This is a genomic window from Actinosynnema sp. NPDC059335 (assembly GCF_042752395.1).
Classification (GTDB): Bacteria; Actinomycetota; Actinomycetes; order Mycobacteriales; family Pseudonocardiaceae; genus Actinosynnema.
Genome location: NZ_JBHYXZ010000038.1, coordinates 1 through 56640 on the forward strand (window position 1 = coordinate 1; position 56640 = coordinate 56640).

Annotated in this window: 51 protein-coding genes and 2 pseudogenes (1 of these 53 only partly in view); 32 read left to right on the plus strand and 21 right to left on the minus strand. The window is 73.3% G+C overall.

All coding sequences use genetic code 11. The annotated features are described in order from the left end of the window. Window positions 1–115: 115 nt before the first annotated feature. Window positions 116–829 carry a S1 family peptidase gene (locus ACFXGA_RS14385; RefSeq protein WP_378087828.1) on the minus strand — a complete coding sequence of 238 codons (714 nt, stop codon included), beginning with the start codon at window positions 827–829 and terminating at the stop codon, window positions 116–118. Window positions 830–961: 132 nt separating this feature from the next. On the opposite strand from ACFXGA_RS14385, the gene ACFXGA_RS14390 reads away from it, so the two are divergent. Beyond that, entirely contained in the window at window positions 962–1795 is an 834-nt protein-coding gene (locus ACFXGA_RS14390; RefSeq protein WP_378087830.1) for an ADP-ribosylglycohydrolase family protein, read from the plus strand. Here ACFXGA_RS14390 and ACFXGA_RS14395 read toward each other — a convergent pair. The 4 genes from ACFXGA_RS14395 to ACFXGA_RS14410 are packed head-to-tail and all read right to left on the minus strand — an operon-like array spanning window position 1783 to window position 4668. Continuing rightward, on the minus strand, window positions 1783–2634 hold the full coding sequence (locus ACFXGA_RS14395; RefSeq protein ID WP_378087832.1) for an SRPBCC family protein: 852 nt from the start codon (window positions 2632–2634) through the stop codon (window positions 1783–1785). The two genes, ACFXGA_RS14390 and ACFXGA_RS14395, sit on opposite strands and share 13 nt — an antisense overlap. Continuing rightward, window positions 2634–2939 carry an ArsR/SmtB family transcription factor gene (locus ACFXGA_RS14400; RefSeq protein ID WP_378087834.1) on the minus strand — a complete coding sequence of 102 codons (306 nt, stop codon included), beginning with the start codon at window positions 2937–2939 and terminating at the stop codon, window positions 2634–2636. The genes ACFXGA_RS14395 and ACFXGA_RS14400 overlap by 1 nt, the downstream gene beginning before the upstream one ends. A 39-nt stretch (window positions 2940–2978) precedes the next feature. Further along, the gene (locus ACFXGA_RS14405) at window positions 2979–3722 is read right to left on the minus strand and encodes an alpha/beta fold hydrolase (protein ID WP_378087836.1); all 744 of its coding nucleotides are present in this window, start codon (window positions 3720–3722) and stop codon (window positions 2979–2981) included. A gap of 19 nt (window positions 3723–3741) precedes the next feature. Beyond that, on the minus strand, window positions 3742–4668 hold the full coding sequence (locus ACFXGA_RS14410; RefSeq protein WP_378087838.1) for a sigma-70 family RNA polymerase sigma factor: 927 nt from the start codon (window positions 4666–4668) through the stop codon (window positions 3742–3744). Window positions 4669–4778: 110 nt separating this feature from the next. Between ACFXGA_RS14410 and ACFXGA_RS14415 the strand changes: the two genes are divergently transcribed. The 4 genes from ACFXGA_RS14415 (at window position 4779) to ACFXGA_RS14430 (ending at window position 8137) form a co-directional block, all read left to right on the plus strand. Then, the gene (locus ACFXGA_RS14415; protein ID WP_378087840.1) at window positions 4779–5912 is read left to right on the plus strand and encodes a PLP-dependent aminotransferase family protein; all 1134 of its coding nucleotides are present in this window, start codon (window positions 4779–4781) and stop codon (window positions 5910–5912) included. Between the two features lie 89 nt (window positions 5913–6001). After that, window positions 6002–6391: a hypothetical protein gene (locus tag ACFXGA_RS14420; protein WP_378087842.1), complete on the plus strand. Its 390-nt coding sequence runs from the start codon at window positions 6002–6004 to the stop codon at window positions 6389–6391. 73 nt (window positions 6392–6464) lie between these two features. After that, window positions 6465–7535, plus strand: coding sequence for a sensor histidine kinase (locus tag ACFXGA_RS14425; protein WP_378087844.1), 1071 nt, complete (start codon window positions 6465–6467; stop codon window positions 7533–7535). Further along, a complete protein-coding gene (locus tag ACFXGA_RS14430; RefSeq protein ID WP_378087846.1) occupies window positions 7532–8137 on the plus strand; it encodes a DNA-binding response regulator in 606 nt (201 codons plus the stop codon). Before ACFXGA_RS14425 ends, ACFXGA_RS14430 begins: the two co-directional genes overlap by 4 nt. 10 nt (window positions 8138–8147) lie before the next feature. On the opposite strand, the gene rnhA is transcribed toward ACFXGA_RS14430, so the two are convergent. Continuing rightward, a complete protein-coding gene (gene rnhA / locus ACFXGA_RS14435; protein WP_378087848.1) occupies window positions 8148–8624 on the minus strand; it encodes a ribonuclease HI in 477 nt (158 codons plus the stop codon). Window positions 8625–8705: 81 nt separating this feature from the next. On the opposite strand from rnhA, the gene ACFXGA_RS14440 reads away from it, so the two are divergent. Together ACFXGA_RS14440 and ACFXGA_RS14445 are read left to right on the plus strand one after the other, a co-directional pair. Further along, on the plus strand, window positions 8706–9503 hold the full coding sequence (locus ACFXGA_RS14440) for a class I SAM-dependent methyltransferase (RefSeq protein WP_378087850.1): 798 nt from the start codon (window positions 8706–8708) through the stop codon (window positions 9501–9503). A 238-nt stretch (window positions 9504–9741) separates the two neighbouring features. Next, window positions 9742–10449 (plus strand): hypothetical protein, encoded by a 708-nt coding sequence (locus tag ACFXGA_RS14445; protein ID WP_378087852.1) that lies wholly within the window; start codon window positions 9742–9744, stop codon window positions 10447–10449. A 227-nt stretch (window positions 10450–10676) separates the two neighbouring features. Here the strand turns inward: ACFXGA_RS14445 and ACFXGA_RS14450 are convergent. From ACFXGA_RS14450 to ACFXGA_RS14460, 3 genes and pseudogenes are all read right to left on the minus strand, one after another. Next, window positions 10677–10866: pseudogene (locus tag ACFXGA_RS14450) on the minus strand (MBL fold metallo-hydrolase); the annotation flags it as partial. Between the two features lie 40 nt (window positions 10867–10906). Then, complete coding sequence (locus tag ACFXGA_RS14455) at window positions 10907–11848, minus strand: GIY-YIG nuclease family protein (protein WP_378087854.1); 942 nt, start codon at window positions 11846–11848, stop codon at window positions 10907–10909. Window positions 11849–11941: 93 nt separating this feature from the next. Beyond that, a complete protein-coding gene (locus ACFXGA_RS14460) occupies window positions 11942–12619 on the minus strand; it encodes an MBL fold metallo-hydrolase (RefSeq protein WP_378087856.1) in 678 nt (225 codons plus the stop codon). Between the two features lie 116 nt (window positions 12620–12735). Between ACFXGA_RS14460 and ACFXGA_RS14465 the strand changes: the two are divergent. Further along, window positions 12736–13674 (plus strand): annotated as a pseudogene (locus tag ACFXGA_RS14465) (acyltransferase family protein); the annotation flags it as partial. Window positions 13675–13775: 101 nt separating this feature from the next. Here the strand turns inward: ACFXGA_RS14465 and ACFXGA_RS14470 are convergent. Then, window positions 13776–14570, minus strand: a complete 795-nt coding sequence (locus ACFXGA_RS14470; RefSeq protein WP_378087857.1) for a maleylpyruvate isomerase family mycothiol-dependent enzyme — start codon at window positions 14568–14570, stop codon at window positions 13776–13778. Window positions 14571–14801: 231 nt separating this feature from the next. Here ACFXGA_RS14470 and uvrA point away from each other — a divergent pair, with 231 nt between their 5' ends. Both uvrA and ACFXGA_RS14480 read left to right on the plus strand, forming a co-directional pair. Then, entirely contained in the window at window positions 14802–17675 is a 2874-nt protein-coding gene (uvrA, locus tag ACFXGA_RS14475) for an excinuclease ABC subunit UvrA (protein ID WP_378087859.1), read from the plus strand. 45 nt (window positions 17676–17720) lie between these two features. Beyond that, window positions 17721–18188 carry an SRPBCC family protein gene (locus tag ACFXGA_RS14480; protein ID WP_378087861.1) on the plus strand — a complete coding sequence of 156 codons (468 nt, stop codon included), beginning with the start codon at window positions 17721–17723 and terminating at the stop codon, window positions 18186–18188. Window positions 18189–18234: 46 nt separating this feature from the next. Here ACFXGA_RS14480 and ACFXGA_RS14485 read toward each other — a convergent pair whose 3' ends face one another. Beyond that, window positions 18235–18828, minus strand: a complete 594-nt coding sequence (locus tag ACFXGA_RS14485) for a TetR/AcrR family transcriptional regulator (protein ID WP_378087863.1) — start codon at window positions 18826–18828, stop codon at window positions 18235–18237. 76 nt (window positions 18829–18904) lie between these two features. Between ACFXGA_RS14485 and ACFXGA_RS14490 the strand changes: the two genes are divergently transcribed. Then, on the plus strand, window positions 18905–20092 hold the full coding sequence (locus ACFXGA_RS14490; protein ID WP_378087865.1) for an FAD-dependent oxidoreductase: 1188 nt from the start codon (window positions 18905–18907) through the stop codon (window positions 20090–20092). A 19-nt stretch (window positions 20093–20111) separates the two neighbouring features. Here the strand turns inward: ACFXGA_RS14490 and ACFXGA_RS14495 are convergent, their stop codons facing one another. The 3 genes from ACFXGA_RS14495 to ACFXGA_RS14505 are packed head-to-tail and all read right to left on the minus strand — an operon-like array spanning window position 20112 to window position 24357. Continuing rightward, window positions 20112–21506: a GntP family permease gene (locus tag ACFXGA_RS14495; RefSeq protein ID WP_378087867.1), complete on the minus strand. Its 1395-nt coding sequence runs from the start codon at window positions 21504–21506 to the stop codon at window positions 20112–20114. Beyond that, window positions 21503–23092: an amidohydrolase family protein gene (locus ACFXGA_RS14500; protein WP_378087869.1), complete on the minus strand. Its 1590-nt coding sequence runs from the start codon at window positions 23090–23092 to the stop codon at window positions 21503–21505. Before ACFXGA_RS14500 ends, ACFXGA_RS14495 begins: the two co-directional genes overlap by 4 nt. A gap of 11 nt (window positions 23093–23103) precedes the next feature. After that, window positions 23104–24357 (minus strand): amino acid deaminase, encoded by a 1254-nt coding sequence (locus ACFXGA_RS14505; protein WP_378087871.1) that lies wholly within the window; start codon window positions 24355–24357, stop codon window positions 23104–23106. Window positions 24358–24486: 129 nt separating this feature from the next. Between ACFXGA_RS14505 and ACFXGA_RS14510 the strand changes: the two genes are divergently transcribed. From ACFXGA_RS14510 to ACFXGA_RS14520, 3 genes are read left to right on the plus strand one after another with little or no spacing between them, the layout of a single operon-like run. Beyond that, a complete protein-coding gene (locus tag ACFXGA_RS14510) occupies window positions 24487–25455 on the plus strand; it encodes a sugar kinase (protein ID WP_378087873.1) in 969 nt (322 codons plus the stop codon). Then, complete coding sequence (locus tag ACFXGA_RS14515; protein WP_378087875.1) at window positions 25452–26201, plus strand: IclR family transcriptional regulator; 750 nt, start codon at window positions 25452–25454, stop codon at window positions 26199–26201. Before ACFXGA_RS14510 ends, ACFXGA_RS14515 begins: the two co-directional genes overlap by 4 nt. 28 nt (window positions 26202–26229) lie before the next feature. Then, window positions 26230–26613 (plus strand): RidA family protein, encoded by a 384-nt coding sequence (locus ACFXGA_RS14520; RefSeq protein ID WP_378087877.1) that lies wholly within the window; start codon window positions 26230–26232, stop codon window positions 26611–26613. A gap of 214 nt (window positions 26614–26827) precedes the next feature. On the opposite strand, the gene ACFXGA_RS14525 is transcribed toward ACFXGA_RS14520, so the two are convergent. Beyond that, a complete protein-coding gene (locus tag ACFXGA_RS14525; protein WP_378087879.1) occupies window positions 26828–29116 on the minus strand; it encodes an ATP-binding protein in 2289 nt (762 codons plus the stop codon). A gap of 106 nt (window positions 29117–29222) precedes the next feature. Between ACFXGA_RS14525 and ACFXGA_RS14530 the strand changes: the two genes are divergently transcribed. Next, the gene (locus ACFXGA_RS14530) at window positions 29223–29819 is read left to right on the plus strand and encodes a hypothetical protein (protein ID WP_378087881.1); all 597 of its coding nucleotides are present in this window, start codon (window positions 29223–29225) and stop codon (window positions 29817–29819) included. Between the two features lie 180 nt (window positions 29820–29999). On the opposite strand, the gene ACFXGA_RS14535 is transcribed toward ACFXGA_RS14530, so the two are convergent. From ACFXGA_RS14535 to ACFXGA_RS14545, 3 genes are all read right to left on the minus strand, one after another. Beyond that, complete coding sequence (locus ACFXGA_RS14535) at window positions 30000–31529, minus strand: S8 family serine peptidase (protein ID WP_378087883.1); 1530 nt, start codon at window positions 31527–31529, stop codon at window positions 30000–30002. 276 nt (window positions 31530–31805) lie between these two features. Beyond that, window positions 31806–33401 (minus strand): vWA domain-containing protein, encoded by a 1596-nt coding sequence (locus ACFXGA_RS14540; protein ID WP_378087885.1) that lies wholly within the window; start codon window positions 33399–33401, stop codon window positions 31806–31808. Between the two features lie 185 nt (window positions 33402–33586). Beyond that, the gene (locus ACFXGA_RS14545) at window positions 33587–33937 is read right to left on the minus strand and encodes a DUF1844 domain-containing protein (RefSeq protein ID WP_378087887.1); all 351 of its coding nucleotides are present in this window, start codon (window positions 33935–33937) and stop codon (window positions 33587–33589) included. A 267-nt stretch (window positions 33938–34204) separates the two neighbouring features. Here ACFXGA_RS14545 and infC point away from each other — a divergent pair, with 267 nt between their 5' ends. The 4 genes from infC to ACFXGA_RS14565 all read left to right on the plus strand — a co-directional run bounded on the left by infC (window position 34205) and on the right by ACFXGA_RS14565 (window position 36387). Further along, window positions 34205–34810 carry a translation initiation factor IF-3 gene (infC, locus tag ACFXGA_RS14550; protein WP_378087889.1) on the plus strand — a complete coding sequence of 202 codons (606 nt, stop codon included), beginning with the start codon at window positions 34205–34207 and terminating at the stop codon, window positions 34808–34810. 73 nt (window positions 34811–34883) lie between these two features. Then, window positions 34884–35078 (plus strand): 50S ribosomal protein L35, encoded by a 195-nt coding sequence (gene rpmI, locus ACFXGA_RS14555; RefSeq protein ID WP_378087891.1) that lies wholly within the window; start codon window positions 34884–34886, stop codon window positions 35076–35078. A 74-nt stretch (window positions 35079–35152) separates the two neighbouring features. After that, on the plus strand, window positions 35153–35542 hold the full coding sequence (gene rplT / locus ACFXGA_RS14560) for a 50S ribosomal protein L20 (protein ID WP_073892005.1): 390 nt from the start codon (window positions 35153–35155) through the stop codon (window positions 35540–35542). Then, window positions 35539–36387, plus strand: a complete 849-nt coding sequence (locus ACFXGA_RS14565; RefSeq protein WP_378087930.1) for a TrmH family RNA methyltransferase — start codon at window positions 35539–35541, stop codon at window positions 36385–36387. Before rplT ends, ACFXGA_RS14565 begins: the two co-directional genes overlap by 4 nt. Before the next feature lie 387 nt (window positions 36388–36774). Here ACFXGA_RS14565 and ACFXGA_RS14570 read toward each other — a convergent pair whose 3' ends face one another. Together ACFXGA_RS14570 and ACFXGA_RS14575 are read right to left on the minus strand one after the other, a co-directional pair. Continuing rightward, window positions 36775–39573 carry a hypothetical protein gene (locus tag ACFXGA_RS14570; protein ID WP_378087893.1) on the minus strand — a complete coding sequence of 933 codons (2799 nt, stop codon included), beginning with the start codon at window positions 39571–39573 and terminating at the stop codon, window positions 36775–36777. Next, window positions 39570–41324 (minus strand): HSP90 family protein, encoded by a 1755-nt coding sequence (locus ACFXGA_RS14575; RefSeq protein ID WP_378087895.1) that lies wholly within the window; start codon window positions 41322–41324, stop codon window positions 39570–39572. Before ACFXGA_RS14575 ends, ACFXGA_RS14570 begins: the two co-directional genes overlap by 4 nt. Window positions 41325–41758: 434 nt before the next feature. Between ACFXGA_RS14575 and pheS the strand changes: the two genes are divergently transcribed. The 4 genes from pheS to sthA all read left to right on the plus strand — a co-directional run bounded on the left by pheS (window position 41759) and on the right by sthA (window position 47583). Beyond that, window positions 41759–42826, plus strand: a complete 1068-nt coding sequence (gene pheS / locus ACFXGA_RS14580; protein ID WP_378087897.1) for a phenylalanine--tRNA ligase subunit alpha — start codon at window positions 41759–41761, stop codon at window positions 42824–42826. A gap of 3 nt (window positions 42827–42829) precedes the next feature. Then, a complete protein-coding gene (pheT, locus tag ACFXGA_RS14585) occupies window positions 42830–45307 on the plus strand; it encodes a phenylalanine--tRNA ligase subunit beta (RefSeq protein WP_378087899.1) in 2478 nt (825 codons plus the stop codon). A 307-nt stretch (window positions 45308–45614) separates the two neighbouring features. Further along, a complete protein-coding gene (locus ACFXGA_RS14590) occupies window positions 45615–46106 on the plus strand; it encodes a hypothetical protein (RefSeq protein ID WP_378087901.1) in 492 nt (163 codons plus the stop codon). Window positions 46107–46170: 64 nt separating this feature from the next. After that, complete coding sequence (gene sthA / locus ACFXGA_RS14595; protein WP_378087903.1) at window positions 46171–47583, plus strand: Si-specific NAD(P)(+) transhydrogenase; 1413 nt, start codon at window positions 46171–46173, stop codon at window positions 47581–47583. Here the strand turns inward: sthA and ACFXGA_RS14600 are convergent. Further along, entirely contained in the window at window positions 47580–48221 is a 642-nt protein-coding gene (locus ACFXGA_RS14600; RefSeq protein ID WP_378087905.1) for an HAD family hydrolase, read from the minus strand. The genes sthA and ACFXGA_RS14600 overlap by 4 nt on opposite strands. Window positions 48222–48324: 103 nt before the next feature. On the opposite strand from ACFXGA_RS14600, the gene ACFXGA_RS14605 reads away from it, so the two are divergent. From ACFXGA_RS14605 to argH, 9 genes are all read left to right on the plus strand, one after another. After that, a complete protein-coding gene (locus tag ACFXGA_RS14605; RefSeq protein WP_378087907.1) occupies window positions 48325–49506 on the plus strand; it encodes a cytochrome P450 in 1182 nt (393 codons plus the stop codon). 84 nt (window positions 49507–49590) lie between these two features. Beyond that, window positions 49591–50607, plus strand: coding sequence for an N-acetyl-gamma-glutamyl-phosphate reductase (gene argC / locus ACFXGA_RS14610; RefSeq protein WP_378087909.1), 1017 nt, complete (start codon window positions 49591–49593; stop codon window positions 50605–50607). Then, complete coding sequence (argJ, locus tag ACFXGA_RS14615; protein ID WP_378087911.1) at window positions 50604–51806, plus strand: bifunctional glutamate N-acetyltransferase/amino-acid acetyltransferase ArgJ; 1203 nt, start codon at window positions 50604–50606, stop codon at window positions 51804–51806. Before argC ends, argJ begins: the two co-directional genes overlap by 4 nt. Continuing rightward, window positions 51803–52705 carry an acetylglutamate kinase gene (gene argB / locus ACFXGA_RS14620; RefSeq protein ID WP_378087913.1) on the plus strand — a complete coding sequence of 301 codons (903 nt, stop codon included), beginning with the start codon at window positions 51803–51805 and terminating at the stop codon, window positions 52703–52705. Before argJ ends, argB begins: the two co-directional genes overlap by 4 nt. Beyond that, window positions 52702–53883, plus strand: a complete 1182-nt coding sequence (locus ACFXGA_RS14625) for an acetylornithine transaminase (RefSeq protein ID WP_378087915.1) — start codon at window positions 52702–52704, stop codon at window positions 53881–53883. Before argB ends, ACFXGA_RS14625 begins: the two co-directional genes overlap by 4 nt. Further along, window positions 53883–54836 carry an ornithine carbamoyltransferase gene (gene argF / locus ACFXGA_RS14630; protein WP_378087917.1) on the plus strand — a complete coding sequence of 318 codons (954 nt, stop codon included), beginning with the start codon at window positions 53883–53885 and terminating at the stop codon, window positions 54834–54836. Before ACFXGA_RS14625 ends, argF begins: the two co-directional genes overlap by 1 nt. After that, window positions 54833–55342 carry an arginine repressor gene (locus ACFXGA_RS14635; protein WP_378087919.1) on the plus strand — a complete coding sequence of 170 codons (510 nt, stop codon included), beginning with the start codon at window positions 54833–54835 and terminating at the stop codon, window positions 55340–55342. The genes argF and ACFXGA_RS14635 overlap by 4 nt, the downstream gene beginning before the upstream one ends. Next, window positions 55335–56255, plus strand: a complete 921-nt coding sequence (locus tag ACFXGA_RS14640; RefSeq protein ID WP_378087921.1) for an argininosuccinate synthase domain-containing protein — start codon at window positions 55335–55337, stop codon at window positions 56253–56255. Before ACFXGA_RS14635 ends, ACFXGA_RS14640 begins: the two co-directional genes overlap by 8 nt. A gap of 60 nt (window positions 56256–56315) precedes the next feature. Beyond that, window positions 56316–56640 carry the 5' portion of an argininosuccinate lyase gene (argH, locus tag ACFXGA_RS14645; RefSeq protein WP_378087932.1) on the plus strand. The gene runs 1019 nt beyond the window's last position, so the window shows 325 of its 1344 coding nt (coding positions 1–325); the start codon lies at window positions 56316–56318; its stop codon lies off the right edge, out of view.

A 56640-nucleotide genomic window follows, 5' to 3' on the forward strand; every position in this document is an offset into this window, starting at 1 on the left:
GGGGGGGGGGGGGGCGCGCCGCCCCGGCGCGGGGGGCGGCCCACCCCCTCCCCCCGGTTCCGCTCCCCCCCCGCGGCGGCCCCGCCGCCCGCCCCCCCCCGGCCCCGTGGTGTGATCAGACGCCGGCGATGGACTGGATCCAGGACCGGTACCGCGTCACGTTGGTGTAGGCGGTGGTCGTCTGCCGGTCGCTGGTGGACGCGACGCCGACCTGCGCGCCGCCCGCCATCATCGGGCCGCCCGAGTCGCCGCCCGCGGTGATGCCGTCGCCGCGCCGCGCGCAGATCGCGTTGCCGCCGTAGGCGTCGGTGCAGCCGCCGGTGACGACCACGTTGGCCACCTTCAGGTACTGCGACTGGCAGTTGATCTCCGAACCGCACTGGGACGTCGCGCCCCAGCCGTAGACCTGCACGGTCTGGCCCACGGTGACCGAGCCGGGCTGGCCGAGCCGCGCGTAGGTCGCGGACACGGAGCGGTCGAGCCGGACCAGCGCGAGGTCCGAGGAGTGGGTGTAGGTCTGCACGCCGTTGGCGACCGTCCCGCCGGAGGTCTGGTCGAGGCTGCCGATGCGGAACGACAGCCCGCCGCCGCTGACGCAGTGCTTCGCGGTCAGGATCCACGTGGGCGCGATGATCGTCGCGCTGCACGTCTGCCTGCCGTTGGAGAACAGCCGCGCGGCCCACGGCGCGTTGCTCGCGTAGCCGCCGCCGATGATGTACGGCGTCACGCCGCCGTCCTGCGACGCCGGCGTGGCCGACGCCGACGGGACGAGGGCGAGCAGGGACAGCAACGCCGCTGCGAGCGCAGGGATCAACCTGGTGGTTCGCAAGGGTTTCCTCGATTCCTAAGACACGCGATCACTCGCGCACAGGGGTGTCTCGGGTCACGAGATTCGTACCACTCGATCGGGTGATTAGGGATATCTCGAACCGGTTATAACGCCGCCGATAACGTGTGCCGCATGCTCGTCGAACTGGCCATCGGGGACGCGTACGGCGCGGGCTTCGAGTACGCCGAACCGGCCTTCGTGACCAGGCACAACACCCTCGCGGGGTACGTGCGGCACCCGCGTCACCACGGCATCCGGCCCGGCTCCTACACCGACGACACGCAGATGACGCTGGCGTTGGCGGAACTGCGGGTGTCCGGCGCGCCGTGGACGCCGGAGACGGTGGCCTCGGCGTTCGTGGACGCGTTCCACCGCGACCCGCGCGAGGGCTACGCACGGGGTTTCCGGGCGTTCCTCGCGACCGTGCGGACCGGCGCCGAGTTCCTGGCGCGCATCCGCCCCGACAGCGACAAGAGCGGCGCGGCGATGCGGGCCTCGCCGGCCGGGCTGCTGCCGACCGCGGACGAGGTGCTGCACCTCACCGACGTGCAGGCCAGGGTCACCCACGACACGCCGGACGGGGTCGCGGCGGCGCGGGCGGCGGCGTTGGCCGTGCACTACTGCCACCACGGGCTCGGGCCGGTGGCGGAGGTCGGCGCGTGGATCGCCGACCGGCTCGGGTCGGCGGTGTGGGCGCGGCCGTGGCACGGCGCGGTCGGGTCGAAGGGCGTGGAGAGCGTGCGCGCCGCGTTGACCGCGTTGGCGGGCGGCGGCTCGTTGAGCGCGGTGCTGCGCCAGTGCGTCGCCTTCACCGGTGACGTCGACACGGTGGCCACCGTCGCCCTGGCCGCCGCGTCGCGGTCCGCCGGGATCCGCGCCGACCTGCCCGACGCGCTGGTGGACGGGCTGGAGAACGGGCCGTTCGGCCGCGACCACCTGGCCCGGGTGGACGCTCAGCTGCGGTAGTGGCGCACCAGCTCGGCGAACCGGTCCTCCGGCCACGGGCAGCGGATCTCGCCGAACGTCGCGGCGAAGAACAGCTCCAGGTGCGCGTGCCACGCCGCGAGGGCCCGCGGCGCGAACGCCGGGTCGGCGAGCGCGTGCGTCAGCTCGACCGTCGTGCCCAGGTCGGGGTCGTGCCGGAACTCCCAGCGGACCCGGCCCGCCGGCGAGTCGAACGCCAGCACGCGCGGCTCGACCCGCTCGACCAGCGGGCCGGGCGGCACGTGCGGGTTGGCGGCGCGGGTGGGCACGCCGTCCCCGCCCTCGGTGAGCAGCGCCCACACCTCGCCCAGCGGTCGCCAGACGAGGTCGCGGACGAACCGCACCACGCCGTCGTGGCACCGGCCCTCGTCGAGCCGGAACTCGCGGACGTAGCGCTCCATCGCCCCGAGCACGTCCGCCGGCGGCTCGAACGCCCGGCCGGCCAGGCGTGCCTCCAGCGCCGCCAGGCACGTGTCCCAGCCCGCGGCGTTGCGCGCCGCGCCGTGCCGGTCGCCCAGCACGTGGGTGAAGACCAGCAGGCAACCCCGCTCGTGCGGCAGCAGCTCGAACCTCAGCACGTCGGTGTTCCAGCGGAACGCGAACACCCGGGGCGGGTCGGCCTCCAGCACCTCGCCGGTGGTGACCTGGTCGGGGAAGGCGAACGTCATCGCCCGCCCGTCGACCGCCACCTCCGCCGGGAACCAGTGCGCCAGTTCCGCGGGCTCGGTGACCGCCCGCCACACCCGTTCCGGCGGGTGCGCGAGCACCCGCTCGAACCTCAGCACGGGTTTGCCGTCGATCCAGCCCAGCTCGGTGCCCATCAGCCCATCCCGTCCAGTCGCCGTTCCAGCGCGTCGAGGCTGTCCTCCCACATCCGCCGGTACGGCGCGAGCCAGGCGTCGACCTCGGCCAGCGGCCCCGGCCGCAGCCGGTAGAGCCGCCGCTGGGCGTCCCGCCGGACCTCCACCAGCCCGGCCTCCCGCAGCACCTTCAGGTGCTTGGACACCGTCGGCTGGCTCACCGACAGCCCGTCGACCAGCTCGTTGACCGGCCGCTCGCCGTCCCGCAGCACGTCGAGGATGCGCCGCCGCTGCGGGTCGGCGAGCACGGCGAACGTAGATGCCATGACGGCAATATAGCCGTGCTGGCATATAGGCTCAACCGGTCACGCGACCGCCCGGCGGATCGGCATCAGCGGCGCGGGTGTGGTGGTCAGGAAGTCCGCCACCGCGGCCACGCACTCGTCGGGCCGTTCGAACGGCATCAGGTGCGAGGTGCCCGGCAGGACGCACAGCTGCGCGTCCGGGATGCCCCGGTACATCGCGATCGTGTGCTCCAGGTGCACGATGTCGTCGTCGCTGCCCAGCACGAGCGTCGGGCACGTGATGGCGGCCAGGTCGACCACCTCCGGGTCGTGCGCCGCCCGCGCGAACTTCTCCACCACCACCGGCAGGTGGTCGCGGCCGTCCGGCGACACCTCGGCGTACCGGTCGGCGACCTCGGCCGGCAGCTCGCCGCCCGGCTGCGGCAGGAAGACCCACCCGTCCTTGGCGTAGCCGGAGTTCAGCACCACGAGCTTGCGCACCAGGTCGGGCCGCCGCTGCGCCACGCCCAGCGCCACCACGCCGCCCGCGCTGTAGCCCGCCAGGTGCGCCGGGCCGCCGACCACCTGCTCCAGGTACGCGATCACGTCGCCCGCCAGGACGGCCGACGACACCGGTCCGGGCACGTCCGGCGTCCGCCCGTGGCCCCGGCGGTCCACCAGGTGCACCCGGAAGCGGTCGGCCAGCCGCGCCAGGTTCGGCGCGAAGTCCCGCGAGTCGCTGAACCCGCCGTGCAGCAGCACCAGCGGCTCGCCCTCGCCGCGCACCTCGTGCCAGGTGCGCACGCCGTTGACGGTCTCGTACATCAGGTCCTCCCGTGTGGTCTCACCTACTCGTACGGGAGGGGGCCGGCAAACTCATCGGCAGGCCGAAGAGCGGGAACAGGCGATCACCCAGGAAGGTGGTCGAGCCGGTCATCCGCTCGCCCGAGAACTCCACGAGCACCAGCGCGAACGGCCGCAGCACGCCGTCGTCGCCGGGCCGGTACTGGCCGAACGCCGGCCCGCCGTTGGCCCGCGTCGGCAACAGCCGGGCGGTCTCGCAGCCGCTGCCCGGGTACGCCAACGCGGCCGCGATGGCGTCCCGCCCGCGCAGCCACCACGTGTACGGCGGCATGGTCATCGTCGCGTCCTCGTGCAGCAACGCCACCAGCGTGGCCACGTCGTGCCGTTCGAACGCGGTCGTGTAGCGCTCCAGCAACCCGGCGTCGAACGGTTGCGGCGGCGCGGGCCGCCGGTCGGCGAGGGTCGCCCGCGCGCGTTGCAGCGCGCTGTTGACCGAAGCGACCGTTGTGGACAGCAGCGCGGCCACTTCGGACGCCCGCCAGCACAGCACGTCCCGCAGGATCAGCACGGCCCGCTGCCGGGGCGGCAGGTGCTGGAGCGCGGCCACGAACGCCAGCCGCACCGTCTCCCGCCCCACCGCGACCTCGTCGGCGGGCAGCACCAGCGCGTCCGGCACGGGGTGCACCCACGCGGCGTCGGGCAGCGGCTCGCCCAGCGGCGCGCCCGGCGCGGCGGGCGAGGACAGGTCCATCGCCGTGGCCCGCCGCTGGGCGCTGCGCAGCATGTCGAGGCACACGTTGGTGGCGATCGAGTGCAGCCACGCCCGCAGCGACCCCCGGCCCGGGTCGAACGTGGCGCGCCAGGCGCGCACGAACGTCTCCTGCACGGCGTCCTCGGCCTCGAACGGCCCGCCGAGCATGCGGTAGCAGTAGCCGGTCAGGGCCACCCGGTGAGATTCCAGGTCCACGTCCACACGTCACACGTTAGGATGAAAGCGGCGCCTCGACCCCAGTGCAGCCCTCTTCCGCGTGGCACGACCGCGTGACGTCCCGCTCGACGATCCCGAGGAGCCCTCCCGTGCCCCGCGTGTTCACCGGTTCGCCCGTCCGCGACCTGCTCGCCCTCACCTCCCGGCCCGAGGTCATCTCGTTCGCGGGCGGCCTGCCCGCGCCCGGCCTGTTCGACGTGGACGGCCTGCGCTCGGCCTACGACCGGGCGCTGTCCCGCCGCACGCTCCAGTACGCGCCCACCGAGGGCGACGCGGCCCTGCGCGGCCTGGTCGCCGACCGCCTCACGCGGCGCGGCCTGCCCACCGCCGCGGGCGACCTGCTCGTCACCTCCGGCTCGCAGCAGGCGTTGGGGCTGGTCGCGACCGCGCTGCTGGAACCGGGCGCGGTGGTCGCCGTCGAGGAGCCGACCTACCTGGCCGCGCTGCAGTGCTTCCGGCTCGCGGACGCGCGGGTCGTGCCCGTCGCGGGCGACGACCGGGGCGTGGACCCGGCCGCGCTGGCGGAGGTGATCGAGCGGGACCGCCCCGCGCTGCTGTACCTGGTGCCGACGTTCGCCAACCCGACCGGCCGGACGCTGGACGCCGCGCGGCGGGCCGAGGTCGCCGCGCTGGCCGACCGGCACGGCCTGTGGGTGGTCGAGGACGACCCGTACGGCGAGCTGCGCTACCGGGGCGAGCCGGTGCCGCCGCTGGCGTCGATGAGCGACCGCGTGCTCTACACGGGCAGCTTCTCCAAGGTCGGCGCGCCGGGCATGCGGCTGGGCTGGCTGCGCGCCCCCGAGTCGATCATGCGCACGCTGGTGGTCGTGAAGCAGGCGGCGGACCTGCACACGTCGGCCGTCGACCAGGCCGCGGCGGCGGAGTACCTGGCCGCGAACGACCTGGACGAGCACATCCGCGGCCTGTGCGCGGCCTACCGCGAGCGGCGGGACGCGATGGTCGACGCGCTGCCGTCGACCGTGCCGCCCGGCGCCCGGTGGAGCGACCCCGACGGGGGCATGTTCGTGTGGGTCTCGCTGCCGGGCGGGGTGGACACCGGCGAGCTGGTGCACGAGGCGTTGCGGCGCGACGTGGCGTTCGTGCCCGGCGCGGCGTTCTACGCCACCGGGCCGGACCGGTCGACGCTGCGGTTGTCGTTCACCACCAACGCGGTCGAGGGGATCCGCGAGGGGATGCGGCGGCTGGCGACCGTGCTGCGTTAGGGCTCACGGTCGGCCCGTGCGTTCTTCACGGGTCGGCCGTGACACCGCGGGGGTGGGGGTTGCGCGCCGTCGGCCGCACGGTGGTCCCCGTGAAGCGATCATCGATCATCTCCCTCGCGGTGTCGACCGCGTTGGGCATCGCGATCGTCGCCGACGGCGTCGGCGACCGGACCGGGTTCGGCACGTGGGGCCTGGTCGCGTGCGCGCTGGCGTACCTGGTCATCGGGTTGGTGCGCGGCGAGCTGCGCCGGCCCCGGGTGGTGTGGGCGCAGGTGGCGGGCGCGGTCGGGTTCGGCGCGCTGGCGGCGGTGGCCCTGCTGGTGGACCCGGAGGTCGGCCGGCGCCTGGTGGCGGCGGGCTGGCTGGCGCACGCCGCGTGGGACCTGGCGCACTTCCGCGCCCGCCTCGTCGTGCCGACGTGGTACGCGCTCGCGTGCGCCGTGGTGGACGCGTTCGTGGGGGTGTCCCTGGCATGGTGAGGAACACCTCGAGGTGGGGGACCTCGGTGGCGGCGGCCGAGCACGTCGGGTGTCGGGGCTGGAGGGGCGTGTGATGCGACGGGCGCGGGTGCTCACGCTGGTGTCGCTGGGCGTGGCGTGGTCGACCAGCCTGGTCGGGCCGGGGATCGGCGTGCTGCTGGAGCCCCGGCCCGACCGCGCGGTGGCCGGACTGGTGGGCGCGGTGCTGTTCGGCGTGGCGCACGCGGGCGCGTTGTACGCGGCGGTGACGCCCGGCGTCGCGCGTGCGCGGTGGGACGCGGCGCTCGTGGCGGCGTCGGTGCTGTCCGTGCCGCTGCTCGCGCCGGTGGCGGCGGGCCGGTGGGACACCTGGGCGTGGGTGGGCGCGGCGCTGGTCGGCACGCTGCCCGTGCTGGTGCGGTGGTGGTGGGTGGCGGCGCCCGCGGTGGTCGCGGTCGCCGTGGCGGTGGCCGCCGAACCGTTGCGCGCGTTGGTGATCGCCGCCGCCGTCGGCGCCGCGTTGGCGACGATGCACGTGCTGCCGGTGTGGTTGTGGCGCCTGGTGGTGCAGGCCCAGCGGGGGCGGGAGGCGCGGGCGCGGCTGGCGGTGGTCGAGGAGCGGCTGCGGTTCGCGCGGGACGTGCACGACCTGCTGGGCCACCGGTTGACCGTGATCGCGCTGAAGGCGGAGCTGGCCGCGCGGCTCGCGGCCGTGGACGGCGACCGGGCGGCCGCGGAGGCCGACGAGGTGCGGGCGCTGACCGCGTCGGCGTTGTCGGAGCTGCGGGAGGCCGTGCACGGCTACCGGGCGGTGGAGCTGGGCGACCAGGTCGCGGCCGTCGAGCACGTGCTGACCTCGTCCGGGGTGCGGTGCGCGGTGTCGGTGCCCCCGGACCTGCCGCCCGCGGCGCGGGAGCTGTCGTGGGCGTTGCGGGAGGCCGGGACGAACGTGCTGCGGCACAGCCGCGCCCGGTGGTGCACGATCGACGTCGTGGTCGCGCCCGACGAGGTGCGGCTGACCGTGGCCAACGACGGCGCGTCCGGCGCGCGGGGGCACGGGTCGGGGCTGGACGGGCTGGCGGAGCGGCTGGCCCGGGTGGGCGGCACGGTGCGCGCGGGGGAGGAGGACGGGGTGTTCACGCTGGTGGCGTCCGTGCGGTCGTGATCCGCGTGCTGCTGGCCGACGACGAGGAGCTGATCCGGGTCGCGGTGGCGGCGCTGCTCGGGCTGGAGCCGGACATCGAGGTCGTCGCGCAGGCCGGGGACGGCCGGGAGGCGGTGCGCGCGGCGCTGGCGCACCGCCCGGACGTGGCCGTGGTGGACCTGCAGCTGCCGACGCTGGACGGGTTCGAGGTGACCGCAGAACTGGCCTCGGCGCTGCCGGGGTGCGCGGTGGTGATCCTGACCGGGCGCGGCAAGCCGCCGCACCTGCACCGGGCGCTGTCGGCCGGGGCGAAGGGGTTCCTGCCCAAGGGCTCGCCGGGCGGCACGCTGGCCGACGTGATCCGGCGGGTCCGCGCGGGCGGCCGGTACGTCGACCCGGAGCTGGCGGCCGACGCGCTGACCACGCCGCCGTGCCCGCTCACGCCGCGCGAGCTGGAGGTGCTGCGGCTGGCGGAGTACGACACGCCGGTGGCGGTGATCGCCCGCCGGACGCACCTGTCCGTCGGGACGGTGCGCAACCACCTGTCCGCCGCCGTGGCGAAGCTCGGCGCGGCCGGCCGGTCCGAGGCGTACCTGATCGCGCACGACCGCGGCTGGCTGTGACCGGCGGTCCTCACCCGTCGTGCACGTCCTCCGCCCGCAGGTCCGACTCCATCGCGGCGCGCACGCCGCGGACCGCGAGCCGGTCCGCGCGCTCGTTCTCCGGGTGGCCGGCGTGCCCCTTCACCCAGTGCCACTCGACCCGGTGCGGCGCGGCGGCCGCGTCCAGGCGTCGCCACAGGTCCTCGTTCTTGACCGGCTGACGGCCCGCCGTCAGCCAGCCGTTGGCCTTCCACTTCGCCATCCACGACAGCACGCCGTTGCGGACGTACGTGCTGTCGGTGTAGATCCGCACGGCGGACGGGCGCTTGAGCGTCTCCAACGCGCGGATGGGCGCCATCAGCTCCATGCGGTTGTTCGTGGTGGGCTCCGACTCCCCGCCGTACAGGTCGCGCTCGTGCGCCCCGTACCGCAGCACCGCGCCCCAGCCGCCCGGCCCGGGGTTCCCGCTGCACGCGCCGTCGGTGTAGATCTCCACCACCTGCTTCATGCGGCGAAAGATACCGAAGCGCGTTGCGCCCACAGCGCAATCCGTTGCGCGGGCACCGCGGTCCGGGGGGACGCTGTCGCCATGGCACTGGGTTTCAGCGGCGAGGTCGCGGACTTCTACCACCGGTACCGGCGGGGTTACCCGGCGGAGGTGTTCGACGCGCTGGTCGAGGTGTTCGGGCTCACGGCGGACGACGTCGCGGTCGACCTGGGCTGCGGCACGGGCCAGGTCACCGTGCCGCTCGCGGCCCGGGTGCGCGCGGTGGTCGGCGTCGACCCGGAGCCGGACATGCTGGCGCACGCCCGCCGTGCGGCGGAGGAGGGCGGGGCGGCGAACATCGCGTGGGTGGTCGGGACGGACGCGGACGTGCCCGCGTTGCGCGGGGTGCTCGGCGACGGGTCGGTCGGCGTGGTCACCATCGGCCAGGCGCTGCACTGGATGCGTCACGACGACCTGTTCCGTGCGGTGTCCTCGCTCGTCAGGCCGGGTGGCGGGGTGGCGGTGCTGACGAACGGGACGCCGTTGTGGCAGCAGGGGAGCGACTGGTCGCGCGCGTTGCGCGGGTGCCTGGAGGAGTGGCTGGGCACCCCGTCCGGCCACGCGTGCGGCACGGACGAGGAAAGCCGGAACCGCTACCGGACGAGCCTGGCCGCGGCCGGGTTCGAGGTCCGGACGCACGAGGTCCGGTACCGCGGCACGCTCGACCTGGAGTCCGTGGTGGGCGGCGTCCTCTCCGCCCTCCCCGTCGACCGCCTCCCGCCCCCGCCGGACCGCGCCGCCTTCACCGACCGGGTGCGTCACGCCATCGAACCCCACGCGCCGTTCATCGAGGACGTGCGCGTGACCGCGTTGACGGGGCGGGCGAACTCCACGAATTAGCGCGTGCGAGGCGTGGCGGGGGTGCCGCGAAATTCACGTCGTTGATCACGACGTGAAGTCCTCCGGCGACGTGGTCTTGCCCATACCACCGGCGATCGGCGGTGACCGTTCGGCTCTGGAGTGCGACCGCCTCAGCGGTAGAAGGCGACGAAGATGGCCGCGTTTCCGTGACGCTCCGCCAACCGGCGACGGATCCGAATGGCGTATTGGGCGAAAGGAATCTCCGCAGAATTGCGTAGTGGAGGCGCTCGGCGTCTGCGATACTGCTCGAATAGGCCAGAACGAGCGCGGGGTCGAGACCCGCAACGAGATGTCCGGCGAAGCCCACAACGCGGTGCTCGCCGGCACCGTGGAACGCGTCGAAATCGGGAACCATCATTACGACCGACGCAGTGTCGTCGCTCTCACTGTCGTCGCCGTCAGCTTGATCGCGGCGATCGTGTTGATCGTGGCGACCACTCGGCAGACGATGACACACAAGGTCACGACGGATGGGCAGCAGGTGCTGACCACCACCAGTCCGCCGCCGACCACGAGCCGGGTCGTCAGCAGTACTCAGGGCACAGCCACACCGGAAGGCCGGGGGTCGCCAATCCGGCTGGGTGTCGGCTACGGAATCGACGTCGATGTGTCGACGCCGAAAGCGCATAAGGTCAACGAACTTGCCGAGGCCGACGACCTTCGCCTGATTTCGCGTTTTGAGCTGTGGGCGCCGTCCGGTTTCCTGGAAGTGTCCTGGACCAATCCGGAAGGCCTGGGTGCGATGCGCGACATGTGCACGTCGGATTTTTACGCTGACGGGAACCATCCCTCGTCCCCGGCGAAAATCACGGCCAACAACCAGAGGTTGTGCTTCAAGACCACTGACCACAAAACCTTCTGGCTGCAGGTCGTCAACTTCAACAGCCATAGCTCGTACGTGGAGCTCGTGATCGAGCAGTTTTGAGCGACCGCACTCCGGAATCACGGCGCCGCCCGAACTGCGGCGGCAATGCCGATGACGGCAGCTGCCGACACTCATGAGGTCAAGCCCATCGGTGGCGCATGATCTCTTCGAACAGCGTATGGGACCCCTGTAGCTCGGCAACGGCTACTGAGGGCAGGCTGCACCACTCCTCGGACGTGCGGTTGGCCGCCGCGTGGAGGTCGGCGTCAACCGCACGAGGGCCTGGCTCACCAGCCTCGCGAACACCACTCGCCCAGGTGAAGCCATTCCACCCCAGGGTGGAATCGACCCCATGCCCGGGGTGGGACCAGGTGTCGTCCGGCAGCACGTCGAAGATCCTCGACTCCACGTCGTTGATCAACGAGGTGAAGTCCTCCGGCGACGTGGTCTTCCCCCGCCGCCGGGGAACAGCGAGTCCTCGATACCTACTCTTCTCCTGACGTGGACGGTGACCCGGTCAAGCGGTTTCCCCTCCGTGATCGGGGGGTGTCGTGACCACAGACTCTTCTGCGGAGCCCTCCTGATTTTCGCGGAGCGTCCGCCCTCTGGCATCCCGCCACTCGATGCGGCCATTCTTGCTGCCCCCGGCCAGCACGCTCGCCGCGCTCGACGGGCTGTCGAACGCATACGTCCTGGTCAGGCGGATCTGATCCTGCCCGTGTTCCGCCAGTACGCCTTCTGCCAGCAGTTTCTCCCGCAGCGCGTGATATCCGGGTGTCATGGTCACCGTTGCCAGGCGTCCGAGCGCGCCCTCGAAAACGGTGAAGCCCCGAGGGTCTTCGACCCCTTCCGCAGTGGTGAGCTTGGTATTGAGGAAGTATCTCGTGCGGACTGCGGTCGTATCGGCCCCTTCGTTCTTCCTGATTTCCTCGGTGGAAATCGGAATTTCAAAAGCATGCACTCCGGCAATGGGAAGTATCATGAGCATGTTGGCGAGGTACGCCTCCATGTCGGCCACTTCGGGCTCGCTCAGCCACGGGATGGCGGGAATCCTGGAGTTGTCGAGCCGAACGGACTTCGCGGCTCTGGCGATGTCCACCAGTCGTGCTTCGAGGTATCGGATGTGTGCTTTATTGAGGGAGTCGTCCGTGGTCGTGAGCACGTAGGCGTTCGTCCAGAAGTCCTTCAACCTCTGGTGCGAGTCGAGTCGTACCGCCACCTCGTCCCCCTCCCCGATGTAGAGCACGTCGGGCCCCTGGCCATCCGGGTCCGGGCCGGTCAGCAGGTAGACCCCGGTTCGCCCGAACTCGTTGCGGAGGCGCGCACGGGCGTAGTCGGCCCGGGAGAAGGCCAGGCACACCCCTGTCCACTGGCTGCGCTCGACGAGCCGTATGCCTTGGGGTGTGCCATCGACGAGGAACAAGCGGATGGTGGCGCCAGTCGCACCGGCCTGCGTCATGGAGTCATTGAACCAACCACCGCTCGGAACGCGGCCAACCGCCGGGTGCTTTCCCGGCGATTGGCCCGCGGGCTCACGTGCACAGGCCGTCGGTCACCAGCCGCGCGAACGCCACTCGGTCAGATGTGGTCGTTCACGCCCCAGGGTGGAATCGTCCCCGTGCCCGGGGTAGAACCAGGTGTCGTCCGGCAGGGCGTCGAAGATCCTCGACTCCACGTCGTTGATCAACGAGGTGAAGTCCTCCGGCGACGTGGTCTTCCCCACGCCGCCGGGGAACAGCGAGTCCCCGGTGAACAGGTGCGGGTGGCCCGTCGGGTCGCGGTACAGCAGGGCGATCGAGCCCGGTGTGTGGCCGCGCAGGTGGATGACCTCCAGCGGCACGGCGCCGACGTGCACCGTGTCACCGTGCTCGACCAGGAAGTCCGGCGGGATCGGCAGGACGTGGGCGTCCGCCGGGTGCGCGACCGTGTTCGAGCCGTTCGCGCCCGCCACCGCGCCCAGCGCGCCCCAGTGGTCGCCGTGCTGGTGCGTGGTCACCACGGTCTTCAGCCTCGGCCGGTCCACCGAGTGCCCCACCACGTCGGACAGCCGCTCGGGGTCGGCGGCGGCGTCGATGAGCAGGCCCTCGTTGGTCGCGCGGCAGACCAGCAGGTACGCGTTGTTGTCCATCGGTCCGACCGAGACCTTCGTGATGGTCAGCGCGTCCAGCGTGCGCCGGGTCGCCGGGCCGCCCGGCGACACGTGCCCCGTGTAGTCCTCTAGTACGTCCACAACGGCCGACCGTAGCCGACCCGGCACCCTTCAGGATCCCCACAGGTCGACCCCCTAGGGTTGTTAACGGTCTCCGCCGCTCCACCGATGTCGTCTGATTAGGGTTCTTCCACCTCGTGCCTACCAACCGTCGGATCAACTGGGACGTCCTGCGCATCCTCGCCGTGCTGTGCGTGCTCCTCCAGCACGCCACCCACGCCGGCCCGTCCGTCCACGCCGAACTCAGCCGACCGTCCTTCGTCTTCAGCCTCGAATTCGGCGCGAGCGCGCTCGTGGTGCTCTCCGCCTACTTCGCGTGCGCCTCCCTGGCCAAGGGCCAACCCCGCCGCTTCCTGCGCAACCGCCTGGCCCGCCTGATCCCGGCCTACGTGGTCGCCGCCACCTGCACCTACCTCGTCCTGCGCCACGTCGCCCCCGAGGGCTGGAGCCACCTCGAACCCCGCGACCTGCTGTTCAACGCCCTCATGCTGCAGAACTGGGTGCCGGACGTGCGCCTGGTCGACTTCTCCTACTGGACCCTCCCGGTGCAGGTCACGGGCTTCGTCGCGGGCGCGCTGCTGGTCTCCCGCGTCCGCGGCCGGGCCGTCGGGGCGCTGCCGTGGGCGCTGGTCGTCGGGCCGCTCGTGCTCCGGGCGTGGACGGAGGAACCCGGTCTCGTCCGCACCTTCTACGACGGCCTGGGCGTGCACCGCGCGCAGCTGTTCGCCATCGGCGTCGGCATCTGGCTCTGGTCACGCGGCCGGGTCGGCGACCGGCACCTGTTCGCCCTGCTCACGGCCGCGCTGCTGGCCCAGGCCGTGCACAGCGCCGACTTCGCCTCGACCGTCGGCCTGGGCGTGCTGCTGATCGGCGTGTGCGCCGCGGCGGGCGGCCGGGACTGGGACGTCGCGCCCCTGCGCCTGCTCGCCCGACCGGTCAGGTGGCTGGCCGGCATCTCGTACGGCGTGTACCTGGTGCACCAGGAGATCGGCTACGTCGTGATGGCGATGGTCGCGCCGCACTGGGGGCCGTGGGGCGAGCTGGCGGCGTTCACCGGCACCGCCGTCGTCCTCGGCTGGCTGCTCACGAAGTTCGTCGAACGCCCCGCGCACCGGGCGTTGACGGCGAGCCGGCCCGCGCTGGCGGGCCTGCTGCTCACCGCCCGCCTGCACGCCGCTCAGAGCCACTTGGGCAGCGTCGGCGCCGTCCCGTTCAGCCGCGCGCCGCTCTGGCGGCCGGTCAGCCACGCCAGCACGTCGGCCGCCGCGCCGCTCACCGCGGGCGACGTCGCGCTGTCCGCCGCGGTGAGCGCCCAACTGCGCTGACGGCCGTCCGGGAGCACCGCCTCGACCCGCGCGGACGGCACGTCGGCCCGGTCGGCGTACTGGCCGACGGCGTCCTCCAGGAAGTGCTCCAGCAGCTCCGGCGGCAGGTCCTCGAACCCGGTGCCGCAGTCGAGGTCGACCAGGTGGAACCACACCTCGCGCAACCGCAGCCACGGCACCCGGTGCGCCAGGAACGGCCCGGACCTCGGGTGCGCGACCTCCGCCTCCCACGCGCCGGGCGGCAGGTCGCGGGCGAACGCGGCGAACCGCTGGCACGCCGCGTCCAGGTCGGCCCGCAGCAGCTGGGGCAGCCGGGCCGCGCCCTCGGCGATGTCGGCGTCCCGGTCCGCCGCGCTCGGGTACATCTGGTGCTCGACGCCGGTCTTGGCCCACGTGAGCAGGTTCACCAGGGCGTCGGCGTTGCGGGCGAGGTGCGTCACCACGTGGGCCCGGCTCCAGCCGGGCAGCAGGCTCGGCCCGCGCAGCGCGGGCAGGTCGAGGCCCGCGACGACCTCGTACAACACCCGCGTGGCCCGGTCGACCTCGGCGAGCCCGGCGACCGCGTCCTGGACCGCGGCCGACTGCTCGCGCGGCGCGGGTACGCTCGTCTGGGCGGATCGGACCTGGGCGGCATCGGCGAAGCTCATGGGCACCTCATCCCGGCGTATGCGGCCGAACGGCCTATCACCCCAGCGTAGGGGCGTTCACTACCGACCGGTAGAGCCGTTGGCGCACGATCGTGGGAAGTGCCCGGCACGGTGTTGTCGGTGCGCGCCCCTAGCATGGGTCACGCCTCCCCCGACAGGGCCGACGCGGTGGTCCGCTACGCTTTTCGAACGCCTGTTCGGGGGATGTCCGGAGAACCGAAGGGAACCGTTGTGGCCGACCGGCTTGTGGTTCGCGGCGCGCGCGAGCACAACCTGCGAGGGGTGGACCTCGACCTGCCGAGGGACAGCCTCATCGTGTTCACCGGGCTGTCCGGCTCGGGCAAGTCCAGCCTCGCCTTCGACACGATCTTCGCCGAGGGCCAGCGCCGCTACGTGGAGTCGCTCTCGGCGTACGCGCGGCAGTTCCTCGGCCAGATGGACAAGCCGGACGTCGACTTCATCGAGGGCCTGTCGCCCGCGGTGTCGATCGACCAGAAGTCGACCAGCCGCAACCCGCGGTCGACCGTGGGCACCATCACCGAGGTCTACGACTACCTGCGCCTGCTCTACGCGCGGGCCGGCAAGGCGCACTGCCCGACGTGCGGCGAGGCGATCAGCAAGCAGACGCCCCAGCAGATCGTGGACCAGGTGCTGGCCATGGAGCCGGGCACCAAGTTCCAGGTGCTCGCGCCGGTCATCCGCGGTCGCAAGGGCGAGTACCTCGACCTGTTCTCCACCCTGCAGTCGCAGGGCTACTCCCGGGCCAAGGTCGACGGCGTGGTGCACGCCCTCGGCGAGGTGCCCAAGCTGAAGAAGCAGGAGAAGCACGACATCGCGGTCGTGATCGACCGGCTGAGCGTCAAGGCGAGCGCGAAGCAGCGGCTGACCGACTCGGTGGAGACGGCGCTGCGGCTGGCCGACGGCCTGGTCGAGCTGGAGTTCGTGGACGTCCCGGAGGGCGACCCGGGCCGGGTGCGCGGCTTCTCCGAGAACCTGGCCTGCCCGAACGGCCACCCGCTGGCGATCGAGGACCTGGAGCCGCGGTCGTTCTCGTTCAACTCGCCCTACGGCGCGTGCCCCGCGTGCACCGGCATCGGCGTGCGCAAGGAGGTCGACCCGGAGCTGGTCGTGCCGGACGACGAGCTGTCGCTGGCCGAGGGCGCGATCGCGCCGTGGGCGTCGGGGCAGACCGCCGAGTACTTCACCCGGCTGCTGGAGTCGCTGGGCCTCGCGATCGGGTTCCGGATGGACACGCCGTGGCGGCAGCTGCCCGCCAAGGCGCAGAAGGCCGTGCTGCACGGCGTGGACGAGCAGGTCAACGTCCGCTACAAGAACCGCTACGGCCGCGAGCGCTCCTACTACGCCAACTACGAGGGCGTGATCCCGTTCCTGGAGCGGCGGCAGGAGCAGACCGAGTCCGAGTACATGCGGGAGAAGTACGAGGGCTACATGCGGGAGGTGCCGTGCCCCGCGTGCCAGGGCACGCGCCTCAAGCCGGAGATCCTGGCCGTCACGCTGCACCACGCGCGCAAGGGCGACAAGTCGATCGCCGAGGTGTGCGCCATGTCGGTGGCCGAGTGCTCGGAGTTCCTCGACGGGCTCAAGCTCGGCAAGCGCGAGGCGATGATCGCGGGCGCGGTGCTCAAGGAGATCCAGGCGCGGCTGCACTTCCTGCTCGACGTGGGCCTGAACTACCTGTCGCTGGACCGCGCGTCGGGCACCCTGTCGGGTGGTGAGGCGCAGCGGATCCGGCTCGCCACGCAGATCGGCTCGGGCCTGGTCGGCGTGCTGTACGTGCTGGACGAGCCGTCGATCGGCCTGCACCAGCGCGACAACCACAAGCTGATCGAGACGCTGACCCGGCTGCGCGACCTGGGCAACACGCTGATCGTGGTCGAGCACGACGAGGACACGATCCGCACGTCGGACTGGGTGGTCGACATCGGCCCCGGCGCGGGCGAGCACGGCGGCAAGGTCGTGCACAGCGGCCCGTACCGGGAGCTGCTGAAGAACAAGGAGTCGATCACCGGCGCCTACCTGTCGGGGCGCAAGGAGATCGCCATGCCCGCCGCGCGCCGCAAGGTGGACAGGAAGCGGCAGCTCACGGTGGTCGGCGCGCGGGAGCACAACCTGCGCGGCATCGACGTGTCGTTCCCGCTGGGCTGCCTGGTGTCGGTCACCGGCGTGTCCGGCTCGGGCAAGTCCACGCTGGTCAACGACATCCTGGCGACCGTGCTGGCGAACAAGCTCAACGGCGCGCGGCAGGTGCCGGGCCGGCACACCCGGGTGCGGGGCCTGGACCAGGTGGACAAGCTGGTGCAGGTCGACCAGTCGCCGATCGGCCGCACGCCGCGGTCCAACCCGGCGACCTACACGGGCGTGTTCGACCACATCCGCAAGCTGTTCGCGGCGACCACCGAGGCGAAGGTGCGCGGCTACCAGCCGGGCCGCTTCTCGTTCAACGTCAAGGGCGGGCGCTGCGAGGCGTGCGCGGGCGACGGCACGATCAAGATCGAGATGAACTTCCTGCCGGACGTGTACGTGCCGTGCGAGGTGTGCAAGGGCGCCCGCTACAACCGCGAGACGCTGGAAGTGCACTACAAGGGCAAGACGATCTCCGAGGTCCTCGACATGCCGATCGAGGAGGCGGCGGAGTTCTTCGAGCCGATCAACGCGATCCACCGGCACCTGCGGACGCTGGTCGACGTGGGCCTGGGTTACGTGCGGCTGGGCCAGCCCGCGCCGACGCTGTCGGGCGGCGAGGCGCAGCGGGTGAAGCTGGCGGCGGAGCTGCAGAAGCGCTCGACGGGCAAGACGGTCTACATCCTGGACGAGCCGACCACCGGTCTGCACTTCGAGGACATCCGCAAGCTGCTCGGCGTGATCAACGGGCTGGTCGACAAGGGCAACACGGTGATCGTGATCGAGCACAACCTCGACGTGATCAAGACGTCGGACTGGCTGGTGGACATGGGTCCGGAGGGCGGTTCGGGCGGCGGCACGGTGGTGGCCGAGGGCACCCCGGAGCAGGTCGCGGCGGTGGAGCAGAGCTACACCGGCCAGTTCCTGCGGGAGGTGCTGCCCGCCGCGGCCGTGGCCGGCTGACCGGCGGAGGTTGGATCGGCCGCCGTCGTGGGCAACCCTGGCGGCATGCCGCTGAACGCCTACCGCTTCCGCAGTGTCTGGTCCGTGGACTGCCCGCCCGAGCGGGCGTTCGAGGTGCTCGCGGACCTGGGGAGCTACCCGAGCTGGTGGCGCGAGGTGCGCGACGCCCGGCAGGTCGCCGAGCAGGCGGCCGAGCTGCGGTGCCGGTCGGTGCTGCCCTACGAGCTGGTGTTCGAGGCGCACCACAACGCCCGGGAGCCGGAGGCGGGGCTGCTGCGGGCCGACCTGGTCGGGGACCTGGACGGCACGGTGAGCTGGCGCGTCTTCGCGCAGGGCGCCGGGTCGCGGCTGGTCTACGACCAGGAGGTGGTGGTGCGCAAGCCGCTGCTGCGCCGCCTGGCCCTGCTCGGCCGACCGCTGCTCAAGGCGAACCACGAGTTGATGATGCGCAGCGGCCAGCGGGGCTTGCGCGCGTACCTGGCGGGCTTCCGGGCGGCCTCGGACAACGGTTAGCCCGGAGTGGGCGGCGGCCGGGCCGCAGGTGGTGGGCGGCCGGTGGTCAGGTGTCGAGGTGGCGGACGAGGCGGGCCAGTTGGTCGGCGTAGTGCTCGGTGAACTCGTCGGACGCCGGGTCCTGCCCGGTGATGCGGCGCGCCACCTTCGGCAGGAACAGGGTCGCGCTCGCGGCGGCGGTCAGGGCGAGCAGCAGGCACGCCGGGTCGAGGTCGGCCGGGATCTCGCCGGCTTCCTGCCGCGCGCGTAGCGCGTCGACCCGGGCACGCAGGAAGTCCCCGTCGCCCTCGTCCGGCGTGTCGTCGCCGGAGACGTTCTCCCACACCATCAGCCGCGCCCAGTCGCGCTGCTCGCGCGTGGACAGCACGAACCCGCGCACGACCTCGGCCAGCGGACCTTCGGCGAGCCGCCCGCCCTGCTCGTGCCAGCGTCCCGCCAACTCCCGGTAGAGCCCTTCCTTGCCGCCGAAGTAGTACGAGATCAGCTGCTTGTTCACGCCCGCCCGGTCGGCGATGGCGCTCACCCGGGCGGCCGCGTAGCCCTTCGCGCCGAACTCGGCCGTCGCCGCTTCGAGGATCCGGGCTTTGGTGCGCTCGGGGTCGCGCTTGCGTTCGGCGGGGTCGGGGGAGCGGCGGGGCACGCGGCACACGGTAGCCGATCGTCGCTTATCAGCCGTAAGGTTGACTTAATCATCCAGACGGATGATAGTGGTCCGCATGAGTCTTCACGTGGCGGTCGTCGGCGGCGGTGTGGGCGGGTTGTGCCTGGCCCAGGGGTTGAGGCGGAACGGGGTGAGCGTGTCGGTGCACGAGCGGGACGTGACGCCGACCGACCGCCTGCAGGGGTATCGGCTGCACATCAACCCGGTCGGCGCTCGGGCGCTGCACGAGTGCCTGCCGCCGGAGCTGTGGGAGCGGTTCGTCGCCACGACCGGGCGCGGCGGCGACGGGTTCGGGTTCGTGGACGAGCGGCTGCGCCGGCTGCTCACCGTGGACAACCCGGCCGGCGAGCCGTCGCGCGGCCACCACTCGGTCAGCCGGATCACGCTGCGGGAGGTGTTGCTGACCGGCCTGGACGACGTGGTCGAGTTCGGCCGGCGGTTCACCCGCTACGAGCACGTGGACGGTCGCGTCGCGGTCCACTTCGCCGACGGCACGAGCACCCGGTGCGACGTGCTGGTCGGCGCGGACGGCGCGAACTCGGCGGTGCGGGCCCAGTACCTGCCGCACGCCGAGCGCGTCGACACCGGCATCACCGCCGTCGCGGGCAGGCTGCCGCTGACCCCGCGCACCCGCGCCTGGCTGCCGCCGAACCTGGTCGCGCACGCCCACTCGGTGATCCCGCGCGCGGCGGCCGGGATGTTCCTCGCGCCGCACGAGCCGGCCGGCGACGGCCGCGACGGCTACCTGATGTGGGCCTACGCGGCGGACGGCCTGGTGCTGCCGCCGGGGCGTCCGCCGCGCGACGTGGTGGCCGACGCCGTCGCGGGCTGGCACCCGGACCTGCTGCGGGTGGTGCGCGAGTCGCCGCACGACTCGGTGTCGCGGTGGCCGATCCGCACGTCGGCGCCGGTCGCCCCGTGGCCCGCGACCACGGTCACGCTGCTCGGCGACGCGATCCACAGCATGACGCCGATGCGCGGGATCGGGGCGAACGTCGCGTTGCGGGACGCGATGACGTTGTGCCGCAACCTCACCGAGCGGGAGCCGGTGGACGCCGTCGCGGACTACGAGCGGCGGATGCGCGAGTACGGGTTCGCGGCGGTGGCGGCGTCGTTGCGCAGCGCGCGGCAGTTCGTGTCGGGCAACGCGCTCGGCCGGGTGGCGTTCAAGTCGGTGCTGCGGCTGTTCGAGGCCGTGCCGCCGCTCAAGCGGGCGGCGTTCCGCGACCACGGCGTCGACTGAGCGCCGCGAGCACCCGCCCCTACACGACGAGGCTGAGCAGCGCGGCCACGGCGAACCCGACCACGGACAGGATGGTCTCCAGCACGGTCCACGTCTGGAGCGTCTCCTTCACCGACAGGCCGAAGTAGCGCGACACGATCCAGAACCCGCCGTCGTTGACGTGCGAGGCGATGATCGAGCCGGACGCGATGGCCATGACGAGCAGCGCGAGCTGCGGCTGGGAGTAGTGCAGGTCGGCCACGACCGGCGCGACGATGCCGGTCGTGGTGACGATCGCGACGGTGGCCGAGCCCTGGGCGATCCGCAGGCCGCAGCTGATCACGTAGGACAGGGCGATCACCGGCAGGCCGAGGTCGGACAGGGACGTGGCGAGCACCTTGCCGACCCCGGTCGCGGCGAGCACCGCGCCGAAGAAGCCGCCCGCGCCGACCACGAGCAGGATCATCGCCACGGGCCGCAGGGACGCGGCGGACAGCTCGGTCACCTGCTCGCGCGACATCCCGCGGCGGAACCCGAGGAGCCAGAACGCGAGCAGCACGGCGATGGTCAGCGCCACGGCGGGCGTGCCGAAGAACGTGAACACGCCGAGGACCGCGGAGCCCTTGGGCAGCAGGATGCTGCCGAACGTGCCCGCGAGGATCAGCACCAGCGGCACCGCGATGACGCCCAGCACGAGCGACAGCGGCGGTTCGCCCTTGGGCTGCTCGCCGCGCAGCTCCTCCGCGGCGGCCAGCATCTCGTCCGGCACGGGCACGTCCAGCCGCTTGCCGATCCACGCCGAGTACAGCACGCCGCCGATGAACCACGCCGGGATCGCCACGGCGAGCGCCATGAGGATGATCCAGCCGAGTTCGACGTGGAGCAGCCCGGCGGCCGCGACCGGCCCGGGGTGCGGGGGCATGAACGCGTGCATCACGGACAGGCCGGCGAGCAGCGGCATCGCGTACAGCACGATGGACCGGCCGCTGCGCTTCGCCGCCACGTACACCAGGGGCGCGAGCACGAAGATGCCGATGTCGAAGAACACCGGCACGCCGAAGATCAGCCCGGCCAGGCCCATGGCGAGCGGGGCGCGCTTCTCGCCGAACGCCCGCAGCAGCGACCGGGTGAGCACCTCCGCGCCGCCGGACGCCTCCAGGACCGACCCGAGCAGGGTGCCGAGGCCGATGATCGCGGCGACGTGGCCGAGGATGCCGCCGAACCCCTTCTCCACCAGGGACTCCGACGCCTTCTGCGCCGAGCCGACCAGGGTCTCGACCGGCAGGCCCGCGGCCAGCGCGACCAGCAGGCCGACGACGAGCAGCGCGATGAACGGCTCGACCTTCCACTTGATGATCATCGCGAGGAGGAGGGCGATGCTGAGCGCGGACAGCGTCAGCAGCCCTCCGGTGGTGTGCTGCAACCAGTCGATCACGGGTGGCTCCGGGGGTTTCGCAGGGCGCGGCCGGGCAGGGCGTCGGTGCGCCGGCCGTCGTCGAGCACCGGGACGCCGTTGACGAGGACGTGGGTGATGCCGGCGGCGGCCTGGCGCGGCTCCTCGAAGGTGGCGGTGTCGGCGACCGCGTCGGGGTCGAACAGCACGAGGTCGGCCGCGTGCCCCTCGCGGACGAGGCCGCGGTCGGCGAGCCGCAGCCGCCGCGCGGCCCGCCCGGTCAGGTGGGCCACGCACTCCTCCAGGGAGAGCACGCCGAGTTCGCGCACGTACCGGGCGAGGTAGCGGGGGAACGTGCCCCACGCGCGGGGGTGGGGCCGGTCGCCGACGAGCAGGCCGTCGCTGCCGCCGGTGTGCGCGGGGTGCCGCATGATCGCGCGCACGTTGTCCTCGTGGCCGACGTGCATGAGGCACGACGTGCCGAGCCGCTCGGCGACCAGGACGTCGAAGTACAGCTCGGCGGGCGGCCGTCCGGCGCGGCGCGCGGACTCGGCGACCGAGTGGCCGACGAGGTGCGCGTTGGCCGGGTCGCGCACGCCGTTGACCTCGATCGCGGCCCAGTCGACCGGCACGCCGTGGCAGCCGTCGGAGCCGGTCTCCTCCAGCTCGACCCGGATCCGCTCGCGGGTGTCCGGGTCGGCGAGCCGGGCGAGCGTGGCGTCGGGGCCGCCCTCGCCCGCCCAGCTCGGCAGCAGGGCGGACAGGTAGGTCGCGCCGGGCAGGTACGGGTAGGTGTCGAGGGTGATGTCCGCGCCGTCCGCGACGGCCCGGTCGAGGAGGTCCAGCAGCTCGCCCGCGCGGCCGCGGTTGACCTCGAAGTTCATCGTGGCGTGGGCGAGGTGCAGGGGGCAGCCGGAGTCGAGGGAGACGCGCACCATCTCCGCGTACGCCTCCAGCGCGCCCGCGCCGTAGCTGCGGTGGTGCGGGCTGTAGTAGCCGCCCAGCTCGGCGACGACCCGGCACAGCTCGGTCAGCTCGGCGGTGTCGGCGTACATGCCGGGGGTGTAGGTGAGGCCGGACGACATGCCCATCGCGCCCTCGCGCAGCGACCGGGCCAGCAGCTCGCGCATCCGGTCCAGCTCGGCGTCGGTGGCGGGCCGGTCGTCGTAGCCGACGCACAGCATCCGCAGCGTGCCCTGCGGCACGAGGTAGGCGGCGTTGACCGCGATGCCGCGGTCCAGGCGGTCGAGGTAGCCGCCGACGGAGCGCCAGTCCCAGTCGAAGCCGGGCGGGTCGTCGTTCCACCCGGCGAGCTGGGCGCGCAGCACGGCCAGCACGTCGTCGTCCACGGGCGCGTACGAAAGCCCGTCCTGGCCCAGCACCTCGGTGGTCACGCCCTGGCTGACCTTGGCCAGGTGGTCGGGGTTGGCCAGCAGCTGGAGGTCGGAGTGGGAGTGCATGTCGATGAAGCCGGGCGCGAGGACCCGCCCGTCGGCGTCCACCACCCGCCGCCCGTCGAGCCGGTCGCCGACGGCGGCGATCCGCCCGTCGCGCACGCCGACGTCCGCTCGGCGGGCGGGCGCGCCGGTGCCGTCGACCACCCGCGCGCCCCTGAAGACGATGTCCACGCCGTGACCTCCTAGAAGTAGGTGCGGACCAGGTCCACCACGGTGGTGCCCTCGACCACCGGGATGAGCGGCCACTTGTCGAACACCGTGCAGGGGTGGGACAGGCCGAGCCCGACCCAGTCGCCGACCTCGACCTCGTCGCCGGAGAGCCGCACGAACGCGTGCTGGTCGTTGAGCGCGGTGACCTCGGCCCGGAAGGGCCGCTCGACGCCGTCCCGGCCGCGCACGACCTGCGGTTCGGGCAGGCCCTCGTCGAACGACGCGTCGCGCTTGCCGAGCGTGAGCAGCGCCAGGTCGGGCTGGGGGCGTGAGGTGACCTGCGCCCACGCCCGCAGCGCGCTGCGGAACGGCTGCGCGCCGGGGGTGCGGGCCAGCGGCGAGATGCCGCGGTAGAACCCGTCGTCGTGGGTGATGTACGCGCCCGACCGCAGCACGGGCCGCACCGGGAACGGCCACGGCCCGGTGAGCGCCGCCGCCACCTGGTCGAAGTACGCGCTGCCGCCCGCGGTGACGATCGGCTCGTCCACCTCGACCAGCTCCCGCAGCGCGATCGCCAACCCGCGCAACGACGTCAGGTAGCCGTCCACGACCGACCGGGCCCGCGGCGACGCGTCGTGCGCCAGCGCGCCCTCGTAACCGCCGACGCCGACCAGGCGCAGCGCGGGGCTCGCCGCGGCGGCCCGGGCCACCTCCAGCGCCGTGGCGTGGTCGCGGGCCCCGGTCCGCCCGCCGCGCGCCCCCAGCTCCACCAGCACGTCCACCGGCCGGGCGACCGCGCCCAGGGCCTCGGTCATCCGCGCCACCCCCGCGACGGAGTCCACCCAACAGGTGAACTCGAACCCGGCGTCGGCGGCCAGTTCGGCGGCCAGCCACCGCAGCCCGGCCGGGTCGACGAGCTGGTTGGCCAGCAGCACCCGGCCGACGCCGAACGCCCGGTAGACGCGCAGTTGGCTGGTGTTGGCCGCGGTGATGCCCCACGCGCCGTGCGCCAACTGGCGCGCGAACAGCTGGGGGGCCATGGTCGTCTTGCCGTGCGGCGCGAGCAGCACGCCGCGGTCGGCGCACCAGCGGGCCATGGTGGCGAGGTTGTGCTCCAGCGCGGCGGCGTCGAGCACGACCAGCGGTCCGACGAACCCGTCGGCGAACAGGTCGAGCCGGCGCGCGGCCACGTCGCCGATGGTCGCGCCGAACACGTCGGCCGGCAGGCCCTTGAACCGCCAGTCGACGCGTTCGTCGCGGATGGCGGCCACAGCGTCGAGGTCCACGTTCCCCGCCCTTCGCGTTGCATATGTCGCAACGGCTATTGCGCGATGTGATGCTGGAGTGTGTAACATTCGTTCGCTCCGCCGTCAATCAGCCCACCCGTCCGCCAACACGTCCACCGAGGAGTCCGGATGCGGTTCGACCTGCCGGCCGGCGTGGTGTGCCTGGGCGAGACCATGGCGGTGCTGGTGCCCGCCGAACCCGGCCCGGTGCGCGCGGTCCGCACCTGGACGCGGGCGGTCGGCGGCGCGGAGTCCAACGTGGCCGTGCACCTCGCCCGGCTGGGCGTGCGCAGCCGGTGGGTGGGCGCCGTGGGCGACGACGCGTTCGGCGGCGCGGTCCTCGACGCGGTGGGCGGTGCGGGCGTGGACGTCACCGGCGTGCGCGTGGACCCGCACCGGCCCACCGGCCTGTACGTCAAGGAGGCCGGCGCCGCGGGCAGCCCCGTGCGGTACTACCGGCGCGGTTCGGCCGCGTCCGCGATGGGCCCGGAGGTGCTCGCCCGGCTGCGCCTGGACGACGTGGCGCTGCTGCACGTCAGCGGCATCACCGCGGCCCTGTCGGACAGCTGCCTGGAACTGCTGCGGGCGGTGCTGCGCAGACCGCGGCCGGCGCCGGTGTCGTTCGACCTCAACTGGCGGCCCGCGCTGTGGCACGACCGCGACCCGGCCGTGCTGCGCGACCTCGCCGACGCCGCCGACATCGTGCTCGCGGGCTCCGACGAGGCGCAGGCCGTGTGGGGCACCGGCGACCCGGCCGAGCTGCGCGCCCTGCTGCCCGGCCCGACCACGCTCGTGGTCAAGCACGGCGCGCGCGGCGCGACCGTGGTCGAGAACGGCACGACCACGTTCCAGCCGGGACTGCGGGTCGAGGTGGTGGAGCCCGTCGGCGCGGGCGACGCGTTCGCCGCCGGCTACCTCGCCGCCCACCTCGCCGGCGAGCCGCCCGCCCGCCGGCTGCGCGTCGGCCACCTCCAGGCCGCCGCCGCCCTGCTCACCAGGGAGGATGTCGGCGAGTCGCTGCCGCCCGCGGTGACCGTGCCACTGCTGGACGCCGACCCCGGCACGTGGGCCGCCGCACACCTGAGGAGACGTCGATGAGCCAAAGCCTGGACCGGGCGCTGACCCTGGTGGGGGAACTGGCCACCGGACCGAAGACGCTCGACGAGCTGTCGGGCGTCATCGAGGTGCACAAGTCGACCACCATGAGGCTCCTGCGCACCCTGGAGTCGCACCGGTTCGTGCAGCGCCAGGGCGTGCACCACTACCGGCTCGGCGCCGCCCTGTTCGACCTGGCCAACCGGGCGCTGGAGGAGCGCGACGTGCGGCGCAGCGCCGAGACCGCCCTGCGCGACCTCAACGCCCGCACCGGCTACACCGTGCACCTCGCGTCCTACGAGGACGGCGAGGTCATCTACATCGACAAGTACGACAGCACCCACCCGATGCGCATGTACTCCCGCATCGGCAGACGCGCGCCGCTGCACTGCACCGCCGTCGCCAAGGTGCTGCTCGCCGACCTGCCCGAACCACGCCGCCGCGAGGTCGCCCGGGCCATCGACTACGCGCCGCTCACCGCCAACACCATCACCACGCCCGACGCGTACCTGGCCGAGCTGGACCGCGTCCGCGCCGCCGGGTACGCCGTCGACAACGCCGAGCACGAGGACTTCATCCACTGCATCGCCGCGCCGATCCGCGGCGCCCGCGGCGAGGTCGTCGCGGCCGTGTCGATGTCCGTGCCCAAGGTGCTGCTCGACTTCGACGGCCTTCTCGGCCACCTGCCCGACCTGCTCGCCACCGCGCGGGCCGCCTCCGTCGAGTGCGGCTGGACGCCGCGCGACTGACGAAACCCAGAGAGGAAACGCACAACCCATGGCGAAGACCGAGATCAGGACCGACGCCGCGCCCACCCCCGTGGCCGCGTTCTCCCAGGGCGTCCGCAAGGGCCCGATCCTCCAGGTGGCGGGCCAGGTCGCGTTCGACCCGGCCACCGGGGAGGTCGTCGGCGACACCGTCGCCGAGCAGACCCGCCAGGCCCTGCGCAACGTGGTCGCGGTGCTCGAGGCGGGCGGCGCGTCCCTGGCCGACGTGGTCATGCTGCGCGTCTACCTCACCGACACCGCCCACTTCGCCGAGATGAACGCCGCCTACGGCGAGTTCGTCACCGAACAGCCCTACCCGGCGCGCACCACCGTCTACGTCGGCCTGCCGGAGAAGCTGCTGGTCGAGATCGACGCGCTCGCCGTCCTCGACTGACCAATCGAGACACGACCGGGTGACAGCGCGTACTTCTGCCGGTTGTTCTGCGTGGTGCCGGGCTTGCGCGCGCGATTGACTGGGACCACCCCCAAGGAGCACGTCTGGAAGGACCCGGCGATGGCTAGGAACGCATCACCGATCGGCTGACCGCGCCGCACCCGCCGCCCGCGGCCGGGGGCGACGCGCCGCCGCGCCGGACGGCACGCGAGGTCTACCGCCGAGACCTCGCGTCCTCGGCCCGGTCGCGGGACACCCCAGCCGCGACCGGGTCGCCCAGGTCGTCGTGGACGTCGGCCAACGCGCCCAGCACCGCCGCCAACCGGTGGTGCCGGTGCTCGTCGGCCAACGCCGCGGCCCGCACCAGCTCGGCACGCGCCCCCATCGCGTCGCCGAGCCGGTGCAGGGCCACCCCCCGCAGGTACAGCGCGTCGCACAGGCTCGACGGCGCGGTCGTCGCCCGCAGCAGCTCCAACGCCTCGTCCGCCGCCGCCAACGCCTCCGCCCACCGCGCCGACCGGCCCAGGCTGTCCGCCGTGCGCACCAGCAACGTCGCCGACATCTCCGTCACCATCACCGGCGCCAGCTCCAACCGGCCCGACCGCACGTTCGCCAGCAGCTCCCGGTTCACCCGCACCGCGTCCTCGTGCCGCGCCAACCCGTCCAGCACCAGCGCCAGGCACGACAACGAGATCTGCTCGCCCAACGGGTACCCGGCCCGGCGGAACAGCTCCTGCGCCCGCCGCGCGCTGACCTGCGCCTCCTCCAACCGCCCGGTCCGCAGCTCCGACACCGACCGGTAGTGCACCGCCCAGCCCTGCTCCCGCACGTCCCCCGCGGCCACCGACGCGCGCCACGCCTCGTCGTGCAACGCCAACGCCTCCGGGTAGCGGCGCAACAGCACCGCCAACGTCCAGGTCAGGAAGTTCAGCTGCACGGCCTCGTCCCGCACGCTGCCCAACGCCCGCGCCGCCCCCACCCCGGCGGTGAACACCTCCACCCACGTCTCCGGCCGACCGCGCTGGTCGGAGTACCAGTGCATGGCCGTGGCCAGCCGCAGCACCTCCGCGTGCCACCCGTTCGCCACCGCCCACCGCAACGCGCCCAACCAGTTCCCGGCCTCCGCGGTCAGCCACGCGTCGGCCTCCTCCTGGCCGCCCAACGACCCCGCCGGCCCCGTCCGCGCGTCCGGCCCGAAGAACCCGGCCGCCGTCACCGCCGTGCCCAGCAGCCACTCCACCATCCGCCGCCGGGCCCGCTCCACCACCGGCGCGGGCTCCTCGTCCGCCAGCCGCTCACCCGCGAACACCCGGATCAGGTCGTGGAACACGTACCGGCCGGGCACCTCCGCGGTGTCCAGCAGGCTCATGTCCACCAGCTCCTCCAACGTGTCCTCGGCCGAGAACCGGTCCACGTCCGCCACCACCGCGGCCAGCTCCGGCCCGAAGTCCGCGCCCGGCGCCAGCGACAACCGCCGGAACAGCACCGCCGCCTTCCCCCCGAGCTGCCGGTACGACATCTCGAACGCGGTCCGCACCTGGAGGTCGCCCGCCGTCAACGCGGACAACCGCCGCCGTTCGTCCACCAGCTGCCCCGCCAGGTGCCCGATCGTCCACTTCGGACGGCTCGCCAGCCGGTTCCCCGCGATCCGCAGCGCCAGCGGCAGGTGCCCGCACAGCTTCGCCACCCGCGCCGTCGCCACCGGCTCCGCGCCCACCCTCGCCCGCCCCGCGATCGCGCCCAGCAGCTCGACCGACTCGCCCGGGTCCAGCACGTCCAACGCCAGCCGCGTGCCCGCCTCCAACCCGCCCAGCACCAACCGCGACGTCACCAGCACCATCGACCCCGACCCCGTCGCCAGCAACGGCCGCACCTGCGCCTCGTCCGACGCGTTGTCCAGCACCAGCAGCGTCGACCGCTCCCGCAGCCGCGCCCGGTACAGGTCCGACCGCTCCGCCTCGCCCGCCGGGATCCGCTTCTCGTCCACCCCCAGCGCCGACAACATCCGGTGCACCACCTCCGACGGGTGCACCGGCCGCGCGTCCATCCCCCGAAGGTTGAAGAAGAAGCACCCGTCCGGGAAACGGGACGCCAACCGGTACGCCGCCCGCACCGCCAACGCCGTCTTCCCCGCCCCCGGCGGACCGTGCACCACGACCAGCGACGTGGTCCGCGTCGCCTCCGCCACCGCCGCCAACGCGGCCAACTCGCCGTCCCGGCCGGTCAGGTCCGCCACGTCCGGCGGCAACGCCGACGGCTCCGCCACCACCGGCGCCCGCCGCGCCCGACCCTGCTTCGCCGCGGCCAACAACTCCGCGAACTCGTGCTCCGCCAACGAGAGCACCCCGGCCAACGCCTCCACCGTCCGCCGCTGGGGCCCCTTCGCGCGACCGCGCTCCATGTCGCTGATCGCCCGCACGCTGACCCCGGAACCCTCCGCCAACTCCTCCTGCGTCAACCGGACCCGCAACCGGTGCGCACGGAGCAGCTCACCGAACGTCATCCCCACACCACGACAGTAGTAGCCCACCCGGGGAACACCGCCCGCGGTCGCGGCGACGACCATCACGTCTGGTTCCCGTAACGCGGCACTGGTAAGACCACCACCCATGAAGTGGTACGCGGACCCCTCGCCCCGACTCGTCCTGCAGGTCGTCGCCGACCTGGTCGCGGTCGCCTGGACGTGGCTCTGGATCACGGTCGCCACGACCGCCGGCGACGCGGTCCGCACCCTGCGCGCACCCGGCGACGGACTGGCCGGGGCCGGGCACGACCTGACCGGCACGTTCACCGACGCCGCCGACAAGGCCCGCGGCGTGCCGCTCGTCGGCGGCCGGCTCGCCGAGGCCCTGGAACGCGGCCGATCCGCCGGCGGCACGCTCACCGACGCGGGCGACGCCGTCACCCACGCGGTCGAGACCACCGCCCTCTGGCTCACCGTCGCGCTCATCGCCGTGCCGCTGCTGTTCCTGCTGATCACGTGGCTGCCGCTGCGGCTGCGGTACGCCCGGCGGGCGGGCCTCGTCCGGCGGCTGCGCGACCAGGGCCGCCACGACCTGCTCGCCCTGCACGCGCTCAACACCCTGTCGCTGCACGACCTCGCGACGTTCCCCGGCGACCCGGTGGAGGGCTGGCGGCGCCAGGACCCGGAGATCATCGCCGCGCTCGCCGCCCGGCGGCTGCGGTCGGCCGGCATCCGCCCCTGACCACGGCTCACCGGCCGCGACCGGGTTCGCCGCCGCGACCGGGCTCGCCGCCCGCGACCGGGCTCGTCGGCTGCCACCGGGCTCGCCGCCCGCCGGCGGCTCACCCGCCCCGGACCGCGGCTCACCGGCCGTGACGCCGGGGTCCTCCGTGCCCGACCCCGACGTCACGACCGGCCGGCGTCAGGCCAGGCGGTGCCAGAAGACCTGGCCCGTCGGGCCGTACAGCACCAGGTTCGAGTCGTTCTGCACGATCAGCCGGTCGGCCGCCGTGCCGTGCGTGCTCGTGTGCCACAGCGGCTGACCTGCCGCCGTGTAGATCACCAGGTTGCCGTCGTGCTGGAGCACCACGTAAGCCGCGGCCGTGCCGTGGGTGCTCGTGTGCCACAACGGCTGACCCGCCGCCGTGTACAGCACCAGGTTCCCGTCACCCTGCATCACCAGCGTGAACCGGCCGTCCTGCGACGTCCGGCTCTCCCCGGCCCGCAGGCTCTCGCCCCGCACCAGCGTGTCCCCGCCCGGCTGCGGCGGCGGGGCCGACCCCGTGAACAGCAGCGCGTTCGGCGACCCGGCGCCCGGGTTGGCCACCTTGTTCGGCGTGGCCGCCCCGACCAGCGCGTCCCGCACCTGCTGCGGCGACGCGCCCGGCGCGCCCGCCAGCACCAGCGCCGCCGCGCCCGCCACGTGCGGCGCCGCCATCGACGTGCCGCTGATCGAGTTCGTCGCCGTGTCCGACGTGTGCCACGCCGACGTGATCCCCACGCCCGGCGCGAACAGGTCCGTGCACGTGCCCCAGTTCGAGAACGACGCCCGGCCGTCCGCGCTGTCCGACGCGTTGACCGTGATGGCCTCCGCCACCCGCGCCGGCGAGAACGAGCACGCGTCGGCGTTCGAGTTGCCGGACGCGATCGCGTACGTGACGCCGGACGCGATCGACCGGCGCACCGCCGCGTCCAGGGTGTCGTTCGCGCCGCCGCCCAGGCTCATGTTCGCCACGGCCGGCTTCTGCGCGTTCGCCGTCACCCAGTCCACGCCCGCGACCACGCCCGCGATCGTGCCCGAACCCGAGCACGACAGCACCTTCACGCCGTGCAGCCGCACCGCCTTCGCCACACCGTGCGCCGCACCGCCGACCGTGCCCGCCACGTGCGTGCCGTGACCGTTGCAGTCCGTGTTGTTCCCGTCACCGGTGGTGTTGGCGTCGAACGACGCCCGCCCGCCGAAATCGGCGTGGGTCGTCCGGATGCCGGTGTCGATGATGTAGGCGTGCACGTTGCCCGCCGTGCTCGCGTACCCGTAGTTCCGGTTCAGCGGCAGGTCCCGCTGGTCGACGCGGTCCAACCCCCACGACGGCGGGTTCGGCTGGTCCGCCAGCACCTGGACCCGCTGGTCCTGGGCCACGTACGCGACCGCCGGGTCCGCCGCCAACCGCTTCGCGGCCCGCTCGCTCATCGCCGCCGCGAACCCGTTCAACGCCGCCCGGTACCGGTGCGTCACCCGGACGCCGGCCCGCTCGGCCACCGCCTCCGCGGCGACACCGTCCTCCAACACCACGATGTAACTGCCCGCCACCGCCGCCGGCGCACCGGCGTCGCGGATCTGCGCCTCCGCGGCCTGCGCCGGCGTCACGGCCACCGCCGCCGCCAACACCGCCGCCGCGCCGACACCCACCGCCCGGACCCGACGGATCCAGGGCGCGCGTAACTCTCCCATGTGGGCTACTCCCTCGTGCAGGGGTCGAGGATCTCGGTCGAGTTCGCGCGAACACCTCGACCCTGGCACCCCCACCACCCACACCCAACCCCCGACGTGCCGAACCTTCGGCGCCCTCACCTCAACCCTTCGGCCCACCCCCAACCGCGTGTCCTACCTCCAGAACGCGCGTGTCCTACGTTCGGAACGCGTGTGTCCTACGTTCGGGACCCCTGAATTCAACGCTCAGGACACGTGACCGCGACCCCCGCGAGGGCCGCGGTCACGCCCCACCCGCTACTCGCGGTCCGCGATGACCTGGTAGGCCACGCCGCCGTGGTCCTCGCCCTCCACGAACTGGACGAGGTTCACCAGGTACTCGCCCGGCGCCTCCGCGGTGAACGTCAACTCCGTCGTGAACCGCTCACCCGGCTTCAACGGCACCCCGAACAGCCCCGACCGCTTCGAGTCGAACTGGAACGCCGTCTCGCCGACCTGCTTCACGCCCTCGGCCTTCCCGCCGCCCGCGCGCCAGCGCTCCAGCAGCTCCCGACCCAGGTCGATCACCACCGTGCCCGCCACCGGCTTCTCACCGGTCAGCACCAGGTCGGTCCGGATCTCGCGCTCCGTCCCGTTGCCCACCGTGAACCACGACTTCACCGGCTCGAAGACCCGCCCACGCACGGTCTGCAGGTTCTTCCACGCGATGTTGTTGTTGTTCTTCGTGTTCAGGGCCGTGTTCGACCCCTCCGCGAACGTCATCGGGTCCGTCGCCGACACCCACCGCGCCAACAGGCAGAAGTGCCCCGGACCGGGGATGTTCGACCACGCGATCTTCGCCACGGCCCCGCCCACCGGCACCGTCAACGACTGCTGACCGATGAACACCCAGTCGCCGTTGGTCGCGTTGTTCCACGTCGTCCCGCCACCGGCAGGCGTCCGGTACACCTTCAACGTGCCGTTCGCCGTCGCCGTGTTGTTGCTCAGCCGCACGTGCACGTAGTTCGTCGCGCCGACCACCGGCTGGAACCCCGGCGCGCAGTCCGCCAGGGTCGGGCAGACCTTGATGTCCGGGCTGTTCCACACCGTGCCGTTCGGGTTGGGCTCCGCGCCCGTGTCGGTCACCTGGTCGCGCATGAACACGTCGGTCTGCCGGCAGTCCGACAGCAGCTTGCGGATCGCGTCCGCCGTGCCCGCGCCCGTGGACGACGCCTGCGTGAACACACCACCGGTCGTCGTGGCGTAGTTCTGCATGATCGGCGCGATCACCGACGTGTACGCCGACGACGTCGGCACGTACACCGGGCTGATCTTGATACCGCGGGCCAGCGCGTCGTTGGCCCACTGCGCGGCGTTGGCGACGTCCACCGCCCCGTGCGCGTCGTCGAACCCGCCCGGCCGCGCGTCCGTCACCAGCACGACGAACTTCATCGCGTTCGACCGCCACGTGCCCGCGAAGTCGACGTTCTGCGGCCGCCCGGCCGCCGCCCGGTTGTTGACGACCGTGTTCAACGCCTCGTCGGACGCCTCGGGCTCGCCACCGCCACCACCGGCGGCCAGCGTGTTCGTGATGTAGTTCGTCACCGGCCCGGCGTTGCCCGGGGCCAGGTCGCTGTGGACGGTGACGTTGTCCTTGAACGTCACCAACCCGAGCTGGTAGTCGCCACCGGACGCGGTGACCACGTCGTTGACGATCGCGTTGACACCGGTCTTCAGGTTCCCGATGGCCCCGCCCATGCTGCCGGTGTCGTCCAGGACGAACACGACGTCGAGGGGGCCGCACTTGGACGCGACGGGGGCGGGGGCGGCCACCGCCGACGGGGTCAGCTGGACGGCGGAGGCGGCCAACGCGGCGACGGCCAACATCGCGCCGCGTCTGCGTGAGTGACGCATGTGATCTCTTTCCGCTCGCACTGCCGGGCCAGGGGGGAGCGGCCCGGGCGCCCCGACGACGGTGTGGGGGCACATCAGGCGGATGATCGGCAGATCCGCCCAGTACGGTCCGGAAAGAGCAACTTCCGGGCCGGATCATGTCCGGCAAACGGAAGCGGCAGGCGCCGGGAGGGGGAGGACGGCGGTCAGTACACCGGCCCGGTGTACTTCTCGCCAGGCCCCTGACCAGGCTCGTCCGGGTACGCCGACGCCTCGCGGAACGCGCGTTGCACGGACTGCAACCCCTCGCGCAGCGGCCCCGCGTGCGGCCCCAGGTACTCGGCCGACGCGGTCACCAGGCCCGCCAGCGCGGTGATCAGGCGGCGCGCCTCGTCCAGGTCCCGGCGCGGGCTGTGCTCGGGGTCGGCGTCGGCCAGGCCGAGGCGCTCGGCGGCGGAGGAGAGCAGCATGATCGCCGCCTTGCTGATCACCTCGACGCTGGGAACATCGGACAGGTCGCGGACGTTGTTCGAAGGCAGGTCGGTCACGGGAGCCATTCTCGCAACCACACCGGACCGGTCGCCGATTCGGGGGTTGACAAGGCCATCTGCTACTATTCTCCGCGCGACCAGTCCCCACACCAGTGGGGACGGCAAGTGGAGCCCCGCTCCCACCCGAGTCTGCCGCTTCGAGCAGGTGGCCGGGTCCGGTCCCTCGAGGGGTGGACTGCGCCCTTCGTTGTGCGATCGGTCGGAAGCGGGCCTCACACCGGGCAGGTGTGGGGCCTCTTGTCTTTGGCGCACAACGAGTCACAAAGGACGTGAATGACAAGTCCCTCGAACCGAGGTGCTCCCGCGAGCACCGAGCCGCGCATCAACGACCGCATCCGCGTGCCCGAGGTTCGTCTGGTCGGGCCGAACGGCGAGCAGGTCGGGATCGTTCGCATCGAGGACGCGCTCCGACTCGCCCAGGAAGCGGATCTCGACCTCGTCGAGGTCGCCGCGCAGGCTCGGCCGCCGGTCTGCAAGCTCATGGACTACGGCAAGTTCAAGTACGAGAGCGCGCAGAAGGCCCGTGAATCCCGCCGCAACCAGCAGCTCACGGTCATCAAGGAGCAGAAGCTCCGGCCGAAGATCGACCCGCACGACTACCTGACGAAGAAGGGTCACGTCGCCCGCTTCCTGTCGCACGGGAACAAGGTCAAGGTGACCATCATGTTCCGGGGCCGTGAGCAGTCCCGGCCGGAGCTCGGTTACCGCCTGCTGCAGAGGCTCGCGGAAGACGTCGCGGAGCTGGGGTTCGTCGAGTCCAACCCGAAGCAGGACGGCCGCAACATGATCATGGTGCTGGCCCCGCACAAGACCACGAAGACCCGCCCGGTCAAGCACGACAGCGCCGACGAGGCGCCGGCGGAGTCTGTCGAGGAGTGATCTCCCGGCCCCCGGGCCGGGAGCAAGCATGGCCGCCCCCATCCCCGGTGGCTGCACGAGACTGAGGACGGAAATGCCCAAGAACAAGAGCCACAGCGGGACCTCCAAGCGCGTGAAGGTCACCGGCAGCGGCAAGCTCATCCGCGAGAAGACCGGCAAGCGCCACAAGCTGGAGAAGAAGCCCAGCACGCTGACGCGCCGCCTCTCCGGCACGACCGACGTCTCCAAGCACGACGTGCCGCGGATCAAGAAGCTGCTCGGCCTCTGAGGCCCTGAGACCTCCACCCCCTTGAACACCGGGACCGGCCCCCACCGGCCCCACGAGATCGACAGGATGGACCCGTGGCACGCGTCAAAAGGGCAGTGAACGCCCAGAAGAAGCGCCGTACCACCCTTGAGCTCGCCAGCGGCTACCGCGGCCAGCGTTCGAGGCTGTACCGCAAGGCCAAGGAGCAGGTGCTCCACTCGCTCAACTACGCCTACCGGGACCGCCGCGCCCGCAAGGGTGACTTCCGGAAGCTGTGGATCCAGCGCATCAACGCCGGTGTCCGCGCCAACGGCATGACGTACAACCGCTTCATCCAGGGCCTGCGGCTCGCCGGCATCGAGGTGGACCGCAAGATCCTCGCCGAGCTGGCCGTCAGCGACCCCGGCGCGTTCACCGCGCTGGTCGAGGCCGCCCGCGCGGCGCTGCCCAGCGACGTCAACGCGCCCGTCGAGGACAAGGCCTGAGCCCGCACGACCGCGCACCACGACCCGGGGATGCTCCGTTCACCGAACGGACACCCCGGGTCGTTGCCGCTAATCGCCTGACCAGGCGCTCCGGCCGCGACCGCGCCTCGCGGTTCCTCGCCGAAGGCGCCCAAGCCGTGCGCGAAGCCCTCACCTGGTCCGCCGCCGGCCGCGGCCAGGTGCACGAACTGTTCCTCACCCCCACCGCCGCCGACCGCAACCAGCCGCTCGTGCGCGCCGCCGTCGACGCGGGCGTGCCGGTCAGCCCCGTGACCGACAAAGCCGCCGCCGCGCTGTCCGAGACCGTCACGCCGCAGGGCATCGTCGCCGTGTGCTCGCTCGTGGACGTGCCGCTGGCCACGGCGCTGACCCCCGGCGTGCGGCTGGTGGCCGTGCTGCACGGCGTGGCCGACCCCGGCAACGCCGGCACCGTGGTGCGCGTGGCCGACGCGGCGGGCGCGGACGCGGTGATCTTCGCGGGCGACGCGGTCGACCCGCACAACGGCAAGTGCGTGCGCGCGTCCACGGGCAGCGTGTTCCACCTGCCGATCGCGCGCGTGCGTGACGCGGACGAGGCGTTCGCGGCGTGCCGGGCGGCGGGGCTGCGGCTGGTCGCGGCGGACGGGTACGCGCCCGACGACCTGGTGACGGCCGACCTGCGTGGCGAGCTGGCGGGGCCGACGGGGTGGGTGTTCGGCAGCGAGGCGCACGGGCTGCCGGATGACGTGGTGGCCGGGCTGGACGCCGCGCTCAAGGTGCCGATCTACGGTGCGGCGGAGAGCCTCAACCTCGCTACCGCCGCGGCGGTGTGCCTGTATGCCTCGGCTCGGGCGCAGCGGGTGTGAGCGCTCGCGCAGCGGGTGTGAGGGCTCCGGTGCGGCGGGTGTGAGGGCGGTGCGGGTGAGGGCGGTGCGGCTCGGGTGCGGTGTGTGGGCTGAGTGCGGCGGGTGTGGGCTGGGTGTGGGTGCGAGCGGGGTGAGAGGGCTCGGGGGCGGTTGCTGGGGTGTCTGGGGCGTGGGGTCGGGAGGGCCGGGGGTTGTGGGGCGCGGGCTTGGGGGCGGGGCGGGTGGTGCCTGAGCCGGCCTCCTTCTTGTTCCTAGGCGACGCGCGAACTCGGATTTGGTTCACGGTGGACCGGTGATTCGCTCGATCCGGTGATCATGGTTGACATCTGGGCCAGCCGGGAAAAGGCGGGTTGACCAGGCGTTATGGTCCGGTCAACCCGCCGCTCGTCAGGCTTCCAGCCGTGTCGTCAGAGTGCGGAGCAGGGGGTCGCCCGAGGTCGGCTTGGACTGGGCGCGGAGGGCTTCCTCGACCACGTTGGCGATGTCGCCGAGGATCTGCGGCGGGGTGTCGTCGGTGATCAGGGCGCCGGCCCGGCGGGCTTCCGCTTCGGCGTTGGCCGGGTCGCCCGACTCCAGCAGGAACCGCGCGCCGCGTGCCACCAGGAACGTCTGCCAGTCCAGGTCACCCAGCTGCGCGGCCAGTTCCTCGGCGATGCCGTTCTGCTCGATCGCGGCCTCGTGGTGGCCGGCTTGGACGTGCAGGAAGGCCCTGATGGCGGCGATCCGCGCGGTCAGGTGGGTGCGGTGGTCGGGGTCCTCGACGGCGGGCAGGAGTTGTTCGGCTTCCGCCAGGGTCGCGTGGCACTCGGCGGCTTCCTCGTTCGGCAGCGCGGCGGCGGCTTCGACCAGGGAGCCGGCGGCCTCGGCCGGTTCCGAGACCTCCCGCCACGCGGCCGCGGCGCCCTGGTAGGCGGACGCGGCTTCGAGCGGGTGGTCCAGGCGGCGCAGGACGCCGGCCAGGACGTCCAGGACCATGGCCCGTCGCCACGGCTCGTCGGCGGGCACGAGGCCGAGCGCGACCTCCAGGTGCTTGCGGGCGGCCTCGGTCTCGTCCAGGCGGGCGCACACCTGGCCCAGCCGGTAGCGGACGGGCACGACGATGTCCGGGTCGACGTCGCCGCCCTCGATGACGCGGACGGCTTCCTCCAGGGCCTCGGCGGCCTCCACGAACCGGCCCGCCTTGAGGTAGCCGCCGGCCAGGGCGTAGCACGCCTTGGCCACGTCGTCCGGCACGCCGACCTCGTGGCCGACGGTCACCGCGTCACGCAGCTCCGCCAGGTGCTCGGCCTCCAGCCCGAGCCGCTCGACCGACGCCACCCGCTGCCGGTGCGTCTCCGCCGTCCACGGCCCGCGCGGCGTGCTGAACGCGCCGACGAACTCGGCCGCCGTGCGCACCGCCTCCTCCTCGCCGCGCACGGTCTGGATCTTCAGCAGCAGCCGCAGCGCGTCGAACCGCACGGACGCCGGGACGTCACCCGACAGCACGTCCGCCACCTCGGCGTGCGCCTCGTCCAACCGCCCCGTGGTGGCCAGGTGCTGCGCCCGGTCGCACCGCGCCCGCGACACCAGCTCCGGCACCTCGGCCCGCGCCAGCTCCAGCGCCTCGGCGGCCAGCTCGCCCTGCTCGTCGACCTCGTCGGCGTCCGCGAGCAGGTCGCCCAGCAGCAACCGCGTCAGCACCCGCGTGAACGGGGTGCCCGCGACGTCCGCCTCCGCCAGGCACGTGCGCGCCACGGCGATGCACCGCGCGAGCCCGCCGTCCTCCGCGCGCAGCCCCGCGCCCCGCGCCCGGAACCGGTTGGCCAGGTCGTGCTCGCCGCACGCGGCCAGCCGGTCGACCGCCGCGTCCAGCTCCGCCAGCACCTCCTCCTTCGGCCGCACGTGCCCGCCCGCGATCGCCCGCCGGGCCGCGACCAGCGCGCCCAGCGACTCGGGCAGCAACGGGTCCAGGTCCTCCGGCAGCGATCTCAGCAGCCGCATGCCGACCAGGAACTCGCCCTCGTCGAACGCGTCGCACATCGCCCGCGCCAGCTCGACCGGGTCGGCGACCGCCACCGGCTCCTCCTCGACCGGGGGCGGGGGAGCGGCCGCGGTCGGCACGGCCAGCGGCACCGGGATCGTGTCCGGCGCGGCCAGCGTGCGCCGCACGCGGGTGCTCACCGCGTCGCTGCCGTTGCGCCGGTCGAACCGGGCCGCGATCTCCAGCGCCTGCGCCTCCAGCAGCTCGCGCAGCTCCGGCGCGGTCAGCACGGTGGTCCGCCCGTCCCGCGGCACGGCGAACTCCTCGTCCGGCGACACCCGGCTGAGCAGCAGCGCCGCGCCCGCGGCGAAGTGCATGGCCCGGGACGGGCTGGTCGAGTGGTGCACCCGGTGCAGGTGGCCGCGCAGCAGCTCGACGCCGCGCCGCACGTTGCCCGACGTCGCGCAGAACTCCAGGTGGTCGTCCAGGTAGCCGCCGACCAGGTCGTCGCGCACCAGCCGGTACGCCACCACGTGCGCCTGCCGTGCCCGGTCCACGTCGCCCAGCGCCACGAACGCGGGCGTCAACGTGGTCAGGATGCCCTGGGGCTGGGTCGCGCAGCCCGTGTCCTGCTCCAACTGGTGCTCGGCGTGCGCGACCGCCTCGGCGTGCCTGCCCTGCCGGATCAGGTGCCCGGCCTGCTCCTCGATGACGCACGCCTCGCAGTCGCTCATCGGGCCGCGGTCCATCGCCAGGTACCGCGCGAAGTGCTCCCGGTACGCCTCCTCGTCGCCGATGTGCGAGGCCAGGTCGGCGCGGGCGCCGTGCACGGGCTGCATCGAGTAGCCGAGCCGCCGGTAGCGCTCGGCGAGCTGGTCCACGAACGAGTTGATCTGCTCCAGCGTGAACCGCGGGTCGGCGATCAGGCCGCTGACGATCCACTTGTGCGCCCAGTCGTAGCTGTGCGTCTCCCACTCGTCGAACGCGGTGGGGTCGCGCTGCTCGGCCGTGCCGCACCAGGCGAACGGGGCCAGCATCAGGTCGTAGCGGCCCAGGTCGTAGGCGGACCGGATCAGCGCGATGCGGCAGCTCACGGCCAGCGGCAGGTGGTCGAGCGCGTCCGCCGCGCGGGCCGCCCGCTCCAGCGCCTCGTGCCGCGCCATGCCCTCCGGCATGTGGTACGCCTCGACGAACTGCCGCTCGGCGGCTTCCTTCTCCTCGTTCACCGGTGATCTCCCACGGCGCGGTCCAGCAGTTCCAGGAACGAACGGTTCAGCGCCGCGGTGTCCTTCGGGCGCATCGGGCGGCGCGCCTGCAGCAACGCGTGCACGTACAGCGACTCCACGGTCAGCTCCACCAGCGCCGGGTCGGTCAGCTGCGCCAGCCGCCGCACCAGCGGGTTGCGGCAGTTCAGCACGAGCCGCTGGGCGGCGTCGGACGTCGACTCGACCAGGCTGCCCAGCAGCTCCGCCCACAGCGGGTCGGCCTGCTCGCCGACCTGCCGCGCGTCCCGCCTGCGCTCGCCCTCCACGTTCGTGACCAGCAGCGCGGGCAGCGAGCCCGGGTCGAAGTCGCGCGGCACGGCCTCGCAGTCGTGCCGCTCCAGCACGTCCTTGGCCAGCGCGAACCGCTCCCGCAGCGCGCGTTCCAGCTCCGGGTCCGGGTCGTCGAGCGCGGCCAGCACCTCGGTCGGCGCGACCCGGCGGGCGGCGGTCGGGCCGTCCAGGGCGACGAGCCGTTCCATGATCTCCGCGTCGTAGGCGTAGCCCGCGTTGACCAGGCCCATGCCCTGCGCGTGCGCGACCGGCGCGAGCTGGCGGAACTCGTCCACGTCCGGCACGTGCGCGATGACGCCGTGCTTGCGGCGGAACTGGCGCAGCGACTGGGGGCCGTCGGTGGTCTCGAACGGCAGCCACCGCTCGACCAGCCGCAGCATCTCGTCGTCCACCCTGGCCAGCGACTTGATGCCCAGGTGGTGCGCGTCGAGCAGGGCACGCGTGCGGTCGGGGCTCGTCGCGTCGAGGCGGACCAGCCAGTCGCGGACCTGGCGGCCCAGCTCCTCGCGCACGGCCAGCAGCGTCTCGTCCTGGTAGAGCGACTCCCGGCTCGCGGTCGGCCGCAGCGACGTCGAGTCGACCACGCAGCGCACGAAGTAGGCCCACTCCGGCAGCAGGCCCTCGATGGCGTCGCCGACGAGCATCCGCTTGAGGTAGACGCGGTGGGACTGGCGCGCGCCGGGGTGCACGCCGCCGGGCAGCACGTAGGCGACGCCGCGCAGGCCCACCGTCGGCACCTCGACCGGGATCGCGTCGAACGGCCGCACGCCCAGCACCCGCTCGCCGTACGCGATCGGGTCGGACTCCCACGGCAGCCCGCCCTCCGTGACGACCTCGTCACCGACCCGCACCGTCACCGGCAGCAGGGCGCCGTACTCGGTGACCAGGGCCTTGACCACGTCGCGCTCCAGCCAGTGCTCGGCGTCGCGGTGCGGCACCAGCTCGATGGTGGTGCCGACGTCCGCGCGGGCGCCGTCGTCCACCTCGACCTCGTAGTTGCCCGCCGCGTCGGCCGTCCACCGGACCGCGGGGCCGCCCCGGGCGGAGCGGCTGACCAGCCGGATGCGCTCGGCCACCAGGAACGCCGACAGCAGGCCGACGCCGAACTGGCCCAGGAAGCCCTGGCGGGCGAAGCCCAGGTCGTCGCGCTTGGAGGTGCGGCCGAGCGTGGACAGCAGCTCGTGCACCTCGCGCTCGGTGAGGCCGATGCCGGTGTCGGAGATGCGGAGGGTGCCGCCGGCGGACCCGACCGGCTCGATCACGACCTCGCCCGGCGCGTCCGGGTGCAGCGCGCGGCGGGCGGTGATCGCGTCCACCGCGTTCTGGAGCAGTTCGCGCGCGTACACCCTGGGGCTGCTGTAGAGGTGGTGGCTGAGCAGGTCGATGATCCCGCGCAGGTCGACACCGAAGGTGTGTGCCATGGGAGTGGAGTTCACCTCGGGTCAGGTCACGGGGGAGGGCTGATTCTAAGGGCGTGGTCGCGGCTTGTGACCCGGTTTTCCGCTGATCGCCGCCGGGATCCTGCGCGCGCGGTCGAAGAGTGCCACGGCCCACCGACAATTCCGACGCGCCCAGGTCGCGATCGGGTTCCGGCACGGCGTCACCGGCACGGCGCCGCGCGGGTCGGGTGGCCGGTCCGGGGCCGGAACCGCGACCGCGCGCCCGATCCGGGGTGTGGGCGCGCCGGCCGCTCACCGGGCGACGCCCGGGGCCTGACCGCGGGCCGGTCCGGAATCACCTGGTCGGGCGGCGGTGGGGGAGGCGGAGGGCCGATCACCTAGGATCGGACCGCCGCTCCGCGTGCCTCGCGGAGGGCTGACCACCTGTTGTCCGTGACGGGAGCTGTCCACCAACCATGTCCGGAGCCAACGACCCGTACGACCCCAAGCAGGTCGCGGCGCTCTCCCCGGAAGCGCTCGACGCGGCGGTCGGGCAGGCTCGTGAGGCGTTCGCGAAGGCGGCCGACCTCGACGAGCTGGCCGCCGTGAAACCGAGCCACCTGGGCGACCGCTCGCCGGTCCTGCTGGCGCGCCGCGAGATCGGCGCGCTGCCGCCGGCCGCGAAGGCCGAGGCGGGCAAGCGGGTGAACGAGGCACAGAACGCGGTCAAGGCCGCGTTCGAGGAGCGCCGCGCCCGGTTGCAGGCCGAGCGCGACGAACGGGTGCTGCGCGAGGAGACGGTCGACGTCACGCTGCCGTGGGACCGGGTGCCGCGCGGCGCCCGCCACCCCATCTCCACCCTCGCCGAGCGCATCGCCGACGTGTTCGTGGCCATGGGCTACGAGGTCGCCGAGGGCCCCGAGCTGGAGACCGAGTGGTTCAACTTCGACGCGTTGAACTTCGGCAAGGACCACCCGGCGCGCACCATGCAGGACACGTTCTACGTCGCGCCCGCCGACTCCGGCCTGGTGCTGCGCACGCACACGAGCCCGGTGCAGGCCCGCACCCTGCTCGACCGCGACCTCCCGGTCTACGTGGTGTGCCCCGGCCGCACGTTCCGCACCGACGAGCTGGACGCCACCCACACCCCCGTCTTCCACCAGGTCGAGGGCCTGGCCGTGGACAAGGGCCTGACCATGGCGCACCTGAAGGGCACGCTCGACGCGTTCGCCCGCGCCATGTTCGGCGAGGACTCCAGGACCCGACTGCGGCCGAGCTTCTTCCCGTTCACCGAGCCGTCCGCCGAGGTGGACGTGTGGTTCCCGGAGAAGAAGGGCGGCGCGGGCTGGGTCGAGTGGGGCGGCTGCGGCATGGTCAACCCCAACGTGCTGCGCAACTGCGGCGTCGACCCGGAGGTGTACTCCGGGTTCGCGTTCGGCATGGGCCTGGAGCGCACCCTGCAGTTCCGCAACGGCCTGCCCGACATGCGGGACATGGTCGAAGGCGATGTCCGCTTCACCCAGCCATTCGGAACGGAGGCCTGACCGGTGCGCATTCCGGTTACCTGGCTGGTCGAGAACCTCGAGTTCGCCGAGACGCCCACGCCCGAGCAGGTCGCCGAGGCGTTCGTGCGGATCGGCATCGAGGTCGAGGACGTCCACGCGCTCGACGCCGTCACCGGCCCGCTGGTGGCGGGTCGCGTGGTGGAGGTCGAGGAGCTGACCGGGTTCAAGAAGCCGATCCGCTTCTGCCGGGTCGAGGTCGGCCCGGACCAGGTCAACGGCATCGTCTGCGGCGCGTCGAACTTCCGCGAGGGCGACACGGTCGTGGTGGCGCTGCCCGGCGCGGTGCTGCCCGGCGGGTTCGCCATCTCGGCCCGCAAGACCTACGGCCGGACCAGCGAGGGCATGATCTGCTCGGCCCGCGAGCTGGGCCTGGGCGACGACCACTCGGGCATCATGGTGCTGCCCAGCGGCACCGCGCAGCCCGGCGACGACGCGGTCGAGCTGCTGGGCCTGGGCGACACGGTGATCGAGGTCGCGCCCACTCCCGACCGGGGCTACGCGTTCTCGGTGCGCGGCTTGGCGCGTGAGCTGGCGTGCGCGTTCGACGTGCCCTACCGCGACCCCGGCGCGGTCGAGGTGCCCGAGGGCGAGGGCGACGTGCTGCCGGTCCGCATCGAGGACCCGGCGGTGTGCTCGCGGTTCGTGGCCCGCCGCGTCAGCGGCGTCGACCCGACCGCGCCGACGCCGTGGTGGATGCGGCGGCGGTTGATGCTGGCGGGCATCCGGTCGATCTCGCTGCCGGTGGACGTCACCAACTACGTGATGCTGGAGCTGGGCCAGCCGCTGCACGCGTTCGACGCGGCGAAGGTCCAGGGCGGCTTGGTGGTGCGGCGCGCGGCGGCCGGCGAGAAGCTGACCACGCTGGACGAGCAGGTCCGCGCGCTCGACCCGGACGACGTGGTGATCGCCGACGACAGCGGCGTGATCTCGCTGGCCGGCGTGATGGGCGGCGCGAGCACCGAGGTCGGCGACGGCAGCTCGGACATCCTGCTGGAGGCGGCGAACTGGGACCCGGCGTCCATCGCCCGCACGGTGCGGCGGCACAAGCTGCCCAGCGAGGCGGCGAAGCGGTTCGAGCGCACGGTGGACCCGGCGCTGGCGCCGGTGGCGCTGGAGCGCGCGGCCCGGCTGCTGGACATGCTGGGCGACGGCAGCATCAAGCCCGGCCGCACGGACGTGGGCACGCCCGCGCAGCCCAAGCCGGTGACGATGCCGATCAACCTGCCCGACCGGGTCGCGGGCGTGAACTACGCCCGCGGCGCGACCGCGCGGCGGCTGGGCCAGATCGGCTGCCAGGTCGAGGTCACCACGGGCGACGACGGCACGACGATGGTCACCGCGGTGCCGCCGACGTGGCGCGCGGACCTGACCCAGCCCGCCGACCTGGTGGAGGAGGTGCTGCGGCTGGAGGGCTACGACACGATCCCGTCCACGCTGCCGCCCGCCCCGGCCGGTCGCGGGCTGACCGAGCAGCAGCGCCGCCGCCGCACGGTGTCGCGCGCGCTGGCCGAGCACGGGTTCGTCGAGGTCAAGCCGTTCCCGTTCGTCGCGCCGTCGGTGTTCGACGCGCTGGGCCTGCCCGAGGGCGACGTGCGGCGCAACACGGTGAGCGTGCTCAACCCGCTGGAGGCGGACAAGCACGCGCTGGCCACCACGCTGGTGCCGGGGCTGCTGGAGACCGTGCAGCGCAACCTGGCCCGCGGCCAGAAGGACCTGGCGGTCTACGCGATCGCTCAGGTGACGCTGCCCCGCACGCAGCAGGTGCCCGTGCCGCAGGTCGGCGTCGGCGAACGGCCGTCGGACGCGCAGGTCGCGTCGCTGCTGGCGGCGCTGCCGCAGCAGCCGGTGCACGTGGCGGCCGTGCTGGCGGGCAACCGCGAGCAGGCGGGCTGGTGGGGCAAGGGCCGGCAGGCGGACTGGGCGGACGCGGTGCAGGCCGCGCGGCTGGTCGGCCAGGCGTACGGGGTGGAGCTGACCGTGGTCGCCTCCGACCTCGCGCCGTGGCACCCGGGCCGGTGCGCCGAGCTGCGGGTCGGCGACTGGCCGGTGGGGCACGCGGGCGAGCTGCACCCGAAGGTCGTGGAGGCGCTGGGGCTGCCGAAGCGGACCGTGGCGATGGAGCTGGACCTGGACGCGCTGCCGTTGAGCGACAACCGGCCCGCGCCGGTGGTGTCGGCGTACCCGCCGGTGCTGCTGGACGTGGCCGTGGTCGTGCCGGAGGACGTGCCCGCCGAGCAGGTGGCGCGGGTGCTGCGCGGCGGTGGCGGCGCGCTGCTGGAGGACATCCGGCTGTTCGACGTCTACACCGGCGACCAGGTCGGCGAGGGCAAGCGCTCGCTGGCGTACTCGCTGCGGTTCCGCGCGCCGGACCGCACCCTGACCGTGGACGAGGCGACGGCGGCGCGGGACGCGGCCGTGGCCGCCGCGGCCGAGCGGTTCGGCGCGGTGCTGAGAGCGTGACGCGGTGTCCCGGACCCGCACTGGTGCGGGTCCGGGTTTACGCCGTCCGGGTGAACGACCGGACGGTGGGGCAACGGTGAACGTGCAGTTCAGAACGCGTTGAGTGACGTGTCAAGAGGCCCAAAGACCTGTCTTTCCGGGCCGGCTTGGTCCTTGCGCACAGGTTGAACGTTCTCCAAGATTGGCGTCGCGGCCCGCTGGGCCGAGGGGCGAAGCGATGAACCGCCGGGCGAGTCTGGTCGCCGGTCCGACGGGGAGCTAGCGGCGAACCCACCGCCTGGAGCATGCAATCTAGTGAGGTTGCCTCATGCGCAGCTTGGGCCCGCGGATGGAAGTCGCCGTCGCCATGACCATCCTCGGCGTGGGCGCCGCCGTGGTCGCTGCCATGCACCTGACCTGGCCGGAACCCGAACTGCCCGCGATGGCGTACGCGGTCAGCGGCGGCGAGGTGTCGGACCTGCAGTCGTTCGAGATCAACGACGTGTCGGGCGGCGCGGTCGAGCTGACGCCCGGCAGCGAGGGCGCGCGGCTGGTGCGGCTGTCGAACCCGAACAGCGTGGAGATCGTGGTGCTGACGTTGCAGGCGCAGCCGGGCGAGCCGCTGGACGAGGCGGGCAACCCGGTGCCGGGCTGCCCGGCCGGCGTGCTGGCCGTGGCGCCGATGGCGGAGCCGGTCACCATCCCGCCGGCGGGGTCGGTCGACGTGGAGATGGTCGTGCGGATCGCGCACGACGTGCCGGACGCGTGCACGGACCTGGTGTTCCCGCTGACGTACTCGGGGCGGGCGGCCCGCGTCTAGCGGACGTCCGGCGGGTCCGTCCCGAAAACCACCGCGGGCCGCCCCGGTGTGCGAGGCTTCCGGCATGAGCGCGTACGACTACGACTTGGTCGTGATCGGGTCGGGCCCCGGCGGGCAGAAGGCCGCGATCGCGGGCGCGAAGCTGGGCAAGCGGGTCGCGATCGTGGACCGGGCCGACATGGTGGGCGGCGTCTGCGTGAACACCGGCACCATCCCCTCGAAGACGCTGCGCGAGGCGGTCCTGTACCTGACGGGCATGAGCCAGCGCGACCTGTACGGCGCGAGCTACCGGGTCAAGAACGACATCACCATCTCCGACCTGCTCGCCCGCACGCAGCACGTGATCGGCCGCGAGGTCCAGGTCGTGCGCGCCCAGCTGCACCGCAACCACATCGACCTGCTCCAGGGCACGGCCCGGTTCGTCGACCCGCACACGATCGCGGTGGACGGCACGCAGCGCGGCGAGCACCACACCGTCACCGCGGGCCACGTCGTGATCGCCACCGGCACCCGGCCCGCGCGGCCGGACCAGGTGGACTTCGACGAGGTGCGGGTGCTGGACTCCGACGAGGTGCTGGCGCTGGAGGAGATCCCGTCGTCCCTGGTGGTCGTGGGCGCGGGCGTGATCGGCATCGAGTACGCGTCGATGTTCGCCGCGCTGGGCAGCCGGGTGACCGTGGTCGAGCAGCGGGAGCGGATGCTCGACTTCTGCGACCCGGAGATCGTGGAGTCGCTGAAGTTCCACCTGCGCGACCTGGCGGTGACGTTCCGGTTCGGCGAGAAGGTCGTGAACGTGGACGTGTCCGAGACGGGCACGGTCACCACGCTGGCCAGCGGCAAGCGCATCCCGGCCGCCGCGGTCATGTACTCGGCGGGCCGCCAGGGCAACACCGAGGCGCTGGACCTGCACAACGCGGGACTGGAGGCCGACCACCGCGGCCGGCTGTCGGTGGACGAGCACTACCGCACGGCGGTCGAGCACATCTACGCGGTCGGCGACGTGATCGGCTTCCCGGCGCTGGCCGCCACGTCGATGGACCAGGGCAGGCTCGCCGCCTACCACGCGTTCGGCGAGCGGGCGCGCGAGCTGTCGGCGTTGCAGCCGATCGGGATCTACACCATCCCGGAGATCTCGTACTGCGGCGCCACGGAGGCCGAGCTGACGTCGTCCGCCGTGCCCTACGAGGTGGGGCTCGCGCGGTACCGGGAGCTGGCGCGGGGCTCGATCGTCGGCGACGCCTACGGCATGCTCAAGCTGCTGGTGTCCACTGTGGACCGCAAGCTGCTCGGCGTGCACCTGTTCGGCACCGGCGCGACCGACCTCGTGCACATCGGCCAGGCGGTCATGGCGTGCGGCGGCACGGTCGACTACCTGGTGGACACCGTCTTCAACTACCCGACGCTGTCCGAGGCGTACAAGGTGGCCGCGCTGGACGCGACGAACAAGATCCGCGCGCTGGAGCGGTTCGGGTCCTAGCCGGGGCCGTCGAGCAGCAGCCGGGTGACCAGGTGCAGCCGCGCGTCCCGGACGTCCATCAGCGGCGGCACGAGCAGCGTCGGCATGCCCGCGGCGACGCCCGCGCCGTCGTGCGTGGCGCGGTCGCCGACCATGAGCGTCGCGGCGGGCGCGGCGCCGAGCTCGTCCAGCGCGATCCGGAAGATCGCCGGGTCGGGCTTCACCACGCCGTGCTCGAACGACAGCACGAAGGAGTCGACCGGCAGGTCGGCGAACGCGGGCCGCAGGTCGAAGTGGATGTCGCTCAACACCCCGATGCGGACGCCGTGCGCGTGCAGTGCCCGCAACGTCGGGGCGGCGTCCACCGCGAACGGGGTGAACGCGGGGTCGCGGTCGACCGCGTACAGCGAGTCCGCCAGCTCCGCGTCCAGCCCCGCGTCCCGGAACGCCGCGTAGCTCGTCCGCCGGTGCAGGTCGGCGTCGGCGTCCACGCCCGGCACGTCGAGCCTCGCGCGGGCGAGGGCCGCCGCCACCTCGGGGGCCCCGTCGGCGGCGCGGCCGATCCGGCGCAACGCCTCCGCCACCCACCTCCGGAACGTCGGCGCGAGCACCAGCGTCCCCCGCCAGTCGAAGATCACGGCCCGCAGTCGGTCGGCCATCCCGCGCTCACCTTCGGTAGTCGGCGACTCACTCGGCTGAAGGCTGCCGCACCACTCCCGTGCGGGGCTACCGTTTTCCGGACCCCTACGGCGGGAGACCGGCATGGCCGCGATGCCCCTCTACATGCGCCGGGTCGGCTTCGACCCGGATCCGGCGATCGCGGAGGTCCGCGACCGGGAGGGGGTGGTCCGGGTCGACTCGGCGCTGGGCGTCCCGGTGTGGCTGGTCACCCGGGTGGAGGACGTCCGGCGGGTCTACGGCGACCCGCTGCGGTTCGGCAACTCCGCGCCGCACCTCGTGCCCGGCGCGCCCGCGTTGTCCGAGGAGGAGCTGGCCGCCGCGCGGCCGGGCAACCTGCTCGTGTTCGACCCGCCGGAGCACACCCGGCTGCGCAGGCTGCTGGCGCCGGAGTTCACCGTCCGCCGGATGCGCCGCCTCGAACCGCGCGTGCACGAGATCGTGCGCGACCACCTCGACGCGATCGAGCGCCAGGGCCCGCCGGCCGACCTCGTGCCCGACTTCGCCCTGCCGGTGCCCGCGCTGGTGATCTGCGAGCTGCTCGGCGTGCCCGCCGAGGACCGGGACGCGTTCCAGGCCCGCTACGCCCGCTACTTCGACATGACGCTGTCGTTCGACGAGCGGGTCGCGGTGCAGTTCGAGGCCAAGGACTACCTGGCGCGGCTCGTCGCGCGGGCGCGGCGGGAGCCGGGGGACGACCTGCTGGGCATGCTCGTCCGCGACACCACCGCCGACCTCACCGACCGCGAGCTGGTCGGCATGGCGGACCTGCTGCTGCTGGCCGGGCACGAGACGACGGCCAACATGCTCGGCCTCGGCACGCTCGCCCTGCTGCGCCACCCCGCGCAGTTCCGGCTGCTGCGGGAGGAACCGGACCGCGCCGCCGCCGCGGTGGAGGAGCTGCTGCGGTGGCTGAGCGTCGTGCACACCGGCGTGCCGCGGGTCACCACGACCGACGTCGAGCTGGGCGGCCACGCGCTGGGGCCCGGCGAGCTGGTCGTGTGCGCGCTGCCCGCGGCCAACCGCGACCCCGCGCTCGTGCCGGACCCGGAACGGCTGGACGTCACCCGCGCCGCGGGCAGCCACGTCGCGTTCGGCCACGGCGTGCACCACTGCCTGGGCGCGCCGCTGGCCAGGATGGAGATGCGGATCGCGTTCGCCGCGCTGGCGCGCCGGTTCCCGGGGCTGCGCACCGTCGACCCGGAGCCGGACTACCGGCCGGAGGCGGTCGTCTACGGGCTCTCGTCGCTGCGCGTCACCTGGTGATCGCGCGGGCGGGGCGGTCCGCCGTCGCGCGGAACCCCGAAAAGCGATTTGAGTGACTTTGCATCAACGTGCATACTTATCCGCATGACGGTACGGATCGCGGTCGCCGGGGCCAGCGGGTACGCCGGGGGAGAGGTGCTGCGCCTCCTGCTCGGTCACCCGGACGTGGAGATCGGCGCGCTCACCGCCGGCGGCAACGCGGGCTCGAAGCTGCTCTCCCACCAGCCGCACCTGCTGCCGCTGGCCGACCGGGTGCTGGAGGAGACGACCGCCGACGCCCTGCGCGGCCACGACGTCGTCTTCCTCGCCCTGCCCCACGGGCACTCCGCCGCGATCGCCGCGCAGCTGGGCGAGGACACGGTCGTCGTCGACTGCGGCGCGGACCACCGGCTCACCGACCCCGCCGCCTGGGACCGCTGGTACGGCGGCACGCACGCGGGCAGCTGGCCGTACGGCCTGCCCGAGCTGCCCGGCCGGCGCGAGGAGCTGCGCGGCGCGCGCCGCGTCGCCGTCCCCGGCTGCTACCCGACGGTGTCCTCGCTGGCCCTGGCCCCCGCGATGGGGCTGGTCGAGCCGGAGGTCACCGTGGTGGCCGTGTCCGGCGCGTCCGGCGCGGGCAAGTCGCTCAAGCCCCACCTGCTCGGCTCCGAGGTGATGGGCTCGCTCAGCGCCTACGGCGTCGGCGGCACGCACCGGCACACCCCGGAGATCGCGCAGAACCTGGCCGCCGTCGCGGGCGAGCCGGTCGCGGTGTCGTTCACCCCCGTGCTGGCGCCGCTGCCGCGCGGCATCCTGGCCACCTGCTCGGCCACGCTCGTGGACGTCGACGCGGACGTGCGCTCCGCCTACGAGAAGACCTACGCCGACGAGCCGTTCGTGCACCTGCTGCCGGAAGGCCACTGGCCGACCACGGGCGCGGTGCTCGGCTCGAACGCGGTCCAGCTCCAGGTGACCGTCGACCGGGACGCGAACCGGCTCGTCGTGGTCGCCGCGATCGACAACCTGGCGAAGGGCACCGCGGGCGCGGCGGTGCAGTGCATGAACCTGGCACTCGGCCTGCCGGAGACCACCGGCCTGTCCACCGTGGGAGTAGCCCCGTGAACCGCGAGACCACCGGCTTGTCCACGCCCGATCGCCACCGGGGCGTGACCGCGCCGAAGGGCTTCCAGGCCGCGGGCGTCGCGGCCGGCATCAAGGAGTCCGGCGCGCTCGACCTGGCGCTGGTCGTCAACGAAGGCCCCGGCCAGGCCGCCGCCGGCGTCTTCACCACCAACCAGGTGAAGGCCGCGCCGGTGCTGTGGTCGCAGCAGGTGCTCAAGGAGCGCAGGCTGCGCGCCGTCGTGCTCAACTCCGGCGGCGCGAACGCGTGCACCGGCCCCGAGGGCTTCCAGGACACCCACGCCACCGCCGAGAAGGTCGCCGAGGTGCTCGGCGTCGGCGCGATCGAGGTCGCGGTGTGCTCCACCGGCCTGATCGGCGAGCGGCTGCCGATGGACAACCTCAAGGCGGGCGTGGAGAAGGCCGCCCAGGAGCTGGCCGCGGGCGACCGCGCGGGCCTGGACGCCGCCACCGCCGTGATGACCACCGACACCCGCCCCAAGCAGTCCTGGCTCGCCCACCCCGACGGCTGGTCCGTGGGTGGGTTCGTCAAGGGCGCGGGCATGCTGTCGCCGAACATGGCCACGATGCTCAGCGTCCTCACCACCGACGCGGTGGTGGACGGCGACGCCCTGGACGCGGCGCTGCGCGCGGCCACGGCCAAGACCTACGACCGGCTCGACGTGGACGGCGGCACGTCCACCAACGACACGGTCCTGCTCCTCGCCTCCGGCGCGTCCGGCGTCGCGCCGACCGCCGAGGAGTTCGCCGAGGTGCTCACCGCCGTGGCCAAGGACCTGGTCAAGCAGCTCCAGGGCGACGCGGAGGGCGTCACCAAGGAGGTCTCGATCACGGTCAACGGCGCGCTGAGCGAAGCCGAGGCCCTGGTGGTCGCCAAGACCGTCGCCGAGGACAACCTGGTCAAGACCGCGCTGTTCGGCTCGGACCCGAACTGGGGCCGCATCGCGATGGCCGTCGGCCGCTCACCGGCGACCGTCGACCAGCACAAGCTCGGCATCGCGATCAACGGCGTCACCCTGTTCGCCGACGGCCACAAGGCCGCCGACCGCAGCGAGGCCGACTTGTCCGGCCGCGACGTGGACATCGTGGTCGACCTGGGCCTGGGCGACGGCACGGCCACCGTGCTCACCACGGACCTGTCCCACGCCTACGTCGAAGAGAACAGCGCGTACAGCTCGTGAGCACGCCACAGGAGAAAGCCGGGATCCTGATCGAGGCCCTGCCGTGGCTCCAGCGGTTCCGCGGCGCGATCGTGGTCGTCAAGTACGGCGGCAACGCCATGGTGGACGACGGGCTCAAGCGGGCGTTCGCGCAGGACATGGTGTTCCTCAAGCTCGCGGGCCTGCACCCGGTCGTGGTGCACGGCGGCGGGCCGCAGATCGCCGCGATGCTCACCAGGCTCGGCATCGCCAGCGAGTTCCGCGGCGGCCTGCGCGTCACCACGCCGGAGGCCATGGACGTGGTCCGCATGGTCCTGGTCGGCCAGGTGCAGCGCGAGCTGGTCGGCCTGATCAACTCGCACGGCCCGTTCGCGGTCGGCCTGTCCGGCGAGGACGCCCACCTGCTCACCGCGGCCCGGCGGTCGGCCCTGGTGGACGGCGAGCCGGTCGACATCGGCCTGGTCGGCGACATCGTCGACGTCAACCCCGACGCGGTGCTCGACATCGTGCGCGCGGGCCGCATCCCGGTCGTGTCCACGGTCGCGCCGGACGCCGACGGCGTGGTCCACAACGTCAACGCCGACACGGCGGCGGGCGCGGTGGCGGTGGCGCTCAAGGCCGAGAAGCTGGTCGTGCTCACCGACGTCGAGGGCCTGTACGCGGACTGGCCGGACCGGAACTCGCTGCTGCACCGGGTGGACGCCGAGCGGCTGGAGAAGATGCTGCCGGACCTGGACAGCGGCATGGTGCCGAAGATGGAGGCGTGCCTGCGCGCCGTGCGCGGCGGCGTGCCCGAGGCGCACGTGATCGACGGCAGGCTGGCGCACTCGGTGCTGCTGGAGGTCTTCACGTCCGAGGGCGTCGGCACGATGGTCACCGCCGGCGAGGTCGGCGACCCGACTGGGGAGGACGAGGCATGAGCGAGCACCAGCGGCGGTGGCAGGCCGCCATGATGAACAACTACGGCACGCCCGGCCTGACCCTGACCCGCGGCGAGGGCGCGTACGTCTGGGACGCCGACGGCAACCGCTACCTGGACCTGCTCACCGGCATCGCGGTCAACGCGCTCGGCCACGCGCACCCGGCGATCGTGGCCGCGGTGACCGAGCAGATCGGCCGGCTCGGCCACACGTCCAACCTCTACATCAACGAGCCCGCGCTCGCGCTCGCCGAACGCCTGCTCGACCTGTCCGGCGTGGACGGCGACGGCCGCGTGCTGTTCTGCAACTCCGGCGCGGAGGCCAACGAGGCCGCGTTCAAGCTGAGCCGCCGCACCGGCCGCACCAAGGTCGTCGCCACCGACGGCGGCTTCCACGGCCGCACCATGGGCGCGCTGGCCCTCACCGGCCAGCCCGCGAAGCGCGAGCCGTTCGAGCCGCTGGTGCCCGGCGTGGTGCACATCCCGTACGGCGACGTCGCCGCGCTGGAGGCCGCGATCGACGACGAGACCGCCGCGTTCGTCGTGGAGCCCATCCAGGGCGAGAACGGCGTGGTCGTGCCGCCCGAGGGCTACCTCCAGGCGGCCCGCCGGATCACCGCCGAGCACGGCGCGCTGCTGGTCCTCGACGAGGTGCAGACCGGCATCGGCCGGCTGGGCACCTGGTTCGCGTTCCAGCAGGTCGGCGTGGTGCCCGACGTGATCACCCTGGCCAAGGGCCTGGGCGGCGGCCTGCCGCTGGGCGCGTGCATCGCGATCGGCCCGGCCAAGGACCTGTTCGGCCCCGGCCAGCACGGCACCACGTTCGGCGGCAACCCGGTGTGCTGCGCCGCCGCGCTCGCCGTGCTGGACACGATCGCCGCCGACGGCCTGCTGGAGCACACCTCCGCGGTCGGCAAGGAGATCGCCGCCGGCGTCGAGGCGCTGGACCACCCGCTCATCTCCGGTGTGCGGGGCGCCGGCCTGCTGCTCGGCATCACGCTGCGCGAGGCGGTCTCGGCGAAGGCCGCGGCGGCCGCGCAGCAGGCCGGCTATCTGATCAACCCGATCCAGCCCGACGTCATCCGCCTGGCGCCGCCGCTGGTGCTGGACGAGGCCGACGCCCACCGGCTGGTGGCCGACCTGCCGTCGTTCCTCCCGACCCCAGGCCAGGAGCCGTGATGGTGCGCCACTTCCTGCGTGACGACGACCTGACCCCCGAGGAGCAGGCCGAAGTCCTCGACCTCGCCGACGACTACAAGGCCGACCGGATGACGGCCAAGCCCCTGGCCGGCCCGAAGTCCGTCGCGGTGATCTTCGAGAAGAACTCCACCCGCACCCGGCTGTCGTTCGAGGTGGGCATCGCCCAGCTCGGCGGCAACCCGGTCATCATCGACGGCCGGTCCATGCAGCTCGGCCGCGAGGAGACCATCGAGGACACCTCCCGCATCCTGTCCGGGTACGTCGAGGCGGTCGTGTGGCGGACGTTCGCGCAGAAGCGCATCGACGCGATGGCGTCGGTGTCCCGCATCCCGGTGATCAACGCGCTGACCGACGAGTTCCACCCCTGCCAGGTGCTGGCCGACCTCCAGACCATCCGCCGGGTGCACGGCAGGCTCGCCGGCCTCACCGTCACCTACCTCGGCGACGGCGCGAACAACATGTCCCACTCGATGCTGCTCGGCGGCGCCACCGCGGGCATGCACGTGCGGATCGCCGCGCCGGCGCTGTTCCAGCCGCTGCCGTGGGTGCTGGAGGACGCCCGCAAGCGGGCCGAGGAGACCGGCGGCTCGGTCCAGGTGATCGAGGACCCGCGCAAGGCCGTGGACGGCGCGGAGGTCCTGGTCACCGACACGTGGACGTCCATGGGCCAGGAGAACGACGGCCGCGACCGGATGCGCCCCTTCCGGCCCTACCAGCTCAACTCCGACCTGGTCGCCGCCACCGGCGTGAAGACCACCGTGCTGCACTGCCTGCCCGCCCACCGCGGCCAGGAGATCACCGACGAGGTGCTCGACGGCCCGGACAGCGCCGTCTGGGACGAGGCCGAGAACCGCCTGCACGCGCAGAAGGCGCTGCTCGTCTGGCTCCTCGAACGCTCCGGCGCGACCGCACCGAGGGACCCGGCGCGATGACCCGGACCGCGCGGCAGGCCCGCATCGTCGAACTGGTCGCCCAACGCGCCATCCGCAGCCAGTCCGAACTGGCGAAGACGCTGGCGGTGGAAGGCATCGAGGTCACCCAGGCCACGCTGTCGCGCGACCTGGACGAGCTGGGCGCGGTGAAGCTGCGCGGACCCGACGGCGGCGCGCCCGTCTACGTCATCCCCGAGGACGGCAGCCCGGTGCGCGGCGTGCAGGGCGGCACGACCCGCCTCACCCGGCTGCTCGGCGAGCTGCTGGTGTCCGTGGACCACTCCGGCAACCTCGCCGTCCTGCGCACCCCGCCCGGCGCGGCCCAGTTCCTGGCCAGCGCCCTGGACCGGGCCGCGCTGCACGACATCGTCGGCACCATCGCGGGCGACGACACCATCCTCGCCGTGGCGCGCGAACCCCTCACCGGCGCCGACCTGGCCGCCCGCGTCACCGCGCTCGCCGCCGGCGAGGAGCAGCAGCCCCAGCAGGGCGAAACCCATGAGTGAGCGGGTCGTCCTCGCCTGCTCCGGCGGACCGGCCGCCGCGGCGGCCATCGGCCGGCTCACCGGGAACGCCGGCGCCGAAGTGGTCGCCGTCGCGGTCGACCTCGGCCACGGCGGCGAGCACCCGGACGCCGTCCGGCGGCGCGCCCTGGCCTGCGGCGCGGTCGCGGCCGAGGTCGTGGACGCCCGCGACGAGTTCGCCGACCGGTACTTCCTCGCCGCCCTGCGCGCCAACACCCTGCCGCGACCCTCCGCGCTGTCCCGGCCCCTCATCGTCGAGCACCTGGTCCGCGCCGCCGCACGGCACGGCGCGACGACCGTGGCGCACACCGGCGACCGCGGCCCGATCGAAGCGGGCGTCGGCGCGCTCGCCCCCGACCTGAAGGTCGTCGCGGTCGACCCCGGCGCGGAACCGGAGCTGCCGGTCCAGGCCCGGCGCGTGCTGGAGCCGTACGACCCCGACGAGCTCGTCGTCACCTTCGACCGGGGCAGGCCCGTGGCCATCGACGGCGAGACCGTCACCATGCGCCAGGCCGTCCGGGAGCTGAACCGGCGCTCCGGCGTCGCCCGCACGACGACCACGTGGGCGCGGGAGGCGCCGGGCGCGGTCGCGCTCGTCACCGCGCACCGCGACCTTGAAGACGTCACCCTGGAACCCGACCTGGCGCGCTTCAAGCGCCGGGTCGAGCGGCGCTGGGCCGGGCTCGTGCACGACGGGCTCTGGTTCTCGCCGCTGAGACAGGCGCTGGACGGCTTCCTCGACCACACCCAGCGGCACGTGTCCGGCGAGGTCCGGCTCGTGCTGCGCGGCGGCCGCGCGGTCGTCACCGACCGGCGCGGCGAGGACCCGCCGCCCCGCCCGCACCCGGGCCACGCGACACCGCGTGACCTGCCGAACCAGATCGCCGCGAAGTAGGGATTCGAACACGTGAGCTCATTGTGGGGTGGCCGGTTCGCCGGCGGACCGGCGGAGGCGATGGCGCGGCTGTCCGCGTCCACGCACTTCGACTGGCGACTCGCCCCGTACGACATCAGGGGTTCCCGCGCGCACGCCCGCGTGCTGCACCGGGCCGGCCTGCTGACCACCGACGAGCTGGACCGCATGCTCGCCGCGCTCGACGCCCTGGAGGCCGACGTGGCGTCCGGGGACTTCACGCCGACGGTGGCCGACGAGGACGTGCACACCGCCCTCGAACGCGGCCTGATCGACCGCGCCGGACCCGAGCTGGGCGGCAAGCTCCGCGCCGGCCGGTCCCGCAACGACCAGGTCGCCACCCTGTTCCGGATGTGGCTGCGCGACG

Coding starts and splice junctions, on each gene's coding strand:
- ACFXGA_RS14390 (WP_378087830.1), top strand. CDS start 962: ATGCTCGTCGAACTGGCCATCGGGGACGCGTACGGCGCGGGCTTCGAG.
- ACFXGA_RS14395 (WP_378087832.1), bottom strand. CDS start 2,634: ATGGGCACCGAGCTGGGCTGGATCGACGGCAAACCCGTGCTGAGGTTC.
- ACFXGA_RS14400 (WP_378087834.1), bottom strand. CDS start 2,939: ATGGCATCTACGTTCGCCGTGCTCGCCGACCCGCAGCGGCGGCGCATC.
- ACFXGA_RS14405 (WP_378087836.1), bottom strand. CDS start 3,722: ATGTACGAGACCGTCAACGGCGTGCGCACCTGGCACGAGGTGCGCGGC.
- ACFXGA_RS14425 (WP_378087844.1), top strand. CDS start 6,465: ATGCGACGGGCGCGGGTGCTCACGCTGGTGTCGCTGGGCGTGGCGTGG.
- rnhA (WP_378087848.1), bottom strand. CDS start 8,624: ATGAAGCAGGTGGTGGAGATCTACACCGACGGCGCGTGCAGCGGGAAC.
- ACFXGA_RS14440 (WP_378087850.1), top strand. CDS start 8,706: ATGGCACTGGGTTTCAGCGGCGAGGTCGCGGACTTCTACCACCGGTAC.
- ACFXGA_RS14455 (WP_378087854.1), bottom strand. CDS start 11,848: ATGACGCAGGCCGGTGCGACTGGCGCCACCATCCGCTTGTTCCTCGTC.
- ACFXGA_RS14470 (WP_378087857.1), bottom strand. CDS start 14,570: ATGAGCTTCGCCGATGCCGCCCAGGTCCGATCCGCCCAGACGAGCGTA.
- ACFXGA_RS14480 (WP_378087861.1), top strand. CDS start 17,721: ATGCCGCTGAACGCCTACCGCTTCCGCAGTGTCTGGTCCGTGGACTGC.
- ACFXGA_RS14490 (WP_378087865.1), top strand. CDS start 18,905: ATGAGTCTTCACGTGGCGGTCGTCGGCGGCGGTGTGGGCGGGTTGTGC.
- ACFXGA_RS14510 (WP_378087873.1), top strand. CDS start 24,487: ATGCGGTTCGACCTGCCGGCCGGCGTGGTGTGCCTGGGCGAGACCATG.
- ACFXGA_RS14515 (WP_378087875.1), top strand. CDS start 25,452: ATGAGCCAAAGCCTGGACCGGGCGCTGACCCTGGTGGGGGAACTGGCC.
- ACFXGA_RS14520 (WP_378087877.1), top strand. CDS start 26,230: ATGGCGAAGACCGAGATCAGGACCGACGCCGCGCCCACCCCCGTGGCC.
- ACFXGA_RS14525 (WP_378087879.1), bottom strand. CDS start 29,116: ATGACGTTCGGTGAGCTGCTCCGTGCGCACCGGTTGCGGGTCCGGTTG.
- ACFXGA_RS14530 (WP_378087881.1), top strand. CDS start 29,223: ATGAAGTGGTACGCGGACCCCTCGCCCCGACTCGTCCTGCAGGTCGTC.
- ACFXGA_RS14535 (WP_378087883.1), bottom strand. CDS start 31,529: ATGGGAGAGTTACGCGCGCCCTGGATCCGTCGGGTCCGGGCGGTGGGT.
- ACFXGA_RS14540 (WP_378087885.1), bottom strand. CDS start 33,401: ATGCGTCACTCACGCAGACGCGGCGCGATGTTGGCCGTCGCCGCGTTG.
- ACFXGA_RS14545 (WP_378087887.1), bottom strand. CDS start 33,937: ATGGCTCCCGTGACCGACCTGCCTTCGAACAACGTCCGCGACCTGTCC.
- infC (WP_378087889.1), top strand. CDS start 34,205: ATGACAAGTCCCTCGAACCGAGGTGCTCCCGCGAGCACCGAGCCGCGC.
- rpmI (WP_378087891.1), top strand. CDS start 34,884: ATGCCCAAGAACAAGAGCCACAGCGGGACCTCCAAGCGCGTGAAGGTC.
- ACFXGA_RS14575 (WP_378087895.1), bottom strand. CDS start 41,324: ATGGCACACACCTTCGGTGTCGACCTGCGCGGGATCATCGACCTGCTC.
- pheS (WP_378087897.1), top strand. CDS start 41,759: ATGTCCGGAGCCAACGACCCGTACGACCCCAAGCAGGTCGCGGCGCTC.
- ACFXGA_RS14590 (WP_378087901.1), top strand. CDS start 45,615: ATGCGCAGCTTGGGCCCGCGGATGGAAGTCGCCGTCGCCATGACCATC.
- sthA (WP_378087903.1), top strand. CDS start 46,171: ATGAGCGCGTACGACTACGACTTGGTCGTGATCGGGTCGGGCCCCGGC.
- ACFXGA_RS14600 (WP_378087905.1), bottom strand. CDS start 48,221: ATGGCCGACCGACTGCGGGCCGTGATCTTCGACTGGCGGGGGACGCTG.
- ACFXGA_RS14605 (WP_378087907.1), top strand. CDS start 48,325: ATGGCCGCGATGCCCCTCTACATGCGCCGGGTCGGCTTCGACCCGGAT.
- argC (WP_378087909.1), top strand. CDS start 49,591: ATGACGGTACGGATCGCGGTCGCCGGGGCCAGCGGGTACGCCGGGGGA.
- ACFXGA_RS14625 (WP_378087915.1), top strand. CDS start 52,702: ATGAGCGAGCACCAGCGGCGGTGGCAGGCCGCCATGATGAACAACTAC.
- argF (WP_378087917.1), top strand. CDS start 53,883: ATGGTGCGCCACTTCCTGCGTGACGACGACCTGACCCCCGAGGAGCAG.
- ACFXGA_RS14635 (WP_378087919.1), top strand. CDS start 54,833: ATGACCCGGACCGCGCGGCAGGCCCGCATCGTCGAACTGGTCGCCCAA.
- ACFXGA_RS14640 (WP_378087921.1), top strand. CDS start 55,335: ATGAGTGAGCGGGTCGTCCTCGCCTGCTCCGGCGGACCGGCCGCCGCG.